General features: G+C 67.8%; 47 protein-coding genes, 1 tRNA gene and 1 pseudogene. 33 read left to right on the top strand and 16 right to left on the bottom strand.

What is annotated here, in order from left to right; all coding sequences use genetic code 11:
• The first annotated feature begins 6 nt into the window (after positions 1–6).
• The 3 genes from AC1RR5_RS21490 (at position 7) to AC1RR5_RS21480 (ending at position 5,608) form a co-directional block, all read left to right on the top strand.
• Positions 7–789, top strand: coding sequence for an ImuA family protein (locus AC1RR5_RS21490; protein ID WP_492924862.1), 783 nt, complete (start codon positions 7–9; stop codon positions 787–789).
• Positions 704–2,242 (top strand): Y-family DNA polymerase, encoded by a 1,539-nt coding sequence (locus tag AC1RR5_RS21485; RefSeq protein WP_492924860.1) that lies wholly within the window; start codon positions 704–706, stop codon positions 2,240–2,242. Before AC1RR5_RS21490 ends, AC1RR5_RS21485 begins: the two co-directional genes overlap by 86 nt.
• Positions 2,243–2,362: 120 nt before the next feature.
• A complete protein-coding gene (locus AC1RR5_RS21480) occupies positions 2,363–5,608 on the top strand; it encodes an error-prone DNA polymerase (RefSeq protein ID WP_492924858.1) in 3,246 nt (1,081 codons plus the stop codon).
• Here AC1RR5_RS21480 and cytX read toward each other — a convergent pair.
• Positions 5,585–6,856 carry a putative hydroxymethylpyrimidine transporter CytX gene (cytX, locus tag AC1RR5_RS21475; RefSeq protein ID WP_492924856.1) on the bottom strand — a complete coding sequence of 424 codons (1,272 nt, stop codon included), beginning with the start codon at positions 6,854–6,856 and terminating at the stop codon, positions 5,585–5,587. The two genes, AC1RR5_RS21480 and cytX, sit on opposite strands and share 24 nt — an antisense overlap.
• A 160-nt stretch (positions 6,857–7,016) precedes the next feature.
• Here cytX and AC1RR5_RS21470 point away from each other — a divergent pair, with 160 nt between their 5' ends.
• The gene (locus AC1RR5_RS21470; protein WP_492924854.1) at positions 7,017–9,440 is read left to right on the top strand and encodes a TonB-dependent receptor; all 2,424 of its coding nucleotides are present in this window, start codon (positions 7,017–7,019) and stop codon (positions 9,438–9,440) included.
• A 264-nt stretch (positions 9,441–9,704) separates the two neighbouring features.
• Here the strand turns inward: AC1RR5_RS21470 and AC1RR5_RS21465 are convergent, their stop codons facing one another.
• The 3 genes from AC1RR5_RS21465 to AC1RR5_RS21455 all read right to left on the bottom strand — a co-directional run bounded on the left by AC1RR5_RS21465 (position 9,705) and on the right by AC1RR5_RS21455 (position 13,732).
• On the bottom strand, positions 9,705–11,594 hold the full coding sequence (locus AC1RR5_RS21465; RefSeq protein ID WP_492924852.1) for a polysaccharide biosynthesis protein: 1,890 nt from the start codon (positions 11,592–11,594) through the stop codon (positions 9,705–9,707).
• Positions 11,595–11,682: 88 nt separating this feature from the next.
• Positions 11,683–12,906: a molybdopterin molybdotransferase MoeA gene (locus AC1RR5_RS21460; RefSeq protein WP_492924850.1), complete on the bottom strand. Its 1,224-nt coding sequence runs from the start codon at positions 12,904–12,906 to the stop codon at positions 11,683–11,685.
• Between the two features lie 4 nt (positions 12,907–12,910).
• A complete protein-coding gene (locus tag AC1RR5_RS21455; protein ID WP_492924848.1) occupies positions 12,911–13,732 on the bottom strand; it encodes a ferredoxin--NADP reductase in 822 nt (273 codons plus the stop codon).
• 492 nt (positions 13,733–14,224) lie between these two features.
• On the opposite strand from AC1RR5_RS21455, the gene AC1RR5_RS21450 reads away from it, so the two are divergent.
• Complete coding sequence (locus AC1RR5_RS21450) at positions 14,225–14,644, top strand: hypothetical protein (protein ID WP_492924846.1); 420 nt, start codon at positions 14,225–14,227, stop codon at positions 14,642–14,644.
• Between the two features lie 127 nt (positions 14,645–14,771).
• Here AC1RR5_RS21450 and AC1RR5_RS21445 read toward each other — a convergent pair.
• Positions 14,772–14,986 (bottom strand): annotated as a pseudogene (locus tag AC1RR5_RS21445) (hypothetical protein).
• Positions 14,987–15,226: 240 nt separating this feature from the next.
• Between AC1RR5_RS21445 and AC1RR5_RS21440 the strand changes: the two are divergent.
• From AC1RR5_RS21440 to nusG, 3 genes are all read left to right on the top strand, one after another.
• Positions 15,227–15,302 (top strand) — tRNA-Trp (locus AC1RR5_RS21440).
• Between the two features lie 64 nt (positions 15,303–15,366).
• Entirely contained in the window at positions 15,367–15,687 is a 321-nt protein-coding gene (gene secE / locus AC1RR5_RS21435) for a preprotein translocase subunit SecE (protein ID WP_492924844.1), read from the top strand.
• 9 nt (positions 15,688–15,696) lie between these two features.
• Positions 15,697–16,254 carry a transcription termination/antitermination protein NusG gene (gene nusG, locus AC1RR5_RS21430; RefSeq protein WP_492924842.1) on the top strand — a complete coding sequence of 186 codons (558 nt, stop codon included), beginning with the start codon at positions 15,697–15,699 and terminating at the stop codon, positions 16,252–16,254.
• A gap of 64 nt (positions 16,255–16,318) precedes the next feature.
• Here the strand turns inward: nusG and arr are convergent, their stop codons facing one another.
• A complete protein-coding gene (gene arr / locus AC1RR5_RS21425; RefSeq protein WP_492924840.1) occupies positions 16,319–16,732 on the bottom strand; it encodes an NAD(+)--rifampin ADP-ribosyltransferase in 414 nt (137 codons plus the stop codon).
• 205 nt (positions 16,733–16,937) lie between these two features.
• Here arr and AC1RR5_RS21420 point away from each other — a divergent pair, with 205 nt between their 5' ends.
• The 3 genes from AC1RR5_RS21420 (at position 16,938) to spt (ending at position 18,834) form a co-directional block, all read left to right on the top strand.
• Positions 16,938–17,123: a hypothetical protein gene (locus AC1RR5_RS21420; RefSeq protein ID WP_492924838.1), complete on the top strand. Its 186-nt coding sequence runs from the start codon at positions 16,938–16,940 to the stop codon at positions 17,121–17,123.
• 117 nt (positions 17,124–17,240) lie between these two features.
• Positions 17,241–17,612: an acyl carrier protein gene (locus tag AC1RR5_RS21415; protein WP_492924836.1), complete on the top strand. Its 372-nt coding sequence runs from the start codon at positions 17,241–17,243 to the stop codon at positions 17,610–17,612.
• A 1-nt stretch (position 17,613) separates the two neighbouring features.
• Positions 17,614–18,834 (top strand): serine palmitoyltransferase, encoded by a 1,221-nt coding sequence (spt, locus tag AC1RR5_RS21410; RefSeq protein ID WP_492924834.1) that lies wholly within the window; start codon positions 17,614–17,616, stop codon positions 18,832–18,834.
• Here the strand turns inward: spt and AC1RR5_RS21405 are convergent.
• From AC1RR5_RS21405 to AC1RR5_RS21385, 5 genes are read right to left on the bottom strand one after another with little or no spacing between them, the layout of a single operon-like run.
• Complete coding sequence (locus AC1RR5_RS21405) at positions 18,831–19,493, bottom strand: 4'-phosphopantetheinyl transferase family protein (RefSeq protein WP_492924832.1); 663 nt, start codon at positions 19,491–19,493, stop codon at positions 18,831–18,833. The genes spt and AC1RR5_RS21405 overlap by 4 nt on opposite strands.
• A gap of 4 nt (positions 19,494–19,497) precedes the next feature.
• The gene (locus AC1RR5_RS21400; RefSeq protein WP_492924830.1) at positions 19,498–22,662 is read right to left on the bottom strand and encodes an efflux RND transporter permease subunit; all 3,165 of its coding nucleotides are present in this window, start codon (positions 22,660–22,662) and stop codon (positions 19,498–19,500) included.
• Positions 22,663–22,664: 2 nt separating this feature from the next.
• Positions 22,665–23,822 carry an efflux RND transporter periplasmic adaptor subunit gene (locus AC1RR5_RS21395; protein WP_492924828.1) on the bottom strand — a complete coding sequence of 386 codons (1,158 nt, stop codon included), beginning with the start codon at positions 23,820–23,822 and terminating at the stop codon, positions 22,665–22,667.
• The gene (locus tag AC1RR5_RS21390) at positions 23,819–25,054 is read right to left on the bottom strand and encodes a TolC family protein (RefSeq protein WP_492924826.1); all 1,236 of its coding nucleotides are present in this window, start codon (positions 25,052–25,054) and stop codon (positions 23,819–23,821) included. Before AC1RR5_RS21390 ends, AC1RR5_RS21395 begins: the two co-directional genes overlap by 4 nt.
• Before the next feature lie 51 nt (positions 25,055–25,105).
• On the bottom strand, positions 25,106–25,450 hold the full coding sequence (locus AC1RR5_RS21385; protein WP_492924824.1) for a hypothetical protein: 345 nt from the start codon (positions 25,448–25,450) through the stop codon (positions 25,106–25,108).
• A 211-nt stretch (positions 25,451–25,661) separates the two neighbouring features.
• Here AC1RR5_RS21385 and rplK point away from each other — a divergent pair, with 211 nt between their 5' ends.
• The 4 genes from rplK (at position 25,662) to AC1RR5_RS21365 (ending at position 28,996) form a co-directional block, all read left to right on the top strand.
• Entirely contained in the window at positions 25,662–26,093 is a 432-nt protein-coding gene (gene rplK, locus AC1RR5_RS21380; RefSeq protein WP_058346464.1) for a 50S ribosomal protein L11, read from the top strand.
• A gap of 4 nt (positions 26,094–26,097) precedes the next feature.
• The gene (gene rplA, locus AC1RR5_RS21375; RefSeq protein WP_492924822.1) at positions 26,098–26,784 is read left to right on the top strand and encodes a 50S ribosomal protein L1; all 687 of its coding nucleotides are present in this window, start codon (positions 26,098–26,100) and stop codon (positions 26,782–26,784) included.
• A gap of 72 nt (positions 26,785–26,856) precedes the next feature.
• Positions 26,857–28,071, top strand: coding sequence for a BaiN/RdsA family NAD(P)/FAD-dependent oxidoreductase (locus tag AC1RR5_RS21370; protein ID WP_492924820.1), 1,215 nt, complete (start codon positions 26,857–26,859; stop codon positions 28,069–28,071).
• A 103-nt stretch (positions 28,072–28,174) separates the two neighbouring features.
• A complete protein-coding gene (locus AC1RR5_RS21365) occupies positions 28,175–28,996 on the top strand; it encodes a hypothetical protein (RefSeq protein WP_492924818.1) in 822 nt (273 codons plus the stop codon).
• Between the two features lie 6 nt (positions 28,997–29,002).
• Here the strand turns inward: AC1RR5_RS21365 and AC1RR5_RS21360 are convergent, their stop codons facing one another.
• Positions 29,003–30,358, bottom strand: a complete 1,356-nt coding sequence (locus AC1RR5_RS21360) for an alpha/beta fold hydrolase (protein ID WP_492924816.1) — start codon at positions 30,356–30,358, stop codon at positions 29,003–29,005.
• 92 nt (positions 30,359–30,450) lie between these two features.
• Between AC1RR5_RS21360 and AC1RR5_RS21355 the strand changes: the two genes are divergently transcribed.
• From AC1RR5_RS21355 to rpoC, 9 genes are all read left to right on the top strand, one after another.
• Complete coding sequence (locus AC1RR5_RS21355; protein ID WP_492924814.1) at positions 30,451–30,855, top strand: SRPBCC family protein; 405 nt, start codon at positions 30,451–30,453, stop codon at positions 30,853–30,855.
• Between the two features lie 319 nt (positions 30,856–31,174).
• Positions 31,175–31,693, top strand: coding sequence for a 50S ribosomal protein L10 (rplJ, locus tag AC1RR5_RS21350; protein ID WP_454717796.1), 519 nt, complete (start codon positions 31,175–31,177; stop codon positions 31,691–31,693).
• Between the two features lie 46 nt (positions 31,694–31,739).
• Positions 31,740–32,120, top strand: coding sequence for a 50S ribosomal protein L7/L12 (rplL, locus tag AC1RR5_RS21345; protein WP_492924812.1), 381 nt, complete (start codon positions 31,740–31,742; stop codon positions 32,118–32,120).
• A 206-nt stretch (positions 32,121–32,326) separates the two neighbouring features.
• Positions 32,327–33,274 (top strand): RDD family protein, encoded by a 948-nt coding sequence (locus AC1RR5_RS21340; protein WP_492924810.1) that lies wholly within the window; start codon positions 32,327–32,329, stop codon positions 33,272–33,274.
• Positions 33,271–34,428, top strand: a complete 1,158-nt coding sequence (locus AC1RR5_RS21335; protein ID WP_492924808.1) for a GYF domain-containing protein — start codon at positions 33,271–33,273, stop codon at positions 34,426–34,428. The genes AC1RR5_RS21340 and AC1RR5_RS21335 overlap by 4 nt, the downstream gene beginning before the upstream one ends.
• Positions 34,429–34,458: 30 nt before the next feature.
• Positions 34,459–35,493 (top strand): WD40/YVTN/BNR-like repeat-containing protein, encoded by a 1,035-nt coding sequence (locus AC1RR5_RS21330; protein WP_492924806.1) that lies wholly within the window; start codon positions 34,459–34,461, stop codon positions 35,491–35,493.
• Between the two features lie 35 nt (positions 35,494–35,528).
• Positions 35,529–35,690, top strand: coding sequence for a hypothetical protein (locus AC1RR5_RS21325; protein WP_492924804.1), 162 nt, complete (start codon positions 35,529–35,531; stop codon positions 35,688–35,690).
• A gap of 345 nt (positions 35,691–36,035) precedes the next feature.
• On the top strand, positions 36,036–40,106 hold the full coding sequence (gene rpoB / locus AC1RR5_RS21320) for a DNA-directed RNA polymerase subunit beta (RefSeq protein ID WP_492924802.1): 4,071 nt from the start codon (positions 36,036–36,038) through the stop codon (positions 40,104–40,106).
• 96 nt (positions 40,107–40,202) lie between these two features.
• Entirely contained in the window at positions 40,203–44,393 is a 4,191-nt protein-coding gene (gene rpoC, locus AC1RR5_RS21315; protein ID WP_492924800.1) for a DNA-directed RNA polymerase subunit beta', read from the top strand.
• A 136-nt stretch (positions 44,394–44,529) separates the two neighbouring features.
• On the opposite strand, the gene AC1RR5_RS21310 is transcribed toward rpoC, so the two are convergent.
• The gene (locus tag AC1RR5_RS21310; protein ID WP_492815300.1) at positions 44,530–44,874 is read right to left on the bottom strand and encodes a glycine zipper domain-containing protein; all 345 of its coding nucleotides are present in this window, start codon (positions 44,872–44,874) and stop codon (positions 44,530–44,532) included.
• A 137-nt stretch (positions 44,875–45,011) separates the two neighbouring features.
• On the opposite strand from AC1RR5_RS21310, the gene AC1RR5_RS21305 reads away from it, so the two are divergent.
• A complete protein-coding gene (locus AC1RR5_RS21305) occupies positions 45,012–45,278 on the top strand; it encodes a hypothetical protein (RefSeq protein ID WP_492924798.1) in 267 nt (88 codons plus the stop codon).
• 70 nt (positions 45,279–45,348) lie between these two features.
• Entirely contained in the window at positions 45,349–46,683 is a 1,335-nt protein-coding gene (locus AC1RR5_RS21300; protein WP_492924796.1) for an aminopeptidase P N-terminal domain-containing protein, read from the top strand.
• Positions 46,684–46,766: 83 nt separating this feature from the next.
• Here the strand turns inward: AC1RR5_RS21300 and AC1RR5_RS21295 are convergent, their stop codons facing one another.
• Positions 46,767–47,165, bottom strand: a complete 399-nt coding sequence (locus tag AC1RR5_RS21295) for a hypothetical protein (RefSeq protein ID WP_492924794.1) — start codon at positions 47,163–47,165, stop codon at positions 46,767–46,769.
• A gap of 180 nt (positions 47,166–47,345) precedes the next feature.
• On the bottom strand, positions 47,346–47,714 hold the full coding sequence (locus AC1RR5_RS21290) for a hypothetical protein (RefSeq protein WP_492924792.1): 369 nt from the start codon (positions 47,712–47,714) through the stop codon (positions 47,346–47,348).
• 216 nt (positions 47,715–47,930) lie between these two features.
• On the opposite strand from AC1RR5_RS21290, the gene AC1RR5_RS21285 reads away from it, so the two are divergent.
• The 3 genes from AC1RR5_RS21285 to AC1RR5_RS21275 all read left to right on the top strand — a co-directional run bounded on the left by AC1RR5_RS21285 (position 47,931) and on the right by AC1RR5_RS21275 (position 52,234).
• The gene (locus AC1RR5_RS21285) at positions 47,931–49,112 is read left to right on the top strand and encodes an acyltransferase family protein (RefSeq protein ID WP_492924790.1); all 1,182 of its coding nucleotides are present in this window, start codon (positions 47,931–47,933) and stop codon (positions 49,110–49,112) included.
• Positions 49,113–49,202: 90 nt separating this feature from the next.
• Positions 49,203–50,999, top strand: a complete 1,797-nt coding sequence (locus AC1RR5_RS21280) for a methyl-accepting chemotaxis protein (RefSeq protein ID WP_492924788.1) — start codon at positions 49,203–49,205, stop codon at positions 50,997–50,999.
• A 59-nt stretch (positions 51,000–51,058) separates the two neighbouring features.
• Positions 51,059–52,234, top strand: a complete 1,176-nt coding sequence (locus AC1RR5_RS21275) for a glycosyltransferase family protein (protein ID WP_492924786.1) — start codon at positions 51,059–51,061, stop codon at positions 52,232–52,234.
• On the opposite strand, the gene AC1RR5_RS21270 is transcribed toward AC1RR5_RS21275, so the two are convergent.
• Positions 52,231–53,001, bottom strand: coding sequence for a hypothetical protein (locus AC1RR5_RS21270; protein WP_492924784.1), 771 nt, complete (start codon positions 52,999–53,001; stop codon positions 52,231–52,233). The genes AC1RR5_RS21275 and AC1RR5_RS21270 overlap by 4 nt on opposite strands.
• A 395-nt stretch (positions 53,002–53,396) precedes the next feature.
• Between AC1RR5_RS21270 and rpsL the strand changes: the two genes are divergently transcribed.
• From rpsL to AC1RR5_RS21250, 4 genes are all read left to right on the top strand, one after another.
• On the top strand, positions 53,397–53,768 hold the full coding sequence (gene rpsL, locus AC1RR5_RS21265; RefSeq protein WP_004624021.1) for a 30S ribosomal protein S12: 372 nt from the start codon (positions 53,397–53,399) through the stop codon (positions 53,766–53,768).
• A gap of 12 nt (positions 53,769–53,780) precedes the next feature.
• Positions 53,781–54,254 carry a 30S ribosomal protein S7 gene (gene rpsG, locus AC1RR5_RS21260; protein ID WP_007661568.1) on the top strand — a complete coding sequence of 158 codons (474 nt, stop codon included), beginning with the start codon at positions 53,781–53,783 and terminating at the stop codon, positions 54,252–54,254.
• 107 nt (positions 54,255–54,361) lie between these two features.
• The gene (fusA, locus tag AC1RR5_RS21255) at positions 54,362–56,440 is read left to right on the top strand and encodes an elongation factor G (protein ID WP_492924782.1); all 2,079 of its coding nucleotides are present in this window, start codon (positions 54,362–54,364) and stop codon (positions 56,438–56,440) included.
• 120 nt (positions 56,441–56,560) lie between these two features.
• On the top strand, positions 56,561–56,636 hold a 76-nt coding region (locus AC1RR5_RS21250), incomplete at its 3' end, for a hypothetical protein (RefSeq protein ID WP_334349513.1).

Below are 56,636 nucleotides of genomic sequence, written 5' to 3'. Positions count from 1 at the left end.
CGAGGAATGGCCGGATCGCGCGAGGCGCGTCTTGCGGCCCTGAGAGGCCGGATCGCCGCGATCGAAGCGGGGACTCGGACTCCGACTCCGGTCCTGCCGTTCGGGGATCCGGCCATCGACGGCTGCTTCCCGGGCGGTGGCCTGCCGCTGGGCGGCTGGCACGAGGTGACGGGCGCGGGGCTGGAGGCCGAGACCAGCGCGGCCCCGGCCGCCTTCGTCGGCCTGCTGCTGCGGCCGCTGGTCAAGACAGGCGCCATCGTCTGGGTCGCCCGGCGCAGCGACCTGTTCGCGCCCGGCCTGTTCGGCCTCGGCTTCCCGGCCGAGCGGCTGATCCAGGTCCGCACCCGCGACGAGGCCGAGACCCTGTCGGTGCTGGAGGACGCGCTGTCCACTCAAGGCGTCGCCGCCGCCGTCGGCGAGGCCGAGGCTCCGGACCTGACCGCCGGCCGCCGCCTGCAGCTGGCCTGCGAGAAGCGGGGCGGCTTCGGGGTGGTGCTGCACCGAAGACCGTACGGCGGCCGGGCGGGCGCGGGGCGGGCGGTGTCCGGTTCGGCCTCGTTCAGTCGCTGGCGGATCGGCCCCACGCCGACCCCGGCGCCGGCCGACGACATTGGATTAGGCCCGCCGCGCTGGCGGGTCGAATTGGAACGCTGCCGGGGCGGACGCGCCGGCGCTTGGATCTTGGAACAACAGGAGGCCGGCCATGGCCCGCATCCTTTCCGTCTGGTGTCCCAACTGGCCGATCACGACGTGGCGCCGACGGAACCCGGGCTACGACACGTTGGCTGAGGCGGCGCCGTTCGCGCTGCTGGCCACGGAAGGCGGCACGCGCCGGCTCGCGGCGGTCGACGACAAGGCCCGCGCCCTGGGCCTGTCCGTCGACCAGAAGGCGGCCGACGCCATGGCCCTGGTCCCGATCCTGGTCACCGTCGACCAAGACGCCGCCGCCGACCGCGTGGCGCTGGAAGCCCTGTGCGACTGGTGCGTGCGCTTCTCGCCGGCCGTGGCTTTGGACGGGACCGATGGCCTGTTCCTCGACATCAGTGGAACCGACCACCTGTGGGGCGGCGAGGGCGAGATGCTGGTCGACCTCGTCGCGCGGCTGGCGCGCTGGGGCGTGCCGGCGCGGGCGGCGATCGCCGACACGCCCGGCGCGGCCTGGGCCCTGGCCCGCTATGGCGACGACCTGGCCATCGCCGCGCCGGGAGAGCAGCGGGCGGCGATCGAAGGCCTGCCCGTCGCGGCCCTGCGCCTGGAGGACGCCGCCGAGGCCCAGCTGCCGCGCCTGGGTCTGCACCGCGTCGGCCAGCTCTTCGCCCTGCCGCGCGCCCAGCTGGCCAAGCGCTTTGGCCTGGCCACGACGCTCCGCCTCGATCAGGCCCTGGGCATGGCCGCCGAGGCCCTGACCTTCCGCCGCCCGGCCAGCCCCTGGTTCGACCGCCTGGCCTTCTTCGAGCCGATCAGCGCGCCCGACGACCTGGCCCGCGTGGCCGGCGACGCCTTGGCCCTGATCTGCCAGCGTTTGGAGGCCGAGGGGCGCGGCGCCAAGCGGTTCGAGGTCGTGTTCCACCGCCTGGACGGCCAGGCCTATCCGGTCCGCGCGGGCCTGGCCCGCATCGGTCGCGACGCCCGGCGGCTGACCAAGCTGATCGTGCCCAAGCTCGACAAGGTCGATCCCGGCTTCGGCATCGAGGTCGTCACCGTCCACGCTTGGGCGGTCGAGCCCCTGGCCGCCGCCCAGGATCGCCTCGACGCCGAAACGGGCACGAGCCTGGATGAGACCCTGGCCCCCCTGGTCGACCGCCTGGTCAACCGCCTGGGCGAGAACCGCGTCTGGCGCGCCGACCCCTATGAGAGCCACGTCCCCGAACGCTCGGTCGTCCGCAAGGCGCCACTGGATCCGCCGGCCGCCGCCAGATGGGACCCCGACCGCCCGCGCCCGGTGCGGCTGTTCAAGCGGCCCGAGGCGATCACGGCCATCGCCGCCGAGGTGCCGGACTACCCGCCTCGAATGTTCACTTGGCGCGGCCGTTCGCACCGCGTCCGCCGCGCCGAAGGCCCCGAGCGCATCGGTCAGGAATGGTGGCGCGCCGGAGTGGGCAAGACGGATACTGGCCCTAGCAAGATCAGGGATTACTACCGCGTCGAGGACGACGCCGGCGGCCGATACTGGATCTTCAGACAAGGCCTATTCGGCGGTGAAGAAGCGCCGAAATGGTGGATCCATGGCCTGTTCGCATAGACCGCCAGAACCTCAACCGACCTGCTGCGCGGGTCCTCCGTCTCCGCGCGAGAACGGAGAGAGCTCTCCTCCCCCTCTTGGGGGAAGGGGACCGGCGAACGCCGGTGGAGGGGGCTGGTCATGACCCCTGCCTACGCTGAACTGCAAACCACCACCAACTTCTCGTTCCTGCGAGGCGCTTCTCACGCGGAAGAGCTGGCCATCGCCGCTGAAGCCCTTGGCTTAGCCGCCATTGGCATCGCCGACCGTAATAGCTTGGCGGGTGTCGTCAGGGGATGGACAGCAGCTAAGGAACGCAATGTTCGTGTTCTGACGGGATGCCGATTAGACTTCATAGACGGCACTCCCAGCCTGCTTTGTTACCCCACTGACCGCGAAGCCTTTGGTCGTTTGACGCGTCTCCTGACCGTCGGCCAACTCCGGGCGGAGAAAGGTGAGTGCCACCTGACTTGGCAGGATTTCCTAGACCATTCGGCAGGTCAGTTGGGTCTGATCGTTCCACCAAAAACGCTCGACGAAGCCTTCGAACGTGATCTTGTTCGCATGGCTTGCGATCTGCGTGGCCGGTCGTGGCTAGCGGCCAATCGCGCCTACGCAGCCCAGGATCTTAAACGTCTGGCGCGTCTCGAAGCGTTGGCGCGAACGGCGGGCGCTCCAATGGTGGCGACCAATGACGTCCTTTACCACGGGCCCGAACGACGGCCCCTGCAGGACGTCATCACCTGCGTGCGCGAGCATTGCACGATCCAAAAGGCCGGCCTCCACTTGGAGGCCAATGCGGAGCGGCACCTGAAGTCGCCCACCGAAATGACGCGTCTGTTCGAGCGTTGGCCGGGCGCGGTGGAGCGAACGATCGAAATCGTCGAGCTTATCAAGTTCGATCTCAAGCAGATCGACGAGCAGTATCCGGACGAACCGGTCCCGCCGGGCAAGACGGCCATCCAGCATCTCACCAAACTGGCCTGGGATGGCGCCAAGTGGCGCTATCCAAAGGGGGTGCCCGAGAAGGTCCAGGGCAATCTCCGGACGGAGCTGCGCCTAATCAAGAAGAAGAACTACCCGAACTATTTCATCACCGTGCACGACATCGTTCAGGAGGCCCGAAAGCGCGGCATCCTGTGTCAGGGGCGGGGATCGGCCGCCAATTCCTCGGTCTGCTACTGCCTCGGCGTCACGTCGATCGATCCCAACGTGTACCGCCTGCTGTTCACGCGCTTCATCTCGGAGAACCGTGACGAGCCCCCGGATATCGACGTCGACTTCGAGCATGAGCATCGCGAGAAGATCATGCAGTACGTCTACGAGCGTTATGGCCGGGACTACGCCGCCATCTGCGGGACCGTGATTCACTATCGACCGCGCAGCGCGATCCGGGATGTCGGCAAGGCCCTGGGGCTGACGGAAGACGTCACGAGCCTCTTGGCCGCCACAGTCTGGGGCAGTTGGGGCGATGGCCTGCCTGAGGAGCACCTGACCAACGCCGGCCTGGATCCCAGGGCGCCGGAAATCGCTCGGGCCGTCGCCCTAGCCACCGAGTTGATGAAGTTTCCACGTCACCTCTCACAGCATGTCGGTGGCTTCGTTCTGACGAAACGACGGTTGGATGAAACGGTCCCGATCGGCAACGCCGCGATGAAGGAGCGCACCTTCATCGAGTGGGATAAGGACGACATCGATAGCCTTCAGCTGATGAAGGTGGATGTCCTGGCGCTGGGCATGCTCAGCGCCATTCAGCGCGCCATGAAGATGTTGCGCGCCGATCATGGGCTCGGCTGGCTCAAGGATCTAGCTGATGTCCCGCCGGAAAGGCCGGGCGTCTACGACATGCTGTGCAAGGCCGATAGCATCGGTGTTTTCCAGGTGGAGAGCCGGGCGCAGATGTCGATGCTGCCCAGGTTGAGGCCTCGCAAGTTCTACGACTTGGTCATCGAGGTAGCGATCGTGCGCCCCGGTCCGATCCAAGGCGACATGGTGCATCCGTACCTGAAGCGGCGGAACAACCCGAAGCTGGTCGACTGGCCTAAGCCCTCCAAAGAACACGGTCCCGCGAACGAGCTAAAGAAAATCCTTGGAGACACCCTGGGCGTCCCGCTGTTCCAAGAGCAGGCCATGGGCCTGGCCATAACAGCGGCCAGGTTCAGCGAAACCGACGTGGACGGGCTGCGCCGTGCGATGGCGACGTTCCGCAACCTGGGAACGCCGGACAAGTATCGCGTGAAGTTCATCGAGGGCATGACGTCGCGCGGCTACGAACGCGACTTCGCCGAGCGGTGCTTCAAGCAGATCGAGGGCTTTGGCCACTACGGCTTTCCGGAGAGCCATGCGGCGAGCTTCGCCAAGCTGGTCTACGTCTCGGCCTGGATCAAATGGGCTTGGCCGGACGTGTTCTGCGCGGCGCTGATCAACTCGCAACCGATGGGGTTCTACCAGCCGGCCCAGCTGGTGCGCGACGCGCGCGAGCACGGGGTCGAAGTGCTGGCGCCGGACATCCTGGCCAGCGATTGGGACTGCTCCCTGGAGCCGATGACGGCGAGCTTCCGCGCGCCTCGGATCCGCGAGGACAAGGTCGCTTGCCAGGACAGCCGTAAGCGGTGGAAAGCCGTCCGCCTGGGCTTCCGGCAGATCAAGGGTCTCAAGGAGGGCGATGTCAAAACCCTGGTTCACGCCCGCGCCGAAGGCGCCCGCGCCCCCGCCGAGTTCGCGCAGGGCGGCGTGCCCCAACGCGCGCTGGAACTCCTCGCCGAGGCCGACGCCTTCGCCTCGGTCGGCCTCACCCGCCGTGAAGCCCTGTGGGCCGTCAAAGGCCTGAAGGGCGAGCACAAGGCCCCGGTCCAGGCGCCGTTGCTGGCCGGCCTGCCGCTGTTCGAGGACAAGGTCGCCCTGCCGACCATGGGCGACCCGCAGGAGGTGGCTGAGGACTATCGCACCACCAGCCTGTCGCTGAAGGACCATCCGGTAAGCTTCTACCGCTCGATGCTGACGCGGCGCGGGGTGATCACGGCCGAGCAGCTGATGACCGTGCCCGACGGCCGCAAGGTGTCGGTGGCGGGGCTTGTTCTGATCCGCCAGCGGCCGGGCACGGCCAAGGGCGTGGTGTTCGTGACCCTGGAGGACGAGACCGGCGTGGCCAACGCGGTGGTCTGGAAGGACCGCTTCGAGGCCGACCGCAATGTGGTGATGACGGCCTCGTTCCTGGTCGTGCACGGCCGGGTGCAGCGGGCCGAGAACGTCATCCACGTGGTGGCCGAGGGTTTCACCGACCTGTCGGCGCACCTGTCGACGCTACGCGACGAGCCGGGCGCGCCGGCCCCGCGCGTGCGGCAGAAGGTGTCCGGGCGGCTGCTACGAAGCCGCGACTTTCACTGACGGCCACACGCGGCGCAGACACCAGTACGCGGCCCCCGCCACGATGAAGCTGGGTAGGGTCGCGCCGAGGTCGGGCGCCAGGCGGCTCAAGGCCTGGTAGGCCGCGATACCGGCCGCCCAGGCCAGCAGGGCGGGGAGGTACAGCCCGCTACGCGGCTCGGCGGCCGCGCGGCGGCGGACGATGAAGTGGTCGGTCAGCAGCACGCCGAACAGCGGGGCGAAGACCGAACCGATCAGAAGCAGGAAGCCCTCATACTGGGCCAGCGGGGCGAAGAGGGCGATCGTCGTGCACACGGCGCCGAAGATCAGGGCCAGGTGCGGCGGCGTGATCCGGACCAGGGTGGCGGTCGAGACGGCGGCCGAGTGGATATCGGCGAAGGTGTTGTCGGTCTCGTCGATGACGATCAGGAAGAGAGCGATGCCGCCGCCGCTGGCGGCCAGGGCGGTCAGCAACAGGCCGTCGCCGCCGCCAGACGCCAGGGCATAAGCCGCGCCCAGGCCCATGAACCAGATATTGGCCAGCAGGTAGCCGAGCGCGCTGCCCTTGAACATGCCGCCCGGCGATCGGCCAAAGCGGGTGTAGTCGGCGATCAGCGGCAGCCACGACAGCGGCATGGCGATGACCAGGTCGACGCCGGCCCCGAAGCTCATCTCGCCGGTGCCGGCCTTGGCGAACAGGGCGGCCAGGTCATGCTCGGCCAGCAGTCGCCAGCTCAGCCAGCCGGCCCCGGCCAGCAGCAGCCACAGGCCGTAGGCGCGCAGGAAACGACGGACGAACGACAGCGGCCCGACGATGGCCAGCCAGGTGGCCAACATGCCGAACACCAGGGTCCAGACGACGGGGCTGGAAAAGCCGAAGGTCTGCTTGGCCAGGGCGTCGGCGGCCTCGCGCATGGCGATGATCTCGAACGCGCCCCAGCCGGCCAGCTGGATGGCGTTCAGCACCGTCGGGACGGCCGCGCCGCGAGCGCCCAGGGTCAGGCGCAGGGCGCCCATCGACGAGAGGCCGGTATCGGCCCCGACCACGCCGGCGGCGGCCAGCAGCAGGGCGCCCAGGACCGAACCGGTGACGATCGCCGCAAGGGCCGCGCCGAGGCTCAAGCCAGGGACCAGAAAGGCCCCGGCCTGCAGCACCAGCAGGCCGATGCCCAGGCTGAACCACAGCGAAAAGGCGTCGCGGGCCGTGAACGCCCGGCGCTCGGCCGGCACGGGCGTCAGGGGATCATAGGTGTCATCGAGCTGAGCCATAGCCCCTGCTTAGCAGCTCACCTGCTCGGCGCGAACGCGGCGTTTATGGCCAAGCTGTGTTGCGCCCGCCGCGAAAGCGTCACCATTCAGTCGAATCAATGTCTGGTTGTGAGTGCGCCCTTGGGGTTGAGGCCGCGGGGGTGGCGCAGGGGGACTGGCGATGGATTTGAGCCTGATGGCCTTGGGCGGCCTGGCCGCGGCGATGGCACTGGACGCCGCGCCCGATCCTGTTCCGGCAGCGCCGCGTGAGACACCGGTGTCTTGCGAGGAGGCCGAGGGCGAAGCCGCCAGGGCCAGGTGCCGGCGCGAGCGCAACGAGCTGGACCCGCTGACCATCGAGGGCGCCAAGCCGGGCGACACCGAAGGGCCGATCGAGCCGGAACTGGAGCTGGACGAGGAGGCTATCCGCTCGCTGGGCGCCAACACCATCGGCGAGCTGCTTTCCAAGCTGGCGCCCGTGCTGAACGGCGCGCGGGGCCGCGGCGACGAGCCGCCGGTCATCCTGATCAACGGCCGGCGCACGACGGGCAACATGTCCGAGATCCCGACCGAGGCGATCCTGCGGACGTCGGTCCTGCGCGAGGAAGAGGCGCTGAACCACGGCTACCGCGCTGACCAGCTGGTGCTGAACATCGTGCTGAAGAAGCGCTTCGACGCCGTCACGGTCACCAACGAAGGCCATTGGCTGGCCGAGGGCGGCCGGGCCTCGTCCGACCAACTGGTCAACCAGTTCAAGGTGCAGGGCGAGGGGCGCACGATCGTCACCGCCCGCTATCACCGCGACTCGCCGCTGTTCGAGGACGAGCGCGGCGTGGTCCGCACGCCGACGGCGGGGAGCCCCGAAGCTCTGGCCGACGCGGTTGTCGGCGGCAGCCTGACCGCCGCCCGCACCCTGCTGCCGCGCGCGGAGCAGGCCAAGATCGAGATCATCCACACCCACCCGTTCGGCGGCGAGACGACGGGCACGCTGGGCGGCGACCTGCAGGTCAACAACAGCGTCAGCTTCCGAGGCCTGCCCGGCGTGGCCGTGGATCCGCCCGGCGACCTCGACGTCTATCGCTATATCGACGCGCCCGAGGCGCTGAAGGTGCGCAACGACACCCGCAAGGTCGGGCTGGTCGCTGGCCTGTCGGGGCGCAAGTCCGGCTGGCGCTGGACCCTGGACGGCGACTTCGATCGCAGCGAGAGCGCCACGCGGATCGGCCGGGGTCTCGATACGTCGGCCCTGCGCGCGGCGGTGTCGGCGGGCGAGGTCGACCCGTCCGGGCCGATCCCCGAGGGGCTGATCCGCTATGCGCCGCGCGACACCGCCGACTCGGCAGCCACCAGCGCCAAGCTGAACATGACCCTGAACGGCACCTTGGCCGGCCTGCCGGCGGGGCGGATGCGGGCCATGGTCCGGGTCGGCGCCGATCACCGGCGGTTCGATTCCGAGAGCGTTCGCTCGGGCGTGGAGGTCGACCGCGTCCTGACCCGCGACCGCGCCACCCTGCAGACCAGCCTTGATGCGCCGATCGTCGACCGGGCCGGGCCGCTGGCCTTCCTGGGCAAGGTGTCGCTGAACGCCAACGGCCAGTACGAGCAGTTCTCCGACATCGGCGGCCTGGCCACGCTGGGCGGCGGGGCGAACTGGACGCCGGTCAAGGGCCTGAACCTGTCGGCCGACTACAGCTGGGAAGAGGGCGAGCCGACGCCCCAGCAGATGAACAACCCGGTGCAGCAGACCGCCAGCACGCCGGTCTATGACTACGCCACCGGCCAGACGGCGTTCGTGACCCTGACCTCGGGCGGCAACCCGAACCTGCGGCCCGACAGCCGCCAGCTGATCAAGCTGGGCATCAACTACAAGCCGTTCGAAACGCGCGACCTGCGGCTGTCGAGCAATTACGTCCGTACACGGATCGATGATCCGATCGCTGGTTTTCCCTCGGCCTCGGCCGAGCTGGAGGCGGCCTTCCCTAGCCGCTTCACCCGGGACGCCCAAGGCCGCCTGACGGCCATCGACACGCGATCGGTCAACTTCGCCCACGCGGATACCGAGGACCTGCGCTCGCGGGTGACCTATGTCCGGCGCTGGGGCGGGCCCAAGCCCGGGACCGGACCCAAGTCGCTGTTCGTGGCGTTGAACGATCGCTGGCGGCTGCGTGACGAGGTGACGATCCACGACGGCATGGCCCCGCTGGACAAGCTGAAGGGCGCGTCTCTGGGCCAGTTCAACGCCTCGCCACGTCACGAGATCAACCTGTCGGTCAATCTGGGCATGCCCGGCTACACCCTCGGCGCGGCGGGCTTCTGGCGCACGCCGACCCGGGTGGATGGCGGGGCGGGGGGCCAGGACCTGCGGTTCTCGACCCCGCCGATCCTGCTGCTGTTCGGCTCGGTGGACCTGGGCGCGAACAAGGGCCTGGTCAAGGACCGACCCTGGCTGAAGGGGACCAAGCTGACCCTCAATATCGAGAACGTCTTCGACAGCTACATGCACGTCCGCGACAACCAGGGCCGCACGCCCGAGGCCTATCAGGAGGCCCTGGTGAAGACCGCGGCCGGGCGGGCGGTGCGGATGAGTTTGCGGAAGCAGTTCTGAGGGGCGGAAGAGGTCCGTTTTCGACCCATAGCGGACGTTTACCCCTCTCCCCTTGCGGGAGAGGGGGGCCCGCGAAGCGGGTCGGGTGAGGGGTTGCGCTCCGCTATCCGGACAGGGCTTTCAACCCCTCATCCGTCAGCTGCGCTGACACCTTCTCCCGCAAGGGGAGAAGGAAACAAAGGTCAGCTCACCACCCTTAGCGGACATCCCCTCGCCTACACTGCGCGCGTGCGACTACCGCCCGCCCCCCCTCGGGTCGCGCCCCTACGACGCTCGGATCTTCACCACTTTGGACGGGCCGACCTGGCGCAGGTCTTCGACCAGATCGAACAGGTGGGCGCGGACGGCGGCTTCGTCTCCGACCTCGGCCAGGGCGTCCAGGGTTTCCAGGCGCTCGTCGGCGATCATCGGGGCGGGCGAGAGGCGCAGGGCCTCCATGATGCCGGGGGCCTTGGGACGGGCGACCTCGTTCACGTCCAGCAGGGTCTCGGTCAGCTTTTCGCCGGGACGCAGGCCGGTGATCTTGATCTCGATGTCGCGGTCGGGGACCAGGCCCTGCAGCTCGATCATCCGCTTGGCCAAGTCGATGATCTTGACCGGCTCGCCCATCTCCAGCGTCAGCACCCCGGCCTCGTCGGCGTCTGTGGCGATCATCGACAGGGCCACGGCGCGCAGCACCAGCTGCACGGCCTCGGGGATGGTCATGAAGTAGCGCTCGACCGCCGCGTCGGTCAGGGTGACCGGGCCGCCACGGGCGATCTGTTGCTGGAAGATCGGCACGACCGAGCCGGCCGAGCCCAGCACGTTGCCGAAGCGGACGATGCTGACGCGCATGTCGCCGCCGCCGCCGTACTGGCGGGCCACGGCCTCGGCCACGCGCTTGGCCGCGCCCATGACGCTGGTCGGGGCCACGGCCTTGTCGGTGGAGATCAAGGCCAGGTGCGCCGCGCCGCAGGCCTTGGCGGCCATGGCGACGTTGCGGGTGCCCAGCACGTTGGTGCGCACGCCCTCGCAGGGGTGGTTCTCGACCAGGGTGACGTGCTTCAGCGCCGCGGCGTGGAAGATGATGTCGGGTTTCTGCTCGGCGAAGACGCGTTCGACGCGCGAGGCGTCACGCACGTCGCACAGCACTTCGCGGCGCAGGAGGCCGGGGTGGCTGTCGGCGATCTCGCGGTCGATGTGGAACAGGTTGTATTCCGAGGTGTCGACCATGGTCAGGTGCACGCAGCCGCTGGCGGCGATCTGGCGGCATAGTTCCGAGCCGATGCTGCCGCCGGCCCCGGTGACCAGCACCCGGCGGCCCGAGACCAGGGCGCGGACGGGCTCGGGGTCCAGGCGCACGGGCGGGCGGCTCAGCAGTTCTTCCAGGCTGATTTCGCGCAGCACCGGACCGACGCTGGCGGCGGCGCCCATCTCGACCACGCCGTGGCGGCGCATGAGGCGCATGCCTTCGGTCTTCAGCCGGCCCAGGCGCTCGGCGCCGAAGGTGCTCATGGCGCTGTCGGTCAGGAACAGGATGGCGGACGGCGACAGGCCGCTGTCACGAAGGCGGGCCAGCACGCGGTCGAAGTCGGCGATGGCGCCCAGCACGCAGACGCCGCGCAGCTCGTCGCCGGTCTCGCGGTCCAGCGGCGAGACGACGCCGATCGGGGTGTAGCGTTCGCCCAGGCCGGCCGGGGAGCGCAGGAAGGCGTCGGCCTCGGCGGCCGAGCCGACGATCAGCAGGCGCGGCAGGGCCGGGTGCATCGAGGCGGGGCCCAGGCGCAGCACCGAGTCCAGCAGCTGGCGCTCGTGCAGGCTGCGGCGGATGACGCGCAGGGCCGACAGGAAGGTGCCTTGGAACAGGGCCGCGCCAGCGACGGTGCGCAGGCCGCCGTCGATGCCGGGATGGGCGAAGCGGGTGATAACCATGAAGGTCGCCGCCGTCAGGAAGGCCGAGCGGAACAGGCGCAGGTGGTCGCTGGCCGAGACGAAGCGCCAGGGCGCGCGCTCGACGCGGAACAGCAGTTCGACGACCAGGGACGCCAGCGCGTAATAGCCCGCCTGCGCCAGGGTGTCCGGCGTGAAGGGCATGTCGATGACGAGGTATCGGCCCACCAACAGGGCCAGGAAGGCCAGCAGGACGTGCGTCGCGATCTTGCCTGCATGCCCCATGAAACGAACCTCTTGAGCCTGAAGGCCGGGGCGCGCCCCGGTGGAATCGTTCAAGCAACTAGCACGGCAATCCGTCGCCGTCGCGGTTTCAGCCGCGACGCAGGGGCAGAACGTCCACGACGTCGTTCGCCGAACAGGCCAAGGCGCCGGCGCGACGGCGCAATAGAGCATCCGCCCGCGAGAAGACGCCGACCAGCGAGGAATCCTGATCGGGGAAAACGCTGGCGACGGTTCGCCCCTCGGGATCGACCGACAGGGTTGCGCGCATCCAGTGTTCGCGCGGTCCGGTGGCGGGTAGGGGGGCGGCCAGGCGGGCCGGAACGAGGCAGACTTCGCTGTCGCCGCCGGTCAGGGCCACCAGCAGCGGGCGTAGGAACAGCTCGGCGCAGACCAGGGCCGAGGCCGGGTTGCCGGGCAGGCCCAGGACGCGGCGGCCATCACTCAGATGTCCGAACCAGGTCGGCTTGCCGGGGCGCACGGCCACGGTTTCGACGGCCAGGTCCAGGCCCAGGGTGCGCAGGGCCGGCTTGACCAGGTCGTGGTCGCCGACCGAGGCCCCGCCGATAGTGACGATCAGGTCGGCGTCGACGGGCCGAACCGCCGCGGCGATGGCCTTGGCGTCGTCGGCCGCGGCCGTCAGGCGGAAGACCTCGCCGCCCCAGGCGCCGATCAGCGCCGCCAGGGCGAACGAGCCGCTCTCGAAGATCTGGTCCGGACGCGGGCTGCCGCCGGGCGGGACCAGCTCGTCGCCGGTGGCCAGGATCGCGACACGCGGCCGGCGGGCGACCGGGACTTTCGCCAGTCCGGCCGAGGCGACCAGGCACAGCCGCCACGGATCGATGACGGCGCCGGCCTCCAGCAGGACGTCGCCCGCCTGGAAGTCACCGCCGGCGGCGCGGAGGTTGGACTTGGGATGCTCGCCGGCCTCGAAGCGGACCATCTCGCCCTCGCGGACGGCCTCTTCCTGGATGACGACAAGGTCCGCGCCGGCCGGGACTGGCGCGCCGGTGAAGATGCGGACCGCCTCGCCGGCCTGGACCGCGCGCGGGAACGCCTTGCCCGCCGCGCTCTCGCCGGCGATCGCGAAGGCCTTGCCCGGGGCGTAGTCGGAGCGTCGGATCGCCCAGCCGTCCATGGCAGAGGCGTCGAACGGCGGCTGATGGCGATCGGCCACGACGGGCTGGGCCAGCACGCGGCCCAGGCTTTCGGTCAGGGGAACGGTCTCGACGCCCAGGCGGACGGCGCCGTCCAGGATCCGGCCGCGCGCCTCTTCGACCGTGAGGTTCTTGAGCGGGCGCGCGGACTGCGTCACGGGTCTAGCCGACGAAGGCGCGCTCGATCACGAAGTCGCCCGGCTCGGCGTTCGAGCCTTCCTTTAGGCCGTGGGCCTCCAGGAGGTGGGCGGTGTCCTTGATCATGGCCATCGAGCCGCACAGCATGGCGCGGTCGTGCTCGGGATCGAACTTCACCTGCTCCAGGCCCAGATCGGCGAACAGCTTGCCGCTCTCGATCAGGTCGGTGAAGCGACCCTGGCGCTCGAACGCCTCGCGGGTCACGGTGGGATAATAAACGAGCTGGGCCTTGGCCTCGTCGCCGACCAGCGGATCCTCATGGATCTCGCTGGTGAACAGGTCACGATAGGCCAGTTCCTTCACTTCACGCACGCCGTGGGCGACGATGACCTGCTCGAAGCGGCTGTAGGCGTCGGGGTCGCGGGCGACCGACAGCCAGGGGGCCAGGCCCGTGCCGGTGCCGAACAGGAACAGGCGCTTGCCCGGGCGCACGGCGTCCAGCACCAGGGTGCCGGTCGGCTTCTTGCCCAGCAGGATGTCGTCGCCTTCCTGGATCTGTTGCAGGCGCGAGGTCAGCGGACCGTCCGGCACCTTGATCGAGAAGAATTCCAGTTCTTCGGCGAAGTGCGGCGAGCCGATCGAATAGGCGCGCAGGATCGGCTTCTTCTCGTCCTCGCGCGGCGGCAGGCCGATCATCACGAACTCGCCCGAGCGGAAGCGGAAGCTGGCCGGGCGGGTGATGGCGAAGCTGAACAGGCGGTCGGTCCAATGCTTCACCCACAGCACCTTCTCGGTGAAGTACGGGGCTTCTTTCACGGGAGCGGCGGCGGTCGCGGTGGCCGTCATCTGAACTCTTTGAATCCTTGGCGCGCTGGGCGCGGAAGAGGGCGGTGCGCCGGTCGGCTCGGCGCGATGGACGCCGCTACGGCCCTGTAGGCGGCTACTGTCTCATTTGAGCACCGCCGTCTCCATGTCAACGCCGGTTGTCTAAAGCCGGCTTTGGAAAAACTCAGCGGTCGGGTGGTCTGGCGGGCCTGTGTCGGCAAGCCGGAAGATCAGAGGCAGTATTCGTCCGCGTAGAGAAAGCGGCGTCTCGGTTTGCGAACAAATGTTCAGATGAGAAAGCCTATCAACGCAGCGCGGCATGACATTGCGCTTGGCCGGAAGAGTTCTCGCAGCGTCGTGCGTGTGTCGTCCGGTTAAGGACAATCTTTTTCCCAATCCCGGAAACATCCGCACCGGTTTTTCGAAAGCGTCAAAAATGTGATTGCCGGTATCTAAAACGAGGCGCAGACTTCCTTTTGCTTCGTTCGCGGAGCCAACGATACGGAGGAACGTATGCGGGTAAGGTTCATAGAGGCCGCCGCGGCGGCCGGTCTGTTAGCGTTTGGTTTGGCTGGTTGCAGTGACGGCGGCGCGAAGACGAAAGTCGCGCAGGCCAATCAAGTTGTCGTGGAAGGCACTACTGTCACGGCGTCGGGCTGCGTGCGGCCTGTCGAAAAGACCGATTGCCTGGTCGTGAAAGGCCGTGGCGGCGGATACTACGACATCAGCAGCGCCAGTCCGGCGCCTGACCTGTCCAAGGGCGTGGCGGTTTCGCTGCGTGGCATGGATAGCGGCAAGAACACCCAATGCGGGCGTGAGCTGACGAACGTGAAGTTCTCGTACCTGGGCATCCAGTGCGGCGCCACGCTGCCGGCCAGTGCGTCTACCGAGACGGACAAGACCGCCAAGACCAAGGAAGGCAAGGCTGGCTAAACCCCCAATCCGCTCCTCCCCGCGAAAGCGGGGATCCAAGCGGTCTGTCCGCTTGGCGGTGTTGGGGGGGCCTGATGACTCGGCTTGGGTCCCCGCTTTCGCGGGGATGAGCGGAGTTTTTTAGCACTTAGCTCTCGCCGGAGCCCGGATCGGTCCGGGTCTTCGGCGAACGGGCGCTGTCGGCCGCGCCTGGCGGCTCGGTGGCCGGCCGTGGCGGCTGGCCTTCCTGAGTCGCGGGACGCTGGTTCTCGTGCTCGACCTCCCGATTCGACGGGCGCTCGGCTTGCGAGGAGGGTTGCGAAGGCTGGGGCGAGGGGGAGGAGACGCTGGGCATGGCGAAATAACGCCGGGCCGGGGCTTCCGATCCCATGCTGAGGCGCGCCGAAGCCCGTGCGCCGCCTTGGAAAACGGGGACGAGGGACCCTAAACCCGTCAAACCGTCTCGCCGCGCTTGCTCGCCGCATGCGACCCTGCTAAATGGCGCGGCTCTGGCGACAGAACATGGCGCGCCGAGGCTTTAGAAGCCTTCTGGCGCGCTGTCTGTCTCTGGATGTCCGTCGGCCGAAAGGTCGGTCGGTCTGCAGGAGTGTAGCTCAGCTGGTAGAGCGTCGGTCTCCAAAACCGAAAGTCGTGGGTTCGAGTCCCCCCACTCCTGCCACTATATGTTTCCGACGGGCCGCCATTCCGGCCGGTCGTATTTGAAAGTCGTGAGCCTCTAGAGCATGGCCAGGAAACCGGGATCCAGCCCGTCCGCGATCAAGAACCGCGCCGCTAAGACGGCTGCGGCGATGGCGCCCGCGGGTGCTGGCGCGGCTGCTGTCGCAGCGCCCGCCGCCCCCAAGAAGCGCACCAGCCCGGTGCAGTTCTTCCGTGAAGTCCGCGCCGAAGCCCGCAAGATCACCTGGACCACCCGCAAGGAGACCTGGATCACCTCGGTGATGGTCTTCATCATGGTCGTCGTGGCGTCGCTGTTCTTCATGGCCGTCGACGGCGGCGTGGGTTTCGCCATTAATCAGCTCCTGAAGCTGGCGACCGCGGGATAAGATAGAGCGATGAGCACCGAAACCGCCTCGAACCCGAACCACAAGTGGTACATCGTCCACGCCTACTCGAACTTCGAGAAGAAGGTGGCCGAGAGCATCCGCGAGCAGGCCAAGAACCAGGGCCTGGAGGAGAACTTCTCCGAGATCCTGGTGCCGACCGAAGAGGTCGTCGAGATCCGCCGCGGCCGTAAGATCAACGCCGAGCGCAAGTTCTTCCCGGGCTACGTCCTGGTGAAGATGAACCTCTCGGACGAGGCTTATCACCTCATCAAGAACACCCCGAAGGTGACGGGCTTCCTGGGTAGCGGCTCCAAGCCGATGCCGGTCTCCGAAAAGGAAGTCCAGCGCATCGTCGGCGCCATCGAAGAGGGCGTCGAGAAGCCCAAGACCGTGGTGCTGTACGAAGTCGGCGAGAACGTCCGCGTCATCGACGGTCCGTTCGCCAGCTTCAACGGTTCGGTCGAGCAGGTCGACGAGGAAAAGGCCCGCCTGCGGGTCACCGTCTCGATCTTCGGCCGCGCTACCCCGGTCGAGCTGGAATACGCCCAGGTCGAAAAGATCGCCTAAGCTTTCCAACTGGTCTGAAGTTTCTGAAAAGCCCCGCGTCGCCAGACGCGGGGCTTTTTGCTGTTTAGTCCTCTATCGCCTCCACGCCCTGTCGATCGAGTTCGGCCAGGTGATCGCGCATGGTCTGGAGCTGTTCGGGCGTGTGGCCCGTCCAGTCCACGACCTCGCCGACGATCCGCAGCGGGTAGGGCGTACGGTACGACCGGGTCGGATTGCCGGGGAATTTCTGGTCCGTCAGGTTGGGATCATCCTCGATCGGGCCCGTGGGCTCGACGATGTAGATGCGGCCCCGCCCTTCGCCCCGGGCCAGTTCCGCGCCCCAGGTGGCCGCGTCCAGCGTGGCGGTCAGATAGACGAATTTGGCCTTGTTGCGCTTGCCGTAGTTGGAGGCGTAGCCGGCCTCGATCAGGTCGCCCACGTTCAAATCGGCCTTGGCGCCATGGTAGAACGGCTCCGCGCCCGGTGTGGTGGTGGTCATCAACGGCCCTCCTGATTTTGAGACCCCGACGGGTCCCTCGCGTCGAGGGCGCTACAAACTGCGCATATTTCGTCGACCGCCAATTCTTGAACTCAAGTATTTCACCCCCAAATCCCCTTCAGGCGGGGGCGAGGACGCCGGTTCGGGGTTTGCCAGAGTGGCCAACTCAGCGCATTTTTCCGCCTCCCGAACCGGAGACGTCCCGATGAAAGCGCCCCGCAAACTCGTGGTTCTGGCGGTCGCGCCCGTCTCCCTGAGCATCGTCCTGTTGCCGCTGGCCAACCGTCTGCCGCTGCCCGACGGCCTGATCGGCTGCATCATCGGCAGCCTGTTCGGCCTCTCCGTCCTCAGCCTGCTGGCGATGGCCGGCAAGGCCAAATGCGCCTCGTAAGCCAGGCTTCTCACACAATCCGAAACAGGTCTTGAGGGCCCCGAATCCGCGTGCGGCTTGCCGTCGACGCGAATGTGACTACTCTGTAACTGGAGCGTCCGGGGCTGAGCGAGCGCGATGGGGGGGCCTATCACCAAGTCGCAGACAGGGGACCGCGGCCATGCCGTGGTGGTTTCGATGCCGCTCGAGGTCATCGAGGGCGACTGCGTGCGGCCGTCTCTGGAAAGCCGTTCGGTTGGCGATCCCGTGGTCTCGGCCGTGGCCGCCTTCGTCCTGCGCACCCTGCAACCCTACGCGCCGCCCGGTCAGGTGGTGACGCCCACGACCGACATCATGGGCGACCTGCACATAGATTCCCTGACCGTCATGAACGCGGTCCTGGATATCGAGGATCACTTCGATATCTCGATCCCACTCAATCGACTGGCCCAGTTCCGCACTGTCGAGGACTTGGCCGCCTACATCGTCTCAAGACTCGGAAAACACTGAATTGGGCATCTTCGACACCCATTCCGCCCTGATGGCGCGCTACGAAACCGCGCGCGCCTCCGGACAAATGCCCACGGGCGTGGTGATGGACAGGCTGCTGTCCGCCACCGAGGCCGAGATCAACGGGCGAAAAACCGTGACCGTCGGCACGCACAACTATCTGGGCCTGGCCTTCGATCCCGCGTGTATCGAGGCCGCCGCTGAAGCCGTGCGCCGCGAGGGTACCGGTACCTGCGGCTCGCGGATCGCCAACGGCTCGTTCTCCGAGCACGTGGCCCTGGAGCGCGAGATCGCCGACTTCCACGGCATGGCCCACGCCATGGTCTTCTCGACCGGCTACCAGGCCAATCTGGGCGTGATCTCGACCCTGGTCGGGGCAGGCGACTTCCTGCTGCTGGACGCCGACAGCCACGCCTCGATCTACGACGCCTGCAAGCAGACGCAAGCCAGCGCCATCCGCTTCAAGCACAACGACCCGGCCAGCCTGGAGGCGCGCCTGCGCCGCGTGAAGGACGAGCCCGGCAACAAGCTGGTGGTGGTCGAGGGCATCTATTCGATGCTGGGCGACATGGCCCCGCTGAAGGAGATGGTCGAGGTCGCCCGTCGCCACGGGGCCTACATCCTGGTCGACGAGGCCCACTCGATGGGCGTGCTGGGCGAGCGCGGCTGCGGCCTGGCCGAGGCCGTGGGCGTGCTGGACAATGTCGACTTCGTCGTCGGCACCTTCTCCAAGAGCCTGGGCGCGGTGGGCGGCTACTGCGTCTCCAACCTCGAGCAGTTCGACATCCTGCGCGTGGCCTGCCGTCCCTACATGTTCACCGCCTCGCTGCCGCCGGCCACCGTGGCCTCGGTGCGCGCCGCCCTGGCCGCCGTCCGCGAGCGGCCGCAGCTGCGCGAGAAGCTGTGGGGCAACGTCAATCGCTTCTACGGGGCCTTGGCCGCTGCCGGCTTCCAGCTGGGCTCGATCGCCAGCCCGATCGTGGCGGTGTGCCTCGACTCCGAACAGACGACCCTGGCCATGTGGCGGGCGCTGCTGGACCGTGGCTACTACGTCAATGTCGGCCTGCCGCCGGCCACGCCCTCGGGTGAGAGCCTGCTGCGCTGCGCGATCTCGGCGGCCCACTCCGAGGCGCAGCTGGACGGCTTGGCCGAGCAGCTGATCAGCCTGGGCCACGAATACGGCGTGCTGCCCGAAGACCTGCGCCGCGCCGCCAAGGCCTAGGCGACGCAGATCGCGAAGACGTGGCCGCCGGCTTGTCCGTAGCGGCCATGCGCGACCAGCGGCGGACGTTCGGGGTTGATCACCTTGGCCTCGAACGTCCCGCCGACCTCTTCCAGCTGGATCGTCGCCTCCTGGAAACCCAGGAAGCTGCCCGTCAGCGGGGCGTAGACCTTGTACAGGCTCTCCTTGATGCCGAAGACCTGCTTGGCCAGCGCCAGGCGGTCGGGCCGCCCATCCAGCCAGGCCAGTTCGCCCGGCGTGCAGATGCGCGGGACCAGCCGCTCGGCCAGCGGCGTGTCGGCGTCGAGGTCGAAGCCCAGGTTCCGCACACTGGCGGCCGGGGCCACGATCGCGCCGCACACGGTGTCGGCGTGCGAGATGGTCCCGACCACGCCCGCCGGCCATAGCGGCGCGCGGTTGGGACCGATCAGCAGTTCCTCACCGAATCTGCCCAGCGCCGCCATCGCCTGCCGCGCATAGAGCCGCCCGGCCCGGAACTCGGCCCGGCGCTTGGGGTGATAATCCAGGCTCAGCGCCGCCTCGGCCGGGGCCAGGTCGCCCTCGACATCGGCGATGCCGCCGCCCCGGAACACCAAGGCCGGCTCGAGCAGCTCGGCCGCCTCGGCGATCCGGTCCAGCAGCGCTGAGTCTGTTTGCATGGGCTCAGCCTAGCAGCGGCCCCGCCTTTCGTCGCGCCAGCCAGACGTAGAAGCTGGGCAGCACCAACAAGGTCAGCACGGTCGAGGTCAGCAGGCCGCCGACCACCACCGTGGCCAGGGGCTTCTGGACCTCGGCCCCAGGACCGATGGCCAGGGCCATCGGGACGAACCCCAGGATCGCCACCAGCGCCGTGGTCAGCACCGCCCGCAGGCGGCCGACCGTGCCGTCGATCACGGCGGCGGCGATGTCGGTCGCGCCCTCCATCCTCTGCTTGATGCTCTGCATCAGGACGAGGCCGTTCAGGGTCGCCACGCCCGAGACGGCAATGAAGCCGACCGCCGCCGAGACCGAGAACGGCATGCCTCTGAGCAACAGCGCCAGCGCCCCGCCGACCAAGGCCAGGGGCACGCAGGCGAAGACCAGCGCCGCCTCGGTCGCCGAGCCCAGGGCCATGAACAGCAGGACGGCGATGACCAGGAACACTACCGGCACGATGATCGCGAGGCGCGCGCTGGCCCGCTCCAGGTTCTCGAACTGTCCGCCCCAGTCGAGCCAGGAGCCCGGCGTCGGCCTGACGTCTCGCGCCACGGCCGCTTGCGCGTCGGCGACGAAGCCGCCCAGGTCGCGGCCGCGCACATTGGCCTGGACCACGATCCGCCGCTTGCCGTTTTCGCGGCTGACCTGGTTGGGCCCCTCGGCGGTGTCGAAGCGGGCGATGCTGGACAGTGGGATGGCGCTGCCGCCTTCGCTTTCCGAGACCACGGGCAATTGGCCCATGGCGGCCGGATCGGCGCGCTTGGCGTCGTCCAGGCGCACCACCACGTCGAAACGGCGGTCGCCCTCCAGGATGTGGCCGGCTTCGCGTCCGCCCAGGCCGATCTCTAGGGCGTCGGCCGCGTCGCTGGCGTGGACGCCCAGGGCGGCGGCCGCCGTGCGGTCGACGCTGGCGGTGATCGTCGGCTGGCCCGAGATCTGCTCGACCTTCACATCCGCCGCGCCGGGCACCTTGCGCAGAGCAGCGGCGACCTGGTCGGCGGTCTTGCTCATGGCCGCGAAGTCGTCGCCATAGACCTTGACCGCCACGTCCGAACGCACGCCGGCGATCAGCTCGTTGAAGCGCATCTGGATCGGCTGGGTGAACTCGTAGGCGTTGCCGATCAGCTTGCCGAGGTCGCCCTCCATTCGCTCGACCAGCTTGGCCTTCGACAGGCCCGGATCTGGCCAGTCCTTGCGGGGCTTCAGGATCACGAAGGTGTCCGAGGCGCTGGGCGGCATCGGGTCCGAGGCGATCTCGGCCGTGCCGGTGCGGGTGAAGACCAGGGCCACCTCGGGCTGGGCCGAGAGCACCTTCTCGACCTCGAACTGCATGGCCTGGCTCTCTTCCAGCGAGATCGAGGGCACGCGGCTGGCCTGGATCAGCAGGTCGCCTTCGTCCAGCGTCGGGGCGAACTCGCGGCCCAGGGCGAAGAAGGCGACGACGCCGAGCGCCAGCGCCAAAATCGCGCCGCCAGCCACCGCCTTCGGACGGGCGACGGCCGCGCGCAGCACGGGCTCGAAGCGAGTGCGGACGGCTTTCATGGCCTTGGTCTCGTCGTGGCCCTTGGGTTCGCGCACCGCCAGGGCGGTCAGGGCCGGGACCAGGGTCAGGGACAGTACGAAGGCGCCGGCCAGGGCGAACATCACGGTGGCGGCCATGGGCGTGAACATCTTGCCCTCGACGCCCTCGAAGGTCAGCAGCGGGGCGTAGACCAGCAAGATGATCGCCTGGCCGAAGGCGGCCGGGCGGGCCATCTCCTTGGCGGCCTCAACCGCGACCGACAGGCGCTCGCCGGCGGTCAGGTCGCGGCCCTCGGTCTGACGCCGCAGCGCCAGGCGGCCCAGGGTGTTCTCGATCACAACCACGGCGCCGTCGACGATCAGGCCGAAGTCCAGCGCCCCCAGGCTCATCAGGTTTCCGCTGATCCCGAACCGCCGCATGGCGATGGCGGCGATCAGGAAGGAGAGGGGGATGACCAGGGCCGTGATCAGGGCGGCGCGGAAGTTGCCGAGCGCGAAGAACAGCACCGCGATGACCAGCAGCGCCCCGACCGTCAGGTTGTGCTCGACCGTGCGGATGGTTGCGTCGACCAGCCGGGTGCGGTCCAGCACCGGCTTGATGATCACCTCGGGGGGCAGGCTGGGCGCTATGGCCTTCAGGCGTTCGTCGACGCGGGCGGCGATCGTGCGGCTGTTCTCGCCGACGAGCATCAGGGCCGTGCCGATCACCACCTCGCGGCCGTTCTCGCTGGCCGAGCCCAGGCGCGGGGCGTGGCCGATGGCGACCGTGGCGACGTCCGAGACCTTGACGACCGCGCCGCCTCGGCGACCGATCGGGGTGTCGGCCAGCTCGGCCAGGCTTTTCACCCGCGCGTCGGTGCGGACGATATAGGCCTCGCCGCCACGCTGGACGTAGCCGGCCCCCGCGATGCGGTTGGAGTGCTCCAGGGCCTCGACCAGTTGCGGCAGGCTGATGCCGCGCGCCGCCAGCTTGGCCGGGTCGGGATGGACGGCGTATTCCTTGACGTAGCCGCCCAGCACGTCGACCCCCGCCACGCCGTTGATGGTCTTCAGCTGCGGCGCGACGATCCAGTCCTGGACCGTGCGCAGATAGGTCGCCTTCTCGATGTCGGTCCGCAGGGTCTCACCCTCGGGCGTGACATAGGGAACGCCGGTGCGCGCGGCCGCGCCCTTGAACTCGACGGTCCAGATATAGACTTCGCCCAGGCCCGTGACGGGCGGCCCCATGCCGGGCTCCAGCCCGTCGGGCAGGTTGGCGCGGGCGGCCTGCAGACGCTCGTTGATCAGGGTGCGGGCGAAATAGAGGTCGGTGTCCTCGGTGAAGACGGCGGTGATCTGCGAGAAGCCGTGTCGCGACAGCGAGCGGGTCTCGACCAGGCCCGGCGCGCCGGCCAGGGCCGTCTCCAGCGGGAAGGTGACCTGCCGCTCGACCTCCTCGGGGCCGAGGGCGGGGGCGATGGTGTTGATCTGCACCTGGCGGTTGGTGATGTCGGGCACCGCGTCGATGGGCAGGCGCGACAGTTGCTGCAGGCCGAACGCGAACAGCGCCACGGCCAGCAGGACGACGATCCACCGGAAGCGGACCGAGAGGTCGATGAGGCGATTGAGCATGATCAGTCCTCGTGCCCCGCTTCGCCCTTGCCGAGCTCGGCCTTGAGGCGGAAGGCGCCCTTCCCGGCGATGGTCTCGCCGCCGGTCAGGCCCTTGAGGATCTCGACGGCGCCGGCGGCGGTGCGGCCGGTGACGACCGGCGTGGCCCTAAAGCCTTTGGGGAAGCCCTTGGGTTCGGCGACGAACACCACGGTGCGGCCTTCGAGGGTCTGGACGGCTTCGGCGGGCACGGTCAGGCCGCCCGCGCCCTTGGCCAGGATCACCCGAGCCGAGACGATGGAGCCGATCTGCGGCGCGGGGGCAGTGGGCTTGGCGCGCACCACGGCCGCGCCGGCGCCCAGGGCGCTGGGGGCGACGGCGACGATCCGCGCGCCGGCCTCGCCGCCATCGGGCCGCTGGACCAGCACGGCGTCGCCGACCTTGATCGCGTCGGCCGAAGCCGGCGGGGCGTCGAAGACGTATTCCACCTGGCCCTGGTCGGCGATCTCGGCGACCAGGCCGCCCTGGGTCAGGAAGCCGCCGACCCGCATGTCGATACGGGTGACGATCCCGGCGATCGGGGAGCGCAGCGTGGCGACGCCGCCGGCGCTGGGCGCGCCCTGGGCGGCGACCTGGGCGCGGGCGGCGCGCAGCTCGGTCTGGGCCTTGTCGGCGGCGGCCTGGCTGGCTTCCCAGTCCTGGCGGGCGACGACACCAGCCTCGAACAGGCGGCGGTCGCGGGCGGCGGCGGCCTGGGCCGCTCGCGCCCCGGCGGCGGCGGCGTCGACATTGGCCCGGGCGCCCGCGCCCTCGGCGCTGCGCAGGGTGGCGATGGCCGCGCCGGCGGCCACGCGGTCCCCGGCGGCGACATGGACGCGCTCGACCGTGCCCGACACCGGCGCGCCCAGGGCGGCCGAGGCGTTGGCGGCGAGCGCCACGCGGCCGGGCAAAACCAGCTCCGACCCGCCGCCGCGTCCAACCGTGGTGGTCAGCACGCCGGCCTTGACGGCGTCGGCTGCGGAGAGGGCGACGAAGCCGTCCTCATGAGGAGCTTCTTCTTCGGCGTGCTCCTCAGCGGCGGCGGGGGCCTTGTCGGTCAGGCGGCCGAGGCCAAAGCCCAGGCCGGCCGTGGCGATCAGCGCCGTGGCCGCGCCGGCCAGGATCCATTTGCGGTCGGTCATTGGGCGGCTCCAAAGGCGATCTGTCCGTTGGCTTGGGCGAGGTCCGCCGTGGCCTTGGCGCGCGCCAGGCGCGCCTCGATGTGACGTTGGCGGGCGGCGACCAGGTCGCGGCGCGCGGCGAGCAGTTCGATCAGAGGCAGCTTGCCGGCCTCGTAGCCCAGACGAGCCAGGCGATACGCCTCGCGCGCGGCGGCTTCGCCCTCGCGGGCGGCGGTGGCGATGCGGTCGGCGGCGCGGGCGTCCCCCTCGGCGCCGCGTCGGTCAGCGATGGCGTCGGCGCGGGCCATCAGCAGGCGAGCACGAGCGGCGTCGGCCTCGGCATGGGCCGACTTCACCGCGCCGCGATTGCGGTCGAACAGGGGCAGGGGCAGCGAGACCCCGGCCACGGCGGCGGTGGAGTCGTCCCCGGCCAGTCGTCGAACGCCGAAGCTGACGGTGACGTCCGGCGTGGCGCGGCGACGCTCCAGGTCGAGCTTGCGCGTGGCGGCGGTCTGCTCGGCTTCGGCGACGGCGACCGTGGGCGACTGGATGCTTGAGGGGGCAGCGGACCAAGCGAGATCCAGCAGGCCCGGCGTCACGGCGGTGTAGGTTTGCTCGCCGCCGGTCAGGGCCGCGAGCCGGGCCAGGGCGCCGCCGACCTCAGCCTCGGCGCGCGAGACATCAGCCTGGGCCGCCGACAGCGCCGCCTGGGCCTGCAGGGCGCGCAGCTGCGCCTCCTTGCCGTTGTCGACCAGCAGCCGGGCGGCGCGAGTGTCGGCCTGCGCCAGTTCGACGCCGTCCTTAGCGACGCCCAGCCGCTCGCCGGCCGCCTCGGCGGTCGCGTAGGCCACGGCCAGGTCGCGGGCGAAGGCGACCCGGTTCTGGTCCGCGCGCGAGCGGGCGGTGTCGACCTCGGCGCGCGCGGCGGCCACGCGCGCGCCGCGCTTGCCGCCCAGCTCCAGGGTCTGGCCGACCGACAGGGTGGTCTCGGCGCTCTGGAAGTCACGGTAGGGGCCATCGCCGCCGACGTTCTCGACCTGCAGGTCCAGGGTCGGGTTGGGACGGGCGCGGGCCTGCAGGGCGCGGCCCTCGGCGGCGCGGGTCTCGGCCTCGCCGATGATCAGGCGCGGCGCGGCGGCCTCGCGCAGCAGGGTCTCAAGGGGCGGCGCGGTCTGGGCCACGGCGGCGCTGTACAGCGCGCCGCACGCGGCGGACGCCAAGGCCGCACGCAGCGGCCATCGGTTCGATGACATGAAGGTTCCTCGCGATGATGGGACGACGGCGCGCGGAATGCGCGCGGGCCGTCAGGCGCGAGGCGGTTGGTCGAGCGGGGCGGGCGAGCGCGACGTCAGCGCATGGGCCGGCGCCATCAGGTGCTCGGCCGTCGTGGGCGCGGGCGTGGCGATGGCTACGACGGGGGCGTCGAACAGCGAGCCGCCATGGTGGCAGTGGCCGCCCAGGCAGCAGGCGGCCTTGCAAGGCGCGCTATCGTGCTTCTGGTCGGCTTCGACTGTCTGGTGGGCGCTGGCCGGGCGCTCGTCGCAGATGCAGGCGGTCGAGGCGATGGCAGGGGCGACGACCAGCAGCGCCAGGACGCAGGCGGCCAGAAGGCCCCCCAGGTTCCGCCACCATGTCGTCGTCTTGCGCATGGCGGCTGTATAGCTTTTGCGAACGACTCTGAGAACGCGTTACATAATCACAGGCGGCGTCTCCCGCCTTTGACTCCACGTCCCCCGCCTGCTAAACGCCGCGCCTCGCTCCCGGACCCTGCGTCCTGGGGCGTGCTTGTCGTTATGGCGACAGGTTCAAATCCGTGGGAGGGCCGCCAAGCCCGGACCACGGCTCACAAGTGAGGATACTATGGCTAAGAAGATCCTGGGCTACATCAAGCTCCAGGTGAAGGCTGGCTCGGCCACGCCTTCGCCCCCCATCGGCCCGGCTCTGGGTCAGCGCGGCGTCAACATCATGGGCTTCTGTAAGGAGTTCAACGCGCGCACCGAGAACGTCGAAAAGGGCACCCCCCTGCCGACCGTGATCACTGTCTACCAAGACAAGTCGTTCACCTTCATCACCAAGACGCCGCCGGCGACGCACTACCTGAAGCAGATCACCGGTCTGAAGTCGGGCGCGAAGCTGACCGGTCGTGAGACCGTCGGTGAAGTCACGCGCACCCAACTGCGCGAGATCGCCGAAAAGAAGATGAAGGACCTGAACGCCAACGACATCGAGGCCGCGGCCAAGATCATCGAAGGCTCCGCCAAGGCCATGGGCCTGAAGATCGTGGAGGCCTAATCACATGGCTAAGCAACCCAAGCGCATCCAAGCCTGGACCGGCGACCGCGAAGCGGCTCACACGGTCGAAGCCGCCATCGCCCTGGTCAAGGCCAACGCCAAGGCCAAGTTCGACGAGTCGATCGAAATCTCGGTCAACCTCGGCGTCGATCCGCGTCACGCCGACCAACAGGTCCGTGGCGTCGTGAACCTGCCGTCGGGCACCGGCCGTGACGTCCGCGTCGCCGTCTTCGCCAAGGACGCCAAGGCCGCTGAAGCGACCGCGGCGGGCGCCGAGCACGTCGGCGCCGAAGACCTGTACGAAAAGATCGCCGGCGGCTTCATGGACTTCGATCGCGTCATCGCGTCGCCGGACATGATGGCCCTGGTCGGTCGCCTCGGTAAGGTGCTGGGCCCGCGCGGCCTGATGCCGAACCCGAAGGTCGGCACCGTGACCCCGAACGTCGGCCAAGCCGTGAAGGACGCCAAGGGCGGCGCCGTCGAGTTCCGCGTCGAAAAGGCTGGTATCGTCCACGCCGGCATCGGCAAGGCCTCGTTCACCGACGAAGCCCTGGTCATCAACGTCAAGGCTCTGATCGACGCCCTGAACCGCTCGAAGCCCTCGGGCGCCAAGGGCGTGTTCATCAAGCGCATCGGCCTGTCGTCGACGATGGGGCCGGGCTTCAAGGTGGACACCGCCTCGGTCGGCTAATCGCCGTCTGAAGCCAAGAAATGAGAAGGGCGGGGCCTTGCGGCTCCGCCCTTTTTCTTTGATCCAAGGCGCATGAGCCCAGAGTCGACACCCGAAGACGAGATCCTCGACGTCGCCGTGATCGGCGGCGGGCCGGCCGGGCTGATGGCGGCCGAGACCGTGGCGCGGGCGGGCAAGTCCGCAGCCGTGTTCGAGAAGATGCCGACCTTCGGGCGCAAGTTCCTGATGGCCGGGCGCGGGGGCTTGAACCTCACCCACTCCGAAGCGTTCGAGCGGTTCGTCGGGCGCTACGGCGAGCGGGCGGAGACGCTGGCGCCGATGCTGGAGGCCTTCGCGCCGAAGGACCTCGTGGCCTGGGCCGAAGAGCTGGGGCAGTCGACCTTCGTGGGCGCCAGCGGCCGGGTGTTTCCCAAGGCGATGAAAGCCTCGCCGCTGCTGCGGGCCTGGCTGGCGCGGCTGGAGCGGCTGGGCGTGCGGCTGCGCACGCGGGCCGAGTGGACCGGCTGGAGCGCTGACGGTGGCTTGCTGATCAATGGCGAGGTCGTGCGCGCCAAGGCGGTGGTGCTGGCGCTGGGCGGGGGCAGCTGGGCCAAGCTGGGCTCTGACGCGGCCTGGGTTCCGACGCTGGAAGGCTTGGCCGACGTCGCCCCGTTCCGCGCCGCCAATTGCGGGTTCGACGTCGCCTGGAGCGACATCTTCCGCGAGCGCTTCGCGGGTGAGCCGCTGAAGAATATCGGCCTGCGTCATGGCGAGAGCTTCGCGCGGGGCGACGCCATGGTCGCCGGTTACGGCCTCGAAGGCGGCGCGATCTACGCCCTGGCCGCGTCGTTGCGCGATGCGGTCGAGGCCGAGGGGCGGGCGGTGCTGACCATCGACCTGCGTCCCGACATTCCGGTCGAGACCTTGGAGCGCCGGCTGCACACGCCGCGCGGCGGCCAGAGCCTGGCCAACTTCCTGCGTAAGGCGGTCAAGCTTTCGCCGGTCGAGGTCAACCTGCTACGCGAGGCCCACGGCGTCGACCTACCCGTCGAGCCCGCGGCCCTGGCGACGGCGATCAAGGCCGCGCCGATCGTGCTGAACGCTGTCCAGCCCCTGGACCGCGCCATCTCGGCGGCTGGCGGGGTGCGGTTCGAGAGCCTGGACGGCCTGGCTCTACGCGATCGCCCCGACGTGATCCTGGCCGGCGAGATGCTGGACTGGGAGGCCCCGACCGGCGGCTACCTGCTACAGGCCTGCTTCGCCACCGGCGTGGCGGCGGGGAGGGCGGCCTTGTCGCGCCTGAATTAGGGCAATTTCGCTGACCTTTACGTCACGTCTCGCTATGTCGAGAACTTGACCGAACGTCGTTCTTTCAGCATCGTCTGGCATCCGCCCCGGGGGGAAGGATCCCATGACGACCATCGATGAAGCGCGCGCCGTCGCCGGCGTGCGACCCGACGTGCTGTCCGGCGAACGCTCGGCGTTCATCGATCGCTGGATCTATGTGTTCATGGCCGCCAGCTTCGTGGCGATCGTGCTGGTCGGCTTCGTGCCGGACTCTCTGGACAAGGTCGCGGCGGTACAGGCGGGGCAGCGGCCGCCGTTCCCGCTGGTGCTGCACCTGCACGCCGTCCTGATGGGCGGCTATCTGCTGTTGCTGCTGACCCAGACGACGCTGGTGGCGACCGGCCGTGTCGCCTCGCATCGTCTGCTGGGCATGGCGGGCGCCGTGCTGGCGGCGGCGCTGGTGGGGGTCGGCTTCGTTCTCATCCCGACCATTTACCACCAGGTGTTCCTCGGGGCGCAGCTCGCGCCGCCGCCGGCCAGGGCCCAGATGGCGCAGCTTGTGGTGGTCATCGAGAACATCATGCTGCTGCAGCTGCGCGTCGGGTTCCTGTTCCCGATCCTGGTGCTGATCGGCGTCGGAGCGCGCCAGACCGACCCCGGTTTCCACAAGCGGATGATGATCCTGTCCATCGCGACCGCCCTGTCGGCCGCCTTCGACCGGGTCACCTGGATCCCGTCCACCATGCCCGCCAGCCCGCTGTCTTCGGATCTCTACGTGCTCCTGGCGATCGCGCCCATGTTTCTGTGGGACGTCTTCCGCAACCGCGGCGTCCATCGCGCCTACTGGGTCTGGCTGGCCATTGCCGCGCCCTTCACGATCGCGGTCCACGCCCTTTGGGACACGCCGTTCTGGCACGCCACGGCCAAGCGGATCATGGGGGTCTGACCCGACCTACTTCATGGCGGCCTTGATCCGGGCGGCCATGGTCTCCAGATCCTTGGGATCGGCCGGCTTGTTCTCGGCCAGATAGACCGGCTTGCCCGCCACGCGCGGGATCACGTGGACATGCAGGTGCGGCACGCTCTGGCCCACGCCGTTGTTCTGCAGGACCAGGAAGCCGTCCAGGCCCAGGGCGTCGACCTCCGCCTGGCCGACCTTCTGGGCGACGGCCATGACCTTGGCGATGTCCTTCGGATCCATCTCCAGCAGGTTGCGGGCCTTTGAGGTCTTGGAGATCACCAGCACGTGGCCGGGCTCCAGCGGGGCGCGGTCCATGAAGGCCAGGACGTCGGCGTCTTCATAGACCTTGTAGCTGGGCAGCTCGCCTCGGATGATCCGGGCGAAGACGTTGCCCTCGTCATAGGCGCCCTTCAGCGGCGGGAAGGGGTTCGTGGCCGCGCTCTTGGGCTCGAAGCGGGCCAGCCAGCGGATCACCTCGCCCTCCAGCGCGATGCGCGCGTCCGAGAAGCTGTGGTCGGTGGCCATGTAGGTTTCGGTCAGCGCCTTGGCGCCCGCCCCCTTGGCGGCGGCGGCCAGCTTGCGCGTGCCCGGCGCGCCGGCGAACTCGGCGCCGATCAGCAGCAGCGGGCGGTCGGAGATCTGGGCGGTCAGTTTCTCCAGGTCCAACTTGTCGGCGTCGCGCTCGATCTCGGCGACCAGGGCCTCGGGCGTCGTGGCCAGGGGCGCGGTGTCGGGGCGCATGGCCTCGATCACGGCCTTGCGGGCCTCGGCGGAGGTGATGCGTTCGCTGCGCGAGCCGATGTCCCAGGAGTCGATCAGCACCGCCCCGACCACGCGCGGCTCGGCGGCGACGGCGTCGGCGGCCATGAAGCCGCCCATGCTGTGGCCGGCCACGACGATACGGGCCGGGTCGATGTGGTATTTGGCGGCGTTGGCCGGATCGAGCAGGAAGGCCACGGCCGCCTCGCCGTCGGCGCGGGCGTTGGCGAAGCTGAACTTGCCCTGGCTGCCCCACGAGCCGCGATAGTTGATCCGCATGGCGTTCCAGCCGGCGCGGCGCACGGCCTGCAGCAGGTCGATATTGGTCTCGTTGCCCGGGAAGCCGTGCAGGAACAGCAGCGTCGGATGCGGCCCGGCGCCCGAGGCGGTGTAGAGGATCGCATTGACCTTCGAGCCGGCGATATCGACCTGGAAGGCGGCCATGTCGGCCGGGCGATCCTGGTCGCGAGGCGGGTCGGCGACCACGGCCCTGGGCGTCGGCGGCAGCTTGGGCTCGGCCAGGACCGGCGCGGCGACGGCCATGCCCAGGAGCAGGGCGCAGGCCCCGGCGATCAGCTTGCGAGTCATTGGGACGCCCCCGTCTTTCACCAGGACTGGCTCCTGCCAGTTCTCGGTGGGGACGCTGCTATCTCTCAAGCCAAACAGCAAGGGAGGACGGCATGGCTTCGATCCACAAGGACATCCTGATCAATGCCGCGCCCGACGCGGTCTGGGACGCTGTGCGCGATGTGGGCAGGATCCACGAGCGGCTGTGTCCGGGCTTCGTCGTGAATACCGAGATGGTCGACGACGGCGCGGCCCGCTTGGTCACCTTCGGCAACGGCATGGTGGTCAAGGAGGTCATCGTCGACAGCGACGACGCCCGCCGCCGCCTGGTCTGGACGGTCCAGAGCGAGCGCCTCTCGCACCATAACGGCGTCATGAGCGTCGAGGACGCCGGCGAGGGCCGCTCGCGCGCGGTGTGGACCGCCGACGTCCTGCCCCACGCCGCCGCCGAGACGGTGGGGCCGATGATGGGGATGGGACTGGAGGCGATGAAGCGCCAGCTGGACGGGGCGGGTTGATATCCCGCTGATCTTCGTCTATACGGCCCGCCTCTTCGCTGGACTCCGGTCCGACGGAGAACCTGTTTGAGAACTACGGGGCGTGGGGTCACCAACGCCATAATCGAGGAAGAGCCCTTCCTCGCCGTCGGGAGACAGGGATAGAGACGCCAAGTCTTCCTGCTCGAGGCCTCCCCCTTCATTGGGCCGGTCCGAGACCGGAACGCGGCCGACTTTCCTTGAAACAGGCATATGCGACTCGCAAGCGGGAGCAATTCCGCATGGGACCGCATCTGGCTGCCGGAATGGTCCGGCCGCTGTTATTGAGTAGGAGACCGCAATGGACCGCGCTCAAAAGCAGGAATCGATCGAGTCGCTGAAAAGCGTCTTCGCCGATGCCGGCGCTGTCGTCGTGACCCACTACATGGGTCTGACCGTTGCGGAAATGACCGACCTTCGTCTTCGCCTCCGCAAGGAAGGCGCCGCGATCAAGGTTGTGAAGAACACCCTGGCCCTCAAGGCTCTGGACGGCAAGCTTGGTGATACGGGCTCCGCCCTGTTCACCGGCCCGGTCGCCATCGCCTTCGGCCCGGACGCTGTCTCGGCTGCCAAGGTCGCCGTTCAGTTCGCCAAAGAAAACGACAAGCTCAAGATTGTCGGTGGCGTTCTGGACCAGACCAATGTGCTGGACGAAGCTGGCGTGCGTGCTCTGGCGACCCTGCCGTCGCTGGACGAACTGCGTGGCAAGCTTATTGGCCTCATCCAGGCTCCGGCGACCAAGATCGCTGGCGTCCTGCAGGCCCCGGCTGCCCAGCTGGCTCGCGTTTTCAACGCCTACGCGACCAAAGACGCCGCGTAACGGTCATCCCCGCATATCTATCCCAATCTCTCTAAGGAACTGACACATGTCGAAGCTCGAAAAGCTGGTCGAAGAACTGTCCACCCTGTCGGTGCTGGAAGCCGCTGAACTGTCGAAGCTGCTGGAAGAAAAGTGGGGCGTCTCGGCCGCCGCTCCGGTCGCCGTCGCCGCTGCCGGTGGCGCTGCTGCTCCGGTTGAAGCTGCTGAAGAGCAAACCGAGTTCACCGTTGTCCTGGTCGACGGCGGCGACAAGAAGATCAACGTGATCAAGGAAGTCCGCGGCGTCCGTCCGGACCTCGGCCTGAAGGAAGCCAAGGACCTGGTCGAAGGCGCTCCGCAGAACGTCGTCGAAAACGTCTCGAAGCAACAAGCCGACGAAGTCGCCAAGAAGCTGACGGAAGCCGGCGCCAAGATCCAAATCAAGTAATCTGGCCCCCGCTTTCGCGGGGATCGGGTTCCTTTTGGAACTGCTGGAACGGCCTCGGAGGGAAACCTCCGGGGCCGTTTTCTTTTGGGCGTCGAAAAACAGGGGGAAGTCGCCTGACGGAAGAGTCTTCTCCCCCATGGGATGAGCCCCGGTTGCGGGCCTGCTGGTCGGTCGCGTAGAGGTCGAGGCGGGCTGGGGAACCGTCGATGTCGACACGCTACTGGATCTATGCCGGGCCGCACGGCGACGGCGGTCCCGTGTCGACTGACGAGCTGGCCCTGCTGCTGCGCGAGCGGATGCTGACGGTCAGCACGCCGGTGCGGCCCGTCAGCCAGCTGAACTGGGCACCGCTGGCCCAATGGCTGCCCGAGCTGGCGCCGTTCGCGGTCCAGCAGGCTCCGCCTCCGCCTCCGCCGCCTCCGCCTCCGCCACCACGGCCGCAACCCGCGCCGCCGCCGCAGGCGACGCCAATGCCGCCGCCGCCGCAACCTCAGCCCCGGTTCGAGGAGCCGCCGCCGCTGCGGTTCGAGCCGCCTCCGCCTTCGCAGCCGCCGGTCGAGCCGCCGCAACTGCCGCCGCCCTTGCCGCCCAAGGGGGCCTGGACCGATCGCAGCCCGCACCCCTGGCGTCGCTACCTGGCCCGGATGTTCGACACCCTGGTCACGGGCAGCGTCACCTGGATCGCCATCAGCATGGTGATGTTCGTGGTCGCGCCGTTCCAGGCCGAGCGGTTCTTCGCCTTTTTCAAGGGCCCTGTCGGCCAGATCGCCGACGCCATGCTGACCCTGGTCGCGGTCATTCCGGGCAACGCCCTGATGATCGGCCTGACCGGCGTGTCGGTCGGCAAGTGGCTGTTCGGGGTCAAGGTCGTGCGGCCCGACGGCCGGCCGATCGGCTTCCTGGCCGCTTTCGGGCGTGAGCTGCAGGTCTGGTTCAATGGCCTGTTCTTCGGCGTGCCATTCATCTCGCTGTTCACCCTGGGCGGCTCCTATTCGCAGCTGAAGGAGGCCAAGGTCGCCGCCTGGGATCCGCCGCGTCGCCGCGTGGTGCTGCACCGGCCGATGAACGCCCTGCAGGTCTGCCTGATCATCCTGGCCGTGCCCGCGCTGATCGCCGCCCGCGTCGGCCTGAGCCTGCTGGCCAAGCAGCCGTGAGCGGTTGGCGCGTCGCTGGCCGCGACGGCCGCATCGAACTTTTCTCCGAAGAGGCGCTGCGCGACGCCGTCGCGCGTGGGGCGCTGCCGACCGACGGCCTGGTCTGGCGCGAAGGCATGCCGGCCTGGGCGCCGATCGAGGACTATTTCCCGCGTCCGCGTCGTCAAAAGAAGGCGGGGCCGTTCAGCGCACTGCTGTGGTTCCTGGGCGTGGGGCTGGCCACCGCGCTCTTCCTGGCGGCCGGGGCGTTCAGCCTGTCGCTGTTGGGTACGGACCTGCTCGACGCGTTTCCCCGCGATTGGCTGGAGATCGTCTGGTTCGGCGGCGCGGTTCTGCTGGCCGCCGCCACCCTGCTGTTCTGGGCGGCCTGGCGCGGCGCGACGGCGCGCTGGTCCAGCATGGAGGCGCGGGGCCTGGTGCGGATCCTGGTCGCGCTGATCGCTTTGGCCGGGGCAGGCCTGGCGGTGTTCCACGGCTGGCAGACCGAGGCGGTCGGCCGCATCGCCCGCGCCGCTGAAGGGATGCGAGACTATCGCCTGACCTACGTCGCCCAGTCGCGGACGCTGACGATCAACGGTCAGATCGGCCCCGGCTTCGCCAAGGCGGTCGAGGCGCAGATGGCTGCCCACCCCGTGCGGCGCATCGAGATCACCAGTCCCGGCGGCCTGATCCAGGAAGCGCTGCGCGTGGCGCGGCGCCTGGAGGCGCGGGGCGGGGTGACGGTGGTCGCGCGCCGGTTCTGCGCCAGCGCCTGCGTGGTGGTGCTGATGGGCGGAGAGCAGCGGCGGGCCGACTACGACATGACGATCGACTTTCACGCGATCGACTCCACGGTCGACCTGAAGCTGGAATTGCAGAGCTACATCCAGCGCGAGCAGACGACCGAGGCGCGGACCTATCTGGTGGGGCGCGGCGCGCCCGAAGCCTATGTCCGCGAAGCCGAGCGGCTGGGTTCGGGCAAGATTTATCGTGTCCCGGCCGTGATTCTGGCCGAGCGCGGCATGCTGACCGGTCTTGTGGACGGGCAGGCCGCGCCGATCGCGGTCGCCGAGGCCCGCGCTCGGCTGGCGCAAGAGCTGCCGGGGATCGAGCTGAAGCCGTTTCCGCTGTCGGTAACCGACCCCGTCTTGAAGGATGCGGTCACAGGTCCCTAAGCTGCGCCCCTGATCGAAGGGCCTCACGTCATGACCATCCAGCCTTCCCGTCGCGCGCTGGTCGCCGGCGGCGTCGCGACCCTCGCCGCCGGCCCGGCCCTGGCGGGCGGCGGCCTGGGCGGCATCGTCATGCCGGCCTCGGTCGCCGACAGCGAGTTGCGGGGTCTCTCGCCGACCGGCGGCAAGTCGTACTGGGCGTCCGGCTCGAAGGGCTGGCTGATCCGGGGCAAGGGCGAACGGCAGGACGCCATGCGGATCATCGGGGCCGAGGGCCTGGACTTCCGCGGCCTGCACGCCTTCGACGACGACCACCTGCTGGCCATGAGCGCCGGTCCCGGCCCGGCCTCACAGCTGTGGCGCACGAAGGACGGCGGCAAGACCTGGAAACGCATCGCGACCAACCATGACCCGGAGGGCTTCTGGGACTCGATCGCCTTCGTCGACGGCAAGCGCGGCTTCATCCTGGGCGATCCGACCCAGGGGCGGTTCACCGTGCTCTACACCGCCGACGGCGGCGAGACCTGGACGCGGCTGAAGCCTGATGGCGTGCCGCTGGCCGCGCCGAACGAGGGGGCCTTCGCGGCCAGCAATGGCTGCGTGGCGATCGGCAAGCGCGGGCAGGTGGCCTTCTGCACCGGCGGGGCGGGCAGGGCGCGGGTCTATCTGTCGCGTGGCGGCGGCGGGGTGTTCGTGGCGCTGGACACGCCGATCCTGGCCGATGCGGGCAGCAAGGGCGCCTTCGCGATCACCTTCGACAAGGGCGGCGCGCTGTGGGTTTGCGGCGGCGACTACAAGAACCCGACCGCCCAGGGCGTGAACCTGGCGCGCCTGGATCCCAGCCGCGTCACCTTCGACCCGGTCGCCGCTCCGGCGGGCTACCTGTCCAGCGTCTCGGTCGACGGCGGGACCGTGATGGCCACGGGGCTGGCCGGCACGATCGTCAGTCGCAGGGGCGGGGCGTTCGAACGCACCTCGCCCGCGCCGATGAACACCGTGCGCCTGACCTCGGAAAAGTCGGGCGTCCTGTGCGGACCCAAGGGCTCGATCGGGATCTGGCGGGCCTAGCGGAACCGTTCGGGCCAAGCTAGCGTTCCCCCGCCATGCTCAAGATCGCCGGTGTCCTGCTCGTCCTCATGATCGTCTTCGGCGTCCTCGGCTTCGTCGTCGACGTCGCCGGCGCGATCACCAAGGTGGCGTTCTTCGTCTGCCTGATCGCCCTAGGCGTTTCCCTGGCCACGAAAGCCTTGAAGCGCGAGTCTTAAAAAGAACCCGGTTCGTCGAAAGCCTGACCGCACAAGGTTGTGGGAAACCGCAAGAGCGTATTTACGCCAGTTTACGAATCCCCCTTTTCTTCCCCGCCTTCATCCCCTATATCCCCGCGTTCACGATTACATCGGCGGAGCGCCTACGCGCGTCCGTATTACGCCCCGAGGCGCGGTCAGCCGCCCTCCGACCAGCGCGAAGGGGCGCCCTAAGGCTTCCGGTCCCGGTCGCTTCTTAGGGGAATTCCAGCGTCCGCAGCTCCCTCTAGGAGGCGAGCGGCGAGGGTGGACGCTAGGTACATTCGAATTCACGCGCGGATTCCGTCCGCGCCGCAGGGAAAAAACATGGCGCAATCCTTCACCGGCAAGAAGCGGATCCGGAAGTCTTTCGGCCGCATTCCCGAGGCTGTGCAGATGCCGAACCTCATCGAGGTTCAGCGCTCTTCCTACGAACAGTTCCTGCAGCGCGAGGTCCGTCCGGGCCAGCGCCGCGACGAGGGCGTCGAGGCGGTCTTCAAGTCGGTGTTCCCGATCAAGGACTTCAACGAACGCGCCGTCCTGGAATACGTTTCGTACGAGTTCGAAGAGCCCAAGTACGACGTTGAAGAATGCATCCAGCGTGACATGACCTTCGCGGCGCCGCTGAAGGTCAAGCTGCGCCTGATCGTGTTCGAAACGGAAGAAGAAACCGGCGCCCGCTCGGTCAAGGACATCAAGGAGCAGGACGTCTACATGGGCGATATCCCGCTCATGACGGACAAGGGCACCTTCATCGTCAACGGCACCGAGCGCGTCATCGTCTCGCAGATGCACCGCTCGCCGGGCGTGTTCTTCGACCACGACAAGGGCAAGACCCACGCCTCGGGCAAGCTACTGTTCGCCGCCCGCGTAATCCCGTATCGCGGCTCGTGGCTGGACTTCGAGTTCGACGCCAAGGACATCGTCTACGTCCGCATCGACCGTCGCCGCAAGCTGCCGGCCACGACCTTCCTCTATGCCCTGGGCATGGACGGCGAAGAGATCCTGACCACGTTCTATGACGTCGTCCCGTTCGAGAAGCGCGCGGGCGGCTGGGCCACCCCGTACAAGCCCGAGCGCTGGCGCGGCGTGAAGCCGGAGTTCCCGCTGGTCGACGCCGACACGGGTGAGGAAGTCGCTCCGGCCGGCACCAAGATCACGGCTCGCCAGGCCAAGAAGTTCGCCGACGCGGGTCTGAAGACCCTGCTGCTGGCGCCGGAAGCCCTGACCGGCCGCTACCTGGCCCGTGACGCCGTCAACTTCTCGACCGGCGAGATCTATTCGGAAGCCGGCGACGAGCTGGACGTTCCGGCGATCCAGGCCCTGGCCGACCAAGGCTTCGACACCATCGACGTGCTGGACATCGACCACGTCACGGTCGGCGCCTACATGCGCAACACCCTGCGCGTGGACAAGAACGCCGTCCGTGAAGACGCGCTGTTCGACATCTATCGCGTCATGCGTCCGGGCGAGCCGCCGACCGTGGAAGCGGCCGAGGCGATGTTCAAGTCGCTGTTCTTCGACGCCGAGCGCTACGACCTGTCGTCGGTGGGCCGCGTGAAGATGAACATGCGCCTGGAGCAGGACGTGTCGGACGAAGTCCGCATCCTGCGCAAGGACGACGTCCTGGCCGTGCTGAAGGTCCTGGTGGGCCTGCGCGACGGTCGCGGCGAAATCGACGACATCGACAACCTGGGCAACCGTCGCGTCCGCTCGGTCGGTGAGCTGCTGGAAAACCAGTACCGCGTCGGCCTGCTGCGCATGGAACGCGCCATCAAGGAACGCATGTCGTCCGTCGACATCGACACCGTGATGCCGCACGACCTGATCAACGCCAAGCCGGCCGCGGCCGCCGTGCGTGAATTCTTCGGCTCCTCGCAGCTGTCGCAGTTCATGGACCAGACGAACCCGCTGTCGGAAATCACCCACAAGCGTCGTCTCTCGGCCCTCGGCCCGGGCGGTCTGACCCGTGAGCGCGCCGGCTTCGAAGTCCGCGACGTTCACCCGACCCACTACGGCCGGATCTGCCCGATTGAAACGCCGGAAGGCCCGAACATCGGTCTGATCAACTCGCTGGCCACGCACGCGCGCGTCAACAAGTACGGCTTCATCGAGAGCCCGTACCGTCGCGTGAAGGACGGCAAGCCGCAGGACGAAGTCGTCTACATGTCGGCGATGGAGGAATCCAAGCACGTCATCGCCCAGTCGAACATCGCGGTGTCCGAAGGCGAGATCGTCGACGACCTGGTCCCGGGCCGCATCAACGGCGAACCGACCCTCCTGCAAAAGGAGACGGTCGACCTGATGGACGTGTCGCCGCGCCAAGTCGTGTCGGTGGCCGCCGCCCTGATTCCGTTCCTCGAAAACGATGACGCCAACCGCGCCCTCATGGGTTCGAACATGCAACGTCAGGCCGTGCCGCTGGTGCAGTCGGACGCTCCGCTGGTCGGCACCGGCATGGAAGCCGTCGTCGCCCGTGACTCGGGCGCCGTCGTCATCGCCAAGCGCACCGGCGTCGTGGAACAGATCGACGGTACGCGTATCGTCATCCGCGCCACCGAAGAAACCGACGCGGCCCGTTCGGGCGTCGACATCTACCGGATGTCGAAGTTCCAGCGTTCGAACCAGTCGACCTGCATCAACCAGCGTCCGCTGGTGAAGGTGGGCGACCGGATCGTCGCCGGCGACATCATCGCCGACGGTCCGTCGACCGAGCTAGGCGAACTGGCCCTGGGCCGCAACGCGCTCGTCGCGTTCATGCCCTGGAATGGCTACAACTTCGAAGACTCGATCCTGATCTCCGAACGCATCGTCCGTGACGACGTCTTCACCTCGATCCACATCGAGGAATTCGAAGTCATGGCCCGCGACACGAAGCTCGGTCCGGAAGAAATCACCCGCGACATCCCGAACGTCGGCGAGGAAGCCCTGCGCAACCTCGACGAAGCCGGCATCGTGGCGATCGGCGCCGAAGTCCAGCCGGGCGACATCCTGGTCGGCAAGGTCACGCCGAAGGGCGAAAGCCCGATGACGCCGGAAGAAAAGCTCCTGCGCGCCATCTTCGGTGAAAAGGCCTCGGACGTCCGCGACACCAGCCTGCGCCTGCCCCCGGGCGTCGCCGGCACGATCGTCGACGTGCGCGTGTTTAACCGTCACGGCGTCGACAAGGACGAACGCGCCTTGGCCATCGAACGCGCCGAGATCGACCGTCTGGGCAAGGACCGCGACGATGAGTTCGCGATCCTGAACCGCAACATCTCGGGCCGTCTGCGCGAGCTGCTGGTCGGCAAGGTCGCTCTGTCGGGTCCCAAGGGCCTGTCGCGCGGCGAGATCACCTCGGAAGGCCTGGCTCAGGTCGCTTCGGGTCTGTGGTGGCAGATCGCCCTCGAAGACGAGAAGGCGATGGGCGAACTGGAAAGCCTGCGCCGCCTGTTCGACGAGAACCGCAAGCGCCTCGACCGTCGTTTCGAAGACAAGGTCGACAAGCTGCAGCGCGGCGACGAACTGCCCCCGGGCGTCATGAAGATGGTCAAGGTCTTCGTGGCCGTGAAGCGCAAGCTTCAGCCGGGCGACAAGATGGCCGGCCGTCACGGCAACAAGGGCGTCATCTCGCGCATCCTGCCGATCGAGGACATGCCGTTCCTCGCCGACGGTACGCACGTCGACGTCGTTCTGAACCCGCTGGGCGTGCCTTCGCGCATGAACGTCGGTCAGATCTTCGAGACCCACCTGGGCTGGGCCTGCGCCAACCTCGGCAAGCAGATCACCAACCTGCTGGAAGACTGGCAGCACGGCGGTCAGAAGGAAGCCCTGGTGACGCGCCTGCGCGACATCTACGGCCCGGACGAAGAACTGCCGGACACTGAAGAGGGTCTGGTCGAGCTGGCCAAGAACCTGGGCAAGGGCGTTCCGATCGCCACCCCGGTGTTCGACGGCGCGCGCATGGACGACATCGAGGGTCACCTCGAAATGGCCGGCGTCAACAAGTCGGGTCAGTCGATCCTGTTCGACGGCCTGACCGGCGAGCAGTTCAAGCGTCCGGTCACGGTCGGCTACATCTACATGCTGAAGCTGCACCACCTGGTCGACGACAAGATCCACGCCCGTTCGATCGGTCCGTACTCGCTCGTCACGCAACAGCCGCTGGGTGGTAAGGCCCAGTTCGGCGGTCAGCGCTTCGGGGAAATGGAAGTGTGGGCTCTGGAAGCCTACGGCGCGGCCTACACCCTGCAGGAAATGCTGACGGTGAAGTCCGACGACGTGGCTGGTCGTACGAAGGTCTACGAGTCGATCGTCCGCGGCGACGACACGTTCGAAGCCGGTATCCCGGAAAGCTTCAACGTGCTGGTCAAGGAAATGCGCTCGCTCGGCCTGAACGTCGAGCTGGAGAACAGCTGATCCGGACTACCGCCCCTGCCTGATGGCGGGGGCGGACCCGATCGCCGCTCTCCAACTCTATGAATTTTCGCGGGAAATCCCGCAGAAGGAATCAAGATGAACCAGGAAGTCCTGAACATCTTCAATCCGGTCCAGGCCGCTCCGACCTTCGACCAGATCCGCATCTCGCTGGCCTCGCCGGAAAAGATCCGCTCGTGGTCGTTCGGCGAGATCAAGAAGCCTGAGACCATCAACTACCGCACGTTCAAGCCCGAGCGTGACGGCCTGTTCTGCGCCCGTATCTTTGGCCCGACCAAGGACTACGAATGCCTGTGCGGCAAGTACAAGCGCATGAAGTACAAGGGCATCATCTGCGAAAAGTGCGGTGTTGAAGTCACCCTGGCCCGCGTCCGTCGCGAGCGCATGGGCCACATCGAACTGGCCTCGCCGGTCGCCCACATCTGGTTCCTGAAGTCGCTGCCGTCGCGTATCGCCATGATGCTCGACATGCCGCTGAAGGACATCGAGCGCGTCCTGTACTTCGAATACTACATCGTCACCGAGCCGGGCCTGACCCCGCTGAAGCAGCACCAGCTGCTGTCGGAAGACGACTACATGCGTGCTCAGGAAGAGTACGGCGACGATAGCTTCACCGCCGAGATCGGCGCCGAGGCCGTCCAGAACCTGCTGAAGGCCATCGACCTCGAGAAAGAGGCCGAGCGTCTGCGCGAGGAACTGGCCGGCACCGTGTCGGACATGAAGCAGAAGAAGTTTTCGAAGCGCCTGAAGATCCTGGAAGCCTTCCAGGAGTCGGGCAACCGTCCCGAGTGGATGGTGCTGACGGTCGTTCCGGTCATCCCGCCGGAACTGCGTCCGCTGGTGCCGCTGGACGGCGGCCGCTTCGCGACCTCGGACCTGAACGACCTGTATCGCCGGGTCATCAACCGTAACAACCGCCTGAAGCGCCTGATCGAGCTGCGCGCGCCCGACATCATCATCCGCAACGAAAAGCGGATGCTGCAGGAGTCGGTCGACGCCCTGTTCGACAACGGCCGTCGCGGTCGCGTCATCACGGGCGCCAACAAGCGTCCGCTGAAGTCGCTGGCCGACATGCTGAAGGGTAAGCAAGGTCGCTTCCGTCAGAACCTGCTGGGCAAGCGCGTCGACTACTCGGGCCGTTCGGTCATCGTGGTCGGTCCCGAGCTGAAGCTGCACGAGTGCGGCCTGCCCAAGAAAATGGCTCTGGAGCTGTTCAAGCCGTTCATCTACGCGCGCCTGGACGCCAAGGGCCTGTCGGGCACCGTCAAGCAGTCCAAGCGCATGGTCGAGCGCGAGCAGCCGCAGGTGTGGGACATCCTCGAAGAGGTGATCCGCGAACACCCGGTCATGCTGAACCGCGCCCCGACGCTTCACCGTCTGGGCATCCAGGCGTTCGAACCGAAGCTGATCGAGGGCAAGGCCATCCAGCTGCACCCGCTGGTCTGCGCCGCGTTCAACGCCGACTTCGACGGCGACCAGATGGCCGTGCACGTCCCGCTGAGCCTGGAAGCTCAGCTGGAAGCGCGCGTCCTGATGATGTCGACCAACAACATCCTGTCGCCCGCCAACGGTCGCCCGATCATCGTGCCGTCGCAGGACATCGTCCTGGGCCTGTACTACCTGTCGGTCGCCCGCGAGGGTGAGCCGGGCGAAGGCAAGATCTTCGCCGACCTGGGTGAAATCGAAGCCGCCATGGACGCGGGCGTCATCTCGCTGCACGCCAAGATCAAGGCGCGCCACACCGAGATGACGCCGGACGGTCAGCTGCTGCGCAAGGTGATCGACACCACGCCGGGCCGCATGAAGATCGCCGCCCTGCTGCCGCACCACCCGCAGATTGGCCACCGCCTGATCGAAAAGGCGCTGACCAAGAAGGAAATCGGCAATCTGATCGACATCGTCTACCGCCACTGCGGTCAGAAGGCGACGGTCATCTTCGCCGACAAGGTCATGGGTCTGGGCTTCAAGGAAGCCGCCAAGGCCGGCATCTCCTTCGGCAAGGACGACATCATCATCCCGAAGCGGAAGGAGGCTATCGTCGCCGAAACCCGCTCGCTGGCCGAAGAGTACGAGCAACAGTACGCCGACGGCCTGATCACCAAGGGTGAGAAGTACAACAAGGTCGTTGACGCCTGGGCCAAGGCTACCGATCGCGTCGCCGACGAGATGATGGCCGAGCTTCAGATGAAGCATAAGGACGAGAACGGCCGCGAGAAGGAAATCAACGCCATCTACATGATGGCCCACTCCGGCGCCCGTGGTTCGCAAGCCCAGATGAAGCAGCTGGGCGGCATGCGCGGCCTGATGGCCAAGCCCTCCGGCGAGATCATCGAGACCCCGATCGTCTCGAACTTCAAGGAAGGCCTGACCGTTCAGGAATACTTCAACTCGACCCACGGCGCTCGTAAGGGCCTCGCGGACACCGCGCTGAAGACCGCCAACTCGGGCTACCTGACCCGTCGTCTGGTCGACGTCGCGCAGGACTGCATCATCGTCGAGGAAGACTGCGGCACCACGCGGGGCATCACCCTGCGCGCCGTCGTCGAGGGCGGTGACGTCCTCGTCTCGCTGGGCACCCGCGTCCTGGGCCGCTTCACGGCCGAGGACGTCAAGGATCCGGGCACCGGCGAGCTGGTCGTTCCGGCCGACACCTATATCGACGAGAACATCGCCGACGCCATCGAGGCTGCGGTCGTCCAGTCGGTGAAGGTCCGCTCGGTCCTGACCTGCGAAGCCAAGGTCGGCGTCTGCGGCGCCTGCTACGGCCGCGACCTGGCCCGCGGTACGCCGGTCAACATCGGTGAAGCGGTCGGCGTCATCGCCGCCCAGTCGATCGGTGAGCCCGGCACGCAGCTGACGATGCGTACGTTCCACATCGGCGGCACCGCCCAGGTGGCCGAGCAGTCGTTCTTCGAAGCGTCGAACGAAGGTACGGTCCGCGTGATCGGCCCGACGGTCATCGGCGCCGACGGCGCTCTGGTCATCATGAGCCGCAACACCTCGGTCAGCGTGCTGGTCGACGGCAAGGAGCGCGAAACCTACAAGCCGCCGTACGGCGCCCGCCTGCGGGTCAAGGACGGCGACTCGGTCAAGCGCGGCCAGCGCCTCGGCGATTGGGACCCCTACACCACCCCGATCATCACCGAAGTGGCCGGCAAGATCCGCGCCGAAGACCTGGTGGATGGCCTGTCCATCCGCGAGGAAGTCGACGAAGCGACCGGCATCGCCCAGCGCGTCATCGCCGACTGGCGTACCTCGGCTCGTGGTTCGGACCTGCGTCCGGCCATGGGCGTGCTGTCGGAAGACGGCTCGTACAAGCGCCTGTCGAACGGCGGCGAGGCGCGTTACCTCCTGTCGGCCGGCGCCATTCTCTCCGTCGCCGATGGCGACGAAGTGAAGCCGGGTGAAGTGATCGCGCGTATCCCGACCGAAGGCGCCAAGACCCGGGACATCACCGGTGGTCTGCCGCGCGTCGCCGAACTCTTCGAAGCCCGCCGTCCGAAGGACTGCGCGGTCATCGCGGAAATGGACGGCCGTGTCGAATTCGGCAAGGATTACAAGAACAAGCGCCGGATCAAGATCACGCCGGACGTGGATGCCGACGGCAACCAGTCCGAACCGGTCGAGTTCCTGATCCCCAAGGGCAAGCACATCGCCGTCCACGACGGGGACTACATCTCCAAGGGCGAGTACATCATCGACGGCAACCCGGATCCGCACGACATCCTGCGCATCCTGGGTGTCGAGGCGCTGGCGAACTTCCTCGTCGACGAGATCCAGGAGGTCTATCGACTGCAGGGCGTGCCGATCAACGACAAGCACATCGAGACGATCGTTCGTCAGATGCTGCAGAAGGTCGAGATCCTCGAGCCCGGCGACACCGGCCTGATCAAGGGTGACCACCTTGATAAGCCGGAGTTCGACAAGGAGCAGGACAAGGCTGTTGCGCGTGGCGGTCGTCCGGCTGTGACCCAGCCGGTGCTGCTCGGCATCACCAAGGCCTCGCTGCAAACCAAGAGCTTCATCTCGGCCGCGTCGTTCCAGGAAACGACCCGCGTCCTGACCGAAGCCTCGGTGCACGGCAAGACCGACACCCTGGAAGGCCTGAAGGAAAACGTCATCGTGGGTCGTCTGATCCCCGCCGGTACGGGTTCCTACCTGCGCAGCCTGCAGCGCGTCGCCGCCAAGCGCGACGAGCAGCTGGCCCAGCAGCGCGAAGAAGCGATGGAGCCGCTGCCGGCGGAAATCGCGCTCTCCGACGCCGACTAGGCGTCCGAGACACTCTGGAACTCGGATGCCGAAGGCATCCGGGGCCGGATAGCGAATAAGCTTCGGCTTAGAGCGAATACGGAAAGGCCCGGGATCACTCCCGGGCCTTTTTGTTTTTCGGCGGTGCGCTGATTGGCTAGCGCGGTTCGCGCACGTAGATGGTCTTGGTCGAGCGGCCGCGCAGCAGCAGGCCCAGCACGATGCCGAGACCGGCGGCGATGCCCACGGCGCGGGCAGGCTTCTCATGCACCCAGGCTTCCAGGTCGCCGTAGCGGTGCTGGAACTCATCGGAGGCCTGGGCGGCGATGTCCTTCACACGGGCCCGGGTCTCGCCCAGGGCCTCGGCGGCGACATCCCGCAGGCTGTCATAGGCGTCGTGGGCGGCGCCGCTGACCGCCTTCAGCTTGGGTTCGACCTTGGCGCGGGCCCGGTCGGCGGTCTTGGCGGCGTCGGAGGTCAGGCTGTCGACATAGTCGGTCATGATAGGGCTCAAAGGCAGGAGGAGGGCGCAATGCGCCGCTGGGACGCTTGCACAACCCGTCCCTAAAGGGACCGTTCCGGAAACCGATCGTGTTGCCGGCCGCTTCTCTAGAACGTGGGCGCAGACTGGAGACCGCCGTGGCCAACGACCTCGACCTGCTCGTCACCTGGGGCCGCGAGTTCTGCGCCGTCCTCGATGCCGAGGCTACGGGGCAGGATGCGTACGAAGCCTTCTGGGAGGCCTTCGAGCGCGAGCCGGAGATCGGCTTCTTCCGAACCATGGGCGACACCGAGTTCGCCGACCTGGCCGCCGCGGCCCGCGACGTGCTGGAAGATCCCGCCGTCACCGCCGACCAGATGCGCCAGGCTGTGGGCCGGACGCTCGCCCTGTCCGAAGCGGCCTAGGGTTCGACGCCTCGCGCTTGCCGCGCTTGCCAGCCTCGTGCCAACCTCGCGGCGAAGAGGGGCCATCACCATGACTATCGATCGTCGCAGCCTGCTGACGGGCGTCAGCGCCACCGTGGCCACAGGGCTGGCATTCCATGCGGGCGCCCAAGTGCTGCCGCCGGCCGGCTACGCCACGCCCGCCGGGACCAGCCCGTTCACGCCGGACGTCTACCGCGCTCGCCGGGCCAAGCTGATGGAGCAGTTGAAGACCGGCGTGGCGGTGATCTACGGCGCCAACGCCGTGGACAGCAGCGCCCCGGTCGCCTCACCCTTCTACCAGAACGGCGACTTCGCCTGGCTGACCGGCATCGTCGATGAGCCCGGCGCCATCCTGATCCTGGCCCCGACCGAGCGGACGGTGAAGGAGTGGCTGCTGCTGCCGTCGCGCGACACCGAGAGCGAGCGCTGGAACCAGGAGCGCGTGCCGCTGGGCGCGCTGATCGAACAGCGCACCGGCTTCCAGCGGGTGATGCGCACCTCGGCCCTGGGCGGCCTGGTGACGACCCTGGCCTCGCGCTCCAAGGAGCTGCGGTTCCTGGGTCCGATCGCCTCGGCCAACGCCCCCGTCTCTCCGGCCCTGGAGCTCTACGGCAAGGTCGCCCAGCGCGTGCCGGGCTGCGCCATCCGCGACGACAGCGGCGTCCTGCCCCGCCTGCGCTGCGTGAAGGAGCCGCGCGAGCTGGAGATGATGCGCAAGGCCATGGACGCCACCCGCGCCGGCCATCTGGCGGCCATGCAGCAGGCGCGGCCGGGCATGCCCGAGAGCGAACTGCGTTTCATCGTCGAGAGCGCCTTCCGCCGAGCCGGCGGCACGGGCCTGGCCTATGACAGCATCGTCGGCTCGGGCCGCAACGCCGCCTCGCTGCACTACGCCACGGCGACCGGCATGGTGCATGGCGGCGAGCTGATCCTGATCGACGCCGGCGCCTCGGTCGGCGGCTATGCCTGCGACGTCACCCGGACCTTCCCGGCCAACGGCAAGTTCACGCCCGAGCAGAAGGTGCTGTATGACCTGGTGCTGGAAGCCCAGACGGCCGCTGTCTCCAAGCTGAAGGCCGGGGCCTATCTGGAAGACCTCAGCGAGGCGGCCAAGGCGGTGTTCCGCAAGGCCGGCCGGATCGACGAGTTCACCCACGGCCTGGGCCACTATGTCGGCCTGGACGTCCACGATCCGGGCGACACCTCCCAGCCGATCCCGGCCGGCTCGGTCATCACCATGGAGCCGGGCCTCTACCTGCAATCGGCCAACTACGGCATCCGCATCGAGGACCTGTATCTGGTTACAGAAACCGGCGCCGAGCGCCTGTCGACCGGCGTGCCGCGCACCACCCAGGAGATTGAGAGCTTCATGGCGCGGGGTTAAGCCGAGGCGCGAACCGCCAGGGGGACGGCTTTCGACCCTAGTCGGACGTCAGCAGCTTCAGCTTCGCGGGTGAAATGTCGCTGCTAGAGGGCGAGGTCGCACAAAGGTCGGTAAAGTTCCGGCCCTTGGTATTGCAGGAAATCTGCGGCTGCGACGTCAGCGGGCTTCTCGATAAAATCTTTGAGGCGAACGATCATCTTGGGGTCGCCGGTTCGCCAAGCAGACATGGTGACGGCTGAAGCGCAACGGCAATAGCCTGGCTTGCTCGCACGATCAGAAACCTTGCGTCCGCAATCACTTTGGATTTCTGCATCAATCGCGGTCAACCGGGGGAAGCGCTCTAGCAACCATTGGTGATTGGCCTCAATGTTCTTCACTCGCTCCGCTGCCTCGGGCTGGCTCAACTGTTGAGCGGAAACTGGGGCCACGACTGTGTAAAGAGCTAGCGCCAAAGCCATGGGTCCGAACATCTTGGTGGTCATTAATCTCGGATCACTTTGCTACACCGCTAAGGCTAGGGTTTCACGCTGATCGGCCGATGTCGAGGCTGCACGCCTGACATCAGGCCGCGCCTATCCGGTCATGGGGTCGATGACTTGCCTGATCAGCGGCGAGTGTCAGCAAACCACCCTAGTCCGAACAAAGGGACGTCGGCTTTTTGGTCACCAAAGATCGATGCGAGCGCACTCGAACTCGATCATATCGCCGACACACAGCCCGCCAGGTAACGGGTCATCGAGCAATAGCCGCATGTCACCGATCTGAACTTCGCCGTTGGCCAAGTTCACGATCCGACCCGATCCGCGTTGGGCTAGCTCTGGCGGCTTGATCCTCTTGATTATTGGCTGCGCGTCGGCTGCCAACAGGACCTGCCTTAGACCAAACACATGGAGCGGTCCCGCAACCTGATCACCGACGCTATAGCGGCAAGGATGACAGAATGCGCTGCAACTCAGCGCACCTATCACAAGTGTGACTTCAGCCTCTTCAGAGGTGCGCGAAATCCATTCGATCTTCGAGACGGTGAGCATAGCTTCACCTTATCTCGCAATTTCCACAATCCACCCAAAGCTGACCCGTCTTTGAAACCCTCACTCTATGCAGGACGGTTTTGGGGTTGCGCGGCTTAGGCCCGTGCGAATGTCGACACCCCGCCCCGAACCCTCTTGCGGTTGAGCTTCAAACCTCGCATCCCTGCCGCGCGACCAGAGTTCGTCGCCAAGAACGGCAGGGCGGGGACCCCAGGCATGACCACATCCGCAGCGACCTCCACGGGCGCCGTCGCGCCCGGCAAGAGCCACTACGTCATCCTGGACGGCCTGCGCGGCGTGGCCTCGCTGATGGTGGTGGCGTTCCACCTGTTCGAGGCCTGGGCCGGCGGGGATCCCGAGAAGCAGATCATCAATCACGGCTACCTGGCCGTGGACTTCTTCTTCCTGCTGTCGGGCTTCGTGGTCGCCTACGCCTATGACGACCGCTGGGGCTCAGGCCCAAATCAGACTGGCATGAGCCAGTGGGACTTCTTCAAGCGCCGGCTGGTGCGCCTGCAGCCGATGATCATCGTCGGCGGCCTGATCGGCGCGGCCCTGCTGGCCTTCCAGCACTGGTCGCTGTTCCCCAAGCTGGACACCGTCACGACCCTGCAGGTGCTGGGCGTGCTGGCGCTGGGCTTCGTGATGATCCCGATGACGCCGTCGGCCGAGATCCGCGGCTGGGGCGAGATCTATCCGCTGAACGGCCCGCAGTGGTCGCTGTTCTACGAATATATCGGCAACATCCTGTACGCCGTGGGCCTGCGGAAGCTGTCGAACCGCTGGATGGGCGTGCTGGTCTTGCTGTCGGCCGCCGCGCTGATCCACCTGCTGGTCTTCGGCCCGCGCGGCGACGTGATCGGGGGCTGGGCGCTGGACGCCGGCGGCGTGCGCATCGGCCTGACGCGGGTGATGTTCCCGTTCTTCGCCGGCATCCTGCTGATGCGCCTGGGCAAGCGGATCCGGGTCAAGAACGCCTTCGCCGTCTCCAGCCTGCTGCTGATCGTGGCGATGTCGCTGCCGCGTTTCGGCGTGGGCGACCAGCACTGGATCAACGGCCTGTACGAGGCGGCCTGCGTGATCGTGCTGTTCCCGCTGATCGTGGCCATCGGCGCGGGCGAGAAGAGCGTGGACGGCCCCAGCGTGCGGGTCGCCCGGTTCTTCGGCGACCTGTCGTACCCGCTCTACATCACCCACTATCCGCTGATCTACATCTACACCGGCTGGGTCGTGGACAAGAAACCGCCGGTCGCCGAGGGCGCGCTGGTCGGCGTGGGCCTGTTCATCGCCGCCGTCACGATCGCCTATGCCTGTCTTAAACTCTACGACGAGCCGGTTCGGCGCTGGCTTGCTGCCCGTTTTCTGAGCCGCCCTGCGTCCGAACGTCGCGCAGCGTGACTATGACGCTTTGCGAACAACGTTATTAATCAGGGCTTTAACTATACCGTTCATGCCGGAATTTGATCTGCCTCAAATTCCGGTGTCCCCATGCGCGCCAGCATCTCCACCAAGGTCAGCCTGACCATCGCCTCGGCCTTCCTGGTCCTGACCCTCGCGGTCCTGGGGATCGTGGCCAAGAGCTCCCTGGATTTCGCCCGCAAGCAGGCGACGCAGGCCCAGGAGTCCAGCATGCGCGTGGCCTGGGACGTGGTTGGGGAGCAGGGCAAGAGCTTCAGGCGCGAGGGCGACCAGCTGATGGTCGGCGACCACGTGCTGAACGGCGACTTCGCCGGCGTCGATCGCGTGAAGGCTCTGGTCGGCGGCACCGCCACCGTCTTCATGGGCGACAAGCGGGTCACCACCAATGTCACCAAGCCGGACGGCGCGCGCGCCGTCGGCACCAGCCTGGCCAAGGGCCCCGTCTATGACGCGGTGCTGGGCAAGGGCGAGCCCTATCGCGGCGAGGCCAAGATCCTGGGCAAGCCGTTCTTCGTCGCCTACGACCCGATCAAGGACGCCTCGGGCCAGGTGATCGGCGTGCTGTATGTCGGCGTGCCGCAGGCCGACTACTTCCAGCCCGTCTATCGCCAACTGACCCTGCTGGCCCTGGCCTGTGTTCTGCTGGGCGCGGCCGGAGGCGCGGCTTCGGTGGTCATGACCCGTCGCCAGCTGTCGCCGCTGTCGGCGCTGCGTGACGCCATGAGCCGCGTGATGCGCGGCGACCTGACTGTAACCCTGCCGTTCGCCGGCCGCGCCGACGACATCGGCCTGATGGCCGACGCCGTGCACGGCTTCCGCGACGAGGCCCTGGAAAAGAACCGTATCGCCGCCGACGCGGCCGCCCATCGCGAAGCCTCTGAAGCCGAGCGTGACGCCGCCGGCGCCGACAACGCCCGCCGCGCCGCCGACCAGGCCCAGGTGGTCAAGCGCCTGGCCGAGGGGCTGGACCGCCTGTCGGCCGGCGACCTGACCGTCCGCCTGGCCGAGCCGTTCGCCCACGACTACGAAGGCCTGCGCGCCGACTTCAACCAGGCCGTCGAGCGCCTGGAAGGGGCCATGGCCGCCGTGGTCTCGGCCGTGTCGGGCCTGAACAGCGGAGCAGGCGGCATTGCCTCGGCCGCCGACGACCTGTCGCGCCGCAGCGAGGCCCAGGCCGCGAGCCTGGAAGAAACCGCCGCCGCCCTCGACGAAATCACCGCCACCGTCCGCCGCACGGCCGAGGGCGCCAAGGAAGCCCACAGCGCCGTCAGCGCGGCCCAGGTCGAGGCCGGCCGCTCGCGCGACGTCGTCGCCTCGGCCGTCGAGGCCATCGGCGGCATCGAGGCCTCGTCCCGCCAGGTCGCCCAGATCATCGGCGTCATCGACGAGATCGCCTTCCAGACCAATCTGCTGGCGCTGAACGCCGGTGTCGAAGCCGCCCGCGCCGGTGAAGCCGGTCGTGGTTTCGCCGTCGTGGCGCAAGAGGTCCGGGCCCTGGCCCAGCGCTCGGCCGACGCCGCCAAGGAGATCAAGGTCCACATCGGCGACAGCGAGCGCCAGGTGGCCTCGGGCGTGTCGTTGGTCGGCGCGGCCGGCGAGACTCTGCAACGCATCGCCGGCCAGGTGGGCGCGATCAGCAGCGTGATCACCGAGATCGCCGCCTCGGCCCAGGAACAGGCTTCGGGCCTGTCGCAGGTCAACACCGCCGTGAACCAGATGGACCAGGGCACGCAGCACACCACGGCCATGGCCAGCCGCTCGGCGGCTTCCAGCCAGTCGCTGCTGGACGAGGTGCGCGGCCTGGCCGAGCTGGTCCAGCGCTTCCGCGTTGGCGCCGGGGGCTCGTCGATGCGCCGCGCGGCGTAACGGCAAGGGTTCGTTAACCACGTTTGGCGAGGCTCCCCGCAGTCAGCGGGGGATTCTCCATGCGCGCCGTCTTCATCAAGGGCCCGTCACAGTACGACGCGACCCGGCTTTTCACCGATGAGTTGGCCGCCGCCTTCTCTGCCGCCGGACACGAGGCGGTCGTCGTCGACGCCGTGGGGCAGGCCGACCTGGCCGCGACCCTGCGCGCGGCGGCCGAGGCCCAGACCGACCTCGTCCACACCTACGGCATACTGGGCGACGCGCGCGGGCTGGTCGGCCAGTCGCTGGGCGAGATCTTCGCCGCGCCGCACGTGCTGCAGCATGTCGACTATCCGCTGAGCCACCTGAACCAGCTGGAAGCCACGGCGCGCGAGACGGTGATCCTCACGGTCGATCCGTCGCACGTCGAGGCGATCCACGGGACCTTCGGCGTCGACCACTTCGCCCATGTCGCGTTCTGCCCGCACGCGGCGGTGGGCCAGCCGGTCGAGCTCGATGCGGACGCCGACGCCTTCATCGAACAGCGGCCCATCCCGATCCTGTTCGCCGGCTCGTTCCAGAGCGTCGGCCCCGCGCCCTGGGCCGAGGAGGGGAAGGGCATCCAGCAGATCTTCGACCGCGCCCTGGACCTGGCCCTGGGCACGGAGTTCCTGCCGGCCCTGGAGGCTCTGGACCAGTCCCTGCGCAGCTACGGCGAGGACCCGGCCCATCCGCGCTACGAACGCATGCGCCGCTACGCCACCTGGGTGCACGAGCAGGTGCGCCAGCTGCGCCGCCAGGCCCTGCTGGAGCTGGCGGGCCAGGCCGGCCTGCCGGTGTTCTGCGTCGGGGCCGGCTATGAAGGCTGGATCGAGCGGCACAAGAGCTTCCGTCTGGGTCCGCCCATGACCCTCGCCGACACCGTCGCCCTGATGGCCCGGGCGCGGGTGGTGCTGAACGCCAACGCCAACTTCGGCCGCGGCTCGCACGAACGTCCCTTGAGCGCGATGCTGGCCGGCGCCGCCGTCGTCACCGACGGGGCCTGGTGGACGGAGGCGTTCGAGCCGGGGCGCGAGGTCCTGTCCTATCAATGGACCAGGCTGGAGTCGGATCTCGCCGGCTTGGCCACGCTCGTCGCACACCCCGAGGTCGCTTACGCCATCGGCCTGGCCGGCCAGGCCCGCGCCGTCGCCGCCCATCGGTTCGAGCACCGCGTCGACGCGGTCATCGCCGCCGCCGCAGCGGGTCGCGTCTAGTTCTGCTTCTTCTGCAGCTCGAGGAAGCGCCGCGCCCGGTCGGCGGAATCGTTCTCGCGGCGCTTCTGGTCGACGACCGACTTGCGGGGGCGGCCCAGGCCGTCCTGCTCGGCGCCCAGGACGAAGGGGATCTCCTTCATGGTGCCGGGCTGGTCCTTGCTGCGATGGTCGACGCCCGGGGCCATGGGGGCGTCGAGATAGCGGCGATAGGCCTCCTGGGCCGCGCCCTGGGCCTCCAGCTCGCGGCGTCGCGCGGCGCTCATGCCCGACAGCGGGTCGCCCTTGGCCTTGGCCGCGCCGAAGCGCTCGTCGCACTTCTCGCGCTCGCGGCGGGTGAGGCCCACGGCGTCGGCGCTGATGCAGCCGGTGCTGGTGCGTAGGGCCGAGCGCAGGTCGCCGGCGCCTTCTCCCGGCAAGGGCGCGGGGCGGATGGCCGTGCCGGGCCTGGCGACGCCGGCGGCCGGCACGTTCAGCGTGGGCACGCCTACAGGCGCCGGCCGCGCGGGCTGGCGCACCTGGAACGGCAGGACGGGCGAGGGGGCCGAGGCTTGCGCGGCGGCGGCGGGGCGCGGTCGCGGTTGCTCTTCACGCTCGGGCCGGATCAGGTCGACCGTCACGGTGGACAGGTCGTCGGCGATCATGTTTTCCAGGAAGGGACGCGCGGGCAGGGCCAGCCAGGCCAGCAGGACCACGTGCAGCAGCAGCGAGCCGGCGAGAATCGCCGCCTGCCGCTGATCGTGCCGCTTGATCCTCACGCTGGCGCTCACTCGTCCTCTTGGCGCTTGCTTCCGCCCACCCCACATGGAGAAGGTCGCCCCGCAAACAAGGCGCTCTATTCCCGCGTGAGCCTGTACAGCTTGCGATGGCGAAAACTTGGCCGGAAAGCCCGCCTTAAGCCGCCGTTAACCGGCGCAGGAACAGGCGGTTGACGTTAGGCGGCTTCGCGAGTACATACCGCGCTCTTTTTCGAGGCGTGCGTTCGCGTGCGTTCCGATGAGCTTCCTCTCCTCGTGAGCGGAGAACCCGCCGGTGTGCTTCCCGCGCCCCGGCGAGTTTCGTGTTTATCGGGTCTCCAAGCGGAGCCTTGAACCAAGAACAACAAAGACAAGGACCTGAAGCGCCCCGGCCGAAAGGCACACGCTTCCATCAGAGCAGAGACTTAATGCCTACCATTAACCAGCTCATCCGTAAGCCGCGCTCCCCGAAGCCGGTCCGGAACAAGGTGCCGGCCCTGAAGGGCTGCCCCCAACGTCGCGGCGTTTGCACGCGCGTCTACACCACGACCCCGAAGAAGCCGAACTCGGCTCTCCGTAAGGTCGCCAAGGTCCGTCTGACCACCGGCATCGAAGCCGTGTGCTACATTCCGGGCGAAGGCCACAACCTGCAGGAGCACTCGGTGGTGCTCATCCGCGGCGGCCGCGTCAAGGATTTGCCCGGCGTCCGTTATCACATCCTGCGCGGCGTCCTCGACACCCAAGGTGTCAAGGATCGTAAGCAGCGTCGTTCGCTCTACGGCGCCAAGCGTCCGAAGTAAGGAAAAAGAAGAATGTCCCGCCGCCGTCGCGCCGAGAAACGCCAAGTCCTGCCGGATCCCAAGTTTGGGGATCTGATTGTCACGAAGTTCATGAACTACGTGATGTACGAGGGCAAAAAAGCCGTCGCCGAAAACATCATCTATGGTGCTTTCGACATCCTGGAAAACAAGCGCAAGGACCAAGGTCCGCTTGAGACCTTCCACTCCGCCCTGGACAACGTCGCCCCGGCGATCGAAGTCCGGTCGCGCCGCGTCGGCGGCGCCACCTATCAGGTGCCGGTTGAAGTCCGTCCGGACCGTCGCCGCGCCCTGGCCATCCGTTGGCTGGTGACCGCCGCGCGCAAGCGTGGTGAGAACACCATGACCGAAAAGCTGGCCGGTGAGCTGCTCGACGCCTCGAACAACCGCGGCACCGCCGTGAAGAAGCGCGAAGACACCCACAAGATGGCTGAAGCCAACCGGGCGTTCTCGCACTACCGCTGGTAAGCTTTTCGCTATCAGCACTCTTTCAGGCGCGGGCGGTTTGCGATAAACCGCCCGCGCCGCACGTTTAAATGTCCCTGCCTCACCGCAGCGCTACGCAGAGCTCCATCATGGCCCGCCAGCATAACATCGAAGATTACCGTAACTTCGGCATCATGGCGCACATCGACGCCGGTAAGACCACGACGACCGAGCGGATCCTGTATTACACGGGTAAGTCGCACAAGATCGGCGAAGTCCACGATGGCGCGGCCACCATGGACTGGATGGAGCAGGAGCAGGAACGCGGCATCACGATCACGTCGGCCGCGACGACCGCCTTCTGGAACGGCAAGCGCCTGAACATCATCGACACCCCCGGGCACGTCGACTTCACCATCGAAGTCGAACGCTCGCTGCGCGTGCTCGACGGCGCCGTGACGGTGCTGGACGGCAACGCCGGTGTTGAGCCGCAGACGGAAACCGTCTGGCGCCAGGCCGACAAGTACAAGGTTCCGCGCATCGTCTTCGTCAACAAGATGGACAAGATCGGCGCCGACTTCGACAAGTCGGTTGAATCGATCCGTGACCGTCTGGGCGCCAAGGCCGTGCCGATCCAATTCCCGATCGGTTCGGAAACGAACCTGAAGGGCCTGGTCGACCTGGTCCGCATGAAGGCCGTCCTCTGGGACAACGACGCCCTGGGCGCGAACTTCCGCGACGAGGAAATCCCGGCCGACCTGATGGACAAGGCGATCGAAGCCCGCGCCTACCTGGTCGAGAACGCCGTCGAACTCGACGACGAAGCGATGGAAGCCTATCTGGGCGGCGAAGAGCCCTCGGAAGCCACCATCAAGAAGTGCCTGCGTAAGGCCGTTCTGACCGGCGCCTTCTATCCGATCCTCTGCGGCTCGGCCTTCAAGAACAAGGGCGTGCAGACGCTCCTGGACGCCGTCGTCGACTACCTGCCGTCGCCGCTGGACATCCCGCCGACCAAGGGCATCGACTTCAAGACCGAAGAAGAAGTCGTTCGTCACGCCTCGGACGAAGAGCCCCTGTCGGTTCTGGCGTTCAAGATCATGGACGACCCCTTCGTCGGTTCGCTGACCTTCTGCCGCATCTACTCGGGCAAGCTGGAAACCGGCATGGGCCTGCTGAACGCCACGCGCGACAAGCGCGAGCGCGTCGGCCGCATGCTGCTCATGCACTCGAACAACCGCGAAGACATCAAGGAAGCCTATGCCGGCGACATCGTCGCCCTGGCCGGCCTGAAGGAAACCCGCACGGGCGACACCCTGTGCGATCCCCTGAAGTCGCCGGTCATCCTGGAGCGCATGGAATTCCCGGCCCCGGTCATCGAGATCGCCGTCGAGCCCAAGTCGAAGGCCGACCAGGAGAAGCTGGGCGTCGCCCTGCAGAAGCTGGCCGCCGAAGATCCGTCCTTCACCGTCTCGACCGACTTCGAGTCGGGCCAGACGATCCTGAAGGGCATGGGCGAGCTGCACCTGGACATCAAGATCGACATCCTGAAGCGGACCTACAAGGTCGAAGCCAACATCGGCGCGCCGCAGGTTGCCTATCGTGAATCGCTGGGCCGCAAGGTCGACATCGACTACACGCACAAGAAGCAGACCGGTGGTACGGGCCAGTTCGCCCGCGTCATGATCACTTTCGAACCGGGCGAGCCGGGTTCGGGCTTCGTGTTCGAAAACGCGATCGTCGGCGGCGCCGTGCCGAAGGAATACATCCCGGGCGTCCAAAAGGGCCTGGAATCGGTCAAGGACAACGGCCTGCTGGCCGGCTTCCCGCTGATCGACTTCAAGGCGACCCTGACGGACGGCAAGTTCCACGACGTTGACTCGTCGGTCCTGGCCTTCGAAATCGCCTCGCGCGCCGCCTTCAAGGAGCTGCGCGAAAAGGGCGCTCCGAAGCTGCTCGAGCCGATCATGAAGGTCGAGGTCGTGACGCCGGAAGAATACCTGGGCTCGGTCATCGGCGATCTGAACAGCCGCCGTGGCATGATCCAGGGTCAAGACATGCGCGGCAACGCGACTGTCGTGAACGCCTACGTCCCGCTGGCCAACATGTTCGGTTACGTGAACACCCTGCGGGGCATGTCGCAAGGCCGCGCTCAGTTCAGCATGGTCTACGACCACTACGATCCGGTGCCGCAACACGTCGCCGACGAAGTGATCAAGAAGTACGCCTAAGTTTTCCGTTTCGGAAAAACCTAGACGAAGGATTGAAAGGGGTTCAAAGGAGCCCCTTTCGCCCGACCCCAGAAGTCCAAATCAAACTGAAGGCCCCTCTGGGGTCCTGGAGCTAAGAAGATGGCCAAGGAAAAGTTCGAACGTAATAAGCCGCACTGCAACATCGGCACCATCGGTCACGTTGACCATGGCAAGA

The organism is Caulobacter sp. GW821-FHT11E11 (assembly GCF_058808315.1).
Note: the sequence above shows the minus strand (reverse complement) of the source record. Positions and strands in the feature narration are given on the sequence as shown.

What these genes read in the sequence shown, in the direction of transcription:
- rpsL (WP_004624021.1), top strand. Translation starts at nt 53,397, where the DNA reads ATGCCTACCATTAACCAGCTCATCCGTAAGCCGCGCTCCCCGAAGCCG.
- AC1RR5_RS21340 (WP_492924810.1), top strand. Translation starts at nt 32,327, where the DNA reads ATGTCGACACGCTACTGGATCTATGCCGGGCCGCACGGCGACGGCGGT.
- secE (WP_492924844.1), top strand. Translation starts at nt 15,367, where the DNA reads ATGGCCAGGAAACCGGGATCCAGCCCGTCCGCGATCAAGAACCGCGCC.
- rplA (WP_492924822.1), top strand. Translation starts at nt 26,098, where the DNA reads ATGGCTAAGCAACCCAAGCGCATCCAAGCCTGGACCGGCGACCGCGAA.
- AC1RR5_RS21400 (WP_492924830.1), bottom strand. Translation starts at nt 22,662, where the DNA reads ATGCTCAATCGCCTCATCGACCTCTCGGTCCGCTTCCGGTGGATCGTC.
- rpoC (WP_492924800.1), top strand. Translation starts at nt 40,203, where the DNA reads ATGAACCAGGAAGTCCTGAACATCTTCAATCCGGTCCAGGCCGCTCCG.
- AC1RR5_RS21370 (WP_492924820.1), top strand. Translation starts at nt 26,857, where the DNA reads ATGAGCCCAGAGTCGACACCCGAAGACGAGATCCTCGACGTCGCCGTG.
- arr (WP_492924840.1), bottom strand. Translation starts at nt 16,732, where the DNA reads ATGACCACCACCACACCGGGCGCGGAGCCGTTCTACCATGGCGCCAAG.
- AC1RR5_RS21290 (WP_492924792.1), bottom strand. Translation starts at nt 47,714, where the DNA reads ATGCTCACCGTCTCGAAGATCGAATGGATTTCGCGCACCTCTGAAGAG.
- rplL (WP_492924812.1), top strand. Translation starts at nt 31,740, where the DNA reads ATGTCGAAGCTCGAAAAGCTGGTCGAAGAACTGTCCACCCTGTCGGTG.
- AC1RR5_RS21480 (WP_492924858.1), top strand. Translation starts at nt 2,363, where the DNA reads ATGACCCCTGCCTACGCTGAACTGCAAACCACCACCAACTTCTCGTTC.
- cytX (WP_492924856.1), bottom strand. Translation starts at nt 6,856, where the DNA reads ATGGCTCAGCTCGATGACACCTATGATCCCCTGACGCCCGTGCCGGCC.
- AC1RR5_RS21395 (WP_492924828.1), bottom strand. Translation starts at nt 23,822, where the DNA reads ATGACCGACCGCAAATGGATCCTGGCCGGCGCGGCCACGGCGCTGATC.
- AC1RR5_RS21465 (WP_492924852.1), bottom strand. Translation starts at nt 11,594, where the DNA reads ATGGGGCATGCAGGCAAGATCGCGACGCACGTCCTGCTGGCCTTCCTG.
- rpoB (WP_492924802.1), top strand. Translation starts at nt 36,036, where the DNA reads ATGGCGCAATCCTTCACCGGCAAGAAGCGGATCCGGAAGTCTTTCGGC.
- rplJ (WP_454717796.1), top strand. Translation starts at nt 31,175, where the DNA reads ATGGACCGCGCTCAAAAGCAGGAATCGATCGAGTCGCTGAAAAGCGTC.
- AC1RR5_RS21470 (WP_492924854.1), top strand. Translation starts at nt 7,017, where the DNA reads ATGGATTTGAGCCTGATGGCCTTGGGCGGCCTGGCCGCGGCGATGGCA.
- AC1RR5_RS21300 (WP_492924796.1), top strand. Translation starts at nt 45,349, where the DNA reads ATGACTATCGATCGTCGCAGCCTGCTGACGGGCGTCAGCGCCACCGTG.
- AC1RR5_RS21275 (WP_492924786.1), top strand. Translation starts at nt 51,059, where the DNA reads ATGCGCGCCGTCTTCATCAAGGGCCCGTCACAGTACGACGCGACCCGG.
- AC1RR5_RS21310 (WP_492815300.1), bottom strand. Translation starts at nt 44,874, where the DNA reads ATGACCGACTATGTCGACAGCCTGACCTCCGACGCCGCCAAGACCGCC.
- nusG (WP_492924842.1), top strand. Translation starts at nt 15,697, where the DNA reads ATGAGCACCGAAACCGCCTCGAACCCGAACCACAAGTGGTACATCGTC.
- AC1RR5_RS21385 (WP_492924824.1), bottom strand. Translation starts at nt 25,450, where the DNA reads ATGCGCAAGACGACGACATGGTGGCGGAACCTGGGGGGCCTTCTGGCC.
- AC1RR5_RS21415 (WP_492924836.1), top strand. Translation starts at nt 17,241, where the DNA reads ATGGGGGGGCCTATCACCAAGTCGCAGACAGGGGACCGCGGCCATGCC.
- AC1RR5_RS21365 (WP_492924818.1), top strand. Translation starts at nt 28,175, where the DNA reads ATGACGACCATCGATGAAGCGCGCGCCGTCGCCGGCGTGCGACCCGAC.
- AC1RR5_RS21295 (WP_492924794.1), bottom strand. Translation starts at nt 47,165, where the DNA reads ATGACCACCAAGATGTTCGGACCCATGGCTTTGGCGCTAGCTCTTTAC.
- AC1RR5_RS21420 (WP_492924838.1), top strand. Translation starts at nt 16,938, where the DNA reads ATGAAAGCGCCCCGCAAACTCGTGGTTCTGGCGGTCGCGCCCGTCTCC.
- AC1RR5_RS21490 (WP_492924862.1), top strand. Translation starts at nt 7, where the DNA reads ATGGCCGGATCGCGCGAGGCGCGTCTTGCGGCCCTGAGAGGCCGGATC.
- AC1RR5_RS21325 (WP_492924804.1), top strand. Translation starts at nt 35,529, where the DNA reads ATGCTCAAGATCGCCGGTGTCCTGCTCGTCCTCATGATCGTCTTCGGC.
- rpsG (WP_007661568.1), top strand. Translation starts at nt 53,781, where the DNA reads ATGTCCCGCCGCCGTCGCGCCGAGAAACGCCAAGTCCTGCCGGATCCC.
- AC1RR5_RS21280 (WP_492924788.1), top strand. Translation starts at nt 49,203, where the DNA reads ATGCGCGCCAGCATCTCCACCAAGGTCAGCCTGACCATCGCCTCGGCC.
- AC1RR5_RS21360 (WP_492924816.1), bottom strand. Translation starts at nt 30,358, where the DNA reads ATGACTCGCAAGCTGATCGCCGGGGCCTGCGCCCTGCTCCTGGGCATG.
- AC1RR5_RS21330 (WP_492924806.1), top strand. Translation starts at nt 34,459, where the DNA reads ATGACCATCCAGCCTTCCCGTCGCGCGCTGGTCGCCGGCGGCGTCGCG.
- AC1RR5_RS21455 (WP_492924848.1), bottom strand. Translation starts at nt 13,732, where the DNA reads ATGACGGCCACCGCGACCGCCGCCGCTCCCGTGAAAGAAGCCCCGTAC.
- AC1RR5_RS21355 (WP_492924814.1), top strand. Translation starts at nt 30,451, where the DNA reads ATGGCTTCGATCCACAAGGACATCCTGATCAATGCCGCGCCCGACGCG.
- AC1RR5_RS21485 (WP_492924860.1), top strand. Translation starts at nt 704, where the DNA reads ATGGCCCGCATCCTTTCCGTCTGGTGTCCCAACTGGCCGATCACGACG.
- AC1RR5_RS21390 (WP_492924826.1), bottom strand. Translation starts at nt 25,054, where the DNA reads ATGTCATCGAACCGATGGCCGCTGCGTGCGGCCTTGGCGTCCGCCGCG.
- fusA (WP_492924782.1), top strand. Translation starts at nt 54,362, where the DNA reads ATGGCCCGCCAGCATAACATCGAAGATTACCGTAACTTCGGCATCATG.
- AC1RR5_RS21405 (WP_492924832.1), bottom strand. Translation starts at nt 19,493, where the DNA reads ATGCAAACAGACTCAGCGCTGCTGGACCGGATCGCCGAGGCGGCCGAG.
- rplK (WP_058346464.1), top strand. Translation starts at nt 25,662, where the DNA reads ATGGCTAAGAAGATCCTGGGCTACATCAAGCTCCAGGTGAAGGCTGGC.
- AC1RR5_RS21285 (WP_492924790.1), top strand. Translation starts at nt 47,931, where the DNA reads ATGACCACATCCGCAGCGACCTCCACGGGCGCCGTCGCGCCCGGCAAG.
- AC1RR5_RS21450 (WP_492924846.1), top strand. Translation starts at nt 14,225, where the DNA reads ATGCGGGTAAGGTTCATAGAGGCCGCCGCGGCGGCCGGTCTGTTAGCG.